51 protein-coding genes and 3 riboswitches (2 of these 54 cut by a window edge) are annotated in these 56,168 nt (G+C 73.2%); of the genes, 22 read left to right on the forward strand and 29 right to left on the reverse strand.

The window, feature by feature from the left end; genetic code table 11:
- On the reverse strand, positions 1-622 hold the 5' portion of the coding sequence (locus ADK60_RS21485) for an NAD(P)/FAD-dependent oxidoreductase (RefSeq protein WP_045938207.1). 605 nt of this gene lie to the left of the window's left edge; only the first 622 of its 1,227 coding nucleotides appear in the window; its start codon is at positions 620-622; its stop codon lies beyond the left edge, outside the window.
- 108 nt (positions 623-730) lie between these two features.
- A riboswitch (TPP riboswitch) is annotated at positions 731-843 on the forward strand.
- Between ADK60_RS21485 and thiO the strand changes: the two genes are divergently transcribed.
- The 4 genes from thiO to pknB all read left to right on the forward strand — a co-directional run bounded on the left by thiO (position 838) and on the right by pknB (position 4,925).
- Entirely contained in the window at positions 838-2,001 is a 1,164-nt protein-coding gene (gene thiO, locus ADK60_RS21490) for a glycine oxidase ThiO (protein ID WP_234371199.1), read from the forward strand. (Overlaps the previous riboswitch by 6 nt.)
- Complete coding sequence (gene thiS, locus ADK60_RS21495) at positions 1,998-2,231, forward strand: sulfur carrier protein ThiS (RefSeq protein ID WP_045938209.1); 234 nt, start codon at positions 1,998-2,000, stop codon at positions 2,229-2,231. The genes thiO and thiS overlap by 4 nt, the downstream gene beginning before the upstream one ends.
- 3 nt (positions 2,232-2,234) lie before the next feature.
- Complete coding sequence (locus tag ADK60_RS21500; RefSeq protein WP_045938210.1) at positions 2,235-3,032, forward strand: thiazole synthase; 798 nt, start codon at positions 2,235-2,237, stop codon at positions 3,030-3,032.
- A gap of 108 nt (positions 3,033-3,140) precedes the next feature.
- Positions 3,141-4,925: a Stk1 family PASTA domain-containing Ser/Thr kinase gene (gene pknB / locus ADK60_RS21505; protein ID WP_234371203.1), complete on the forward strand. Its 1,785-nt coding sequence runs from the start codon at positions 3,141-3,143 to the stop codon at positions 4,923-4,925.
- Positions 4,926-4,969: 44 nt separating this feature from the next.
- Here the strand turns inward: pknB and ADK60_RS21510 are convergent, their stop codons facing one another.
- Positions 4,970-5,599: a sulfite oxidase-like oxidoreductase gene (locus ADK60_RS21510; RefSeq protein WP_045938211.1), complete on the reverse strand. Its 630-nt coding sequence runs from the start codon at positions 5,597-5,599 to the stop codon at positions 4,970-4,972.
- 217 nt (positions 5,600-5,816) lie between these two features.
- Between ADK60_RS21510 and bfr the strand changes: the two genes are divergently transcribed.
- A complete protein-coding gene (gene bfr, locus ADK60_RS21515) occupies positions 5,817-6,296 on the forward strand; it encodes a bacterioferritin (RefSeq protein ID WP_045938212.1) in 480 nt (159 codons plus the stop codon).
- A 52-nt stretch (positions 6,297-6,348) separates the two neighbouring features.
- On the opposite strand, the gene ADK60_RS21520 is transcribed toward bfr, so the two are convergent.
- Together ADK60_RS21520 and ADK60_RS21525 are read right to left on the reverse strand one after the other, a co-directional pair.
- Entirely contained in the window at positions 6,349-6,621 is a 273-nt protein-coding gene (locus ADK60_RS21520; RefSeq protein ID WP_053648180.1) for a (2Fe-2S)-binding protein, read from the reverse strand.
- 154 nt (positions 6,622-6,775) lie between these two features.
- The gene (locus ADK60_RS21525) at positions 6,776-8,113 is read right to left on the reverse strand and encodes a class II 3-deoxy-7-phosphoheptulonate synthase (protein ID WP_045938214.1); all 1,338 of its coding nucleotides are present in this window, start codon (positions 8,111-8,113) and stop codon (positions 6,776-6,778) included.
- Positions 8,114-8,421: 308 nt separating this feature from the next.
- Between ADK60_RS21525 and ADK60_RS21530 the strand changes: the two genes are divergently transcribed.
- Positions 8,422-10,359, forward strand: coding sequence for an anthranilate synthase family protein (locus ADK60_RS21530; RefSeq protein WP_053648182.1), 1,938 nt, complete (start codon positions 8,422-8,424; stop codon positions 10,357-10,359).
- An 84-nt stretch (positions 10,360-10,443) separates the two neighbouring features.
- Here the strand turns inward: ADK60_RS21530 and ADK60_RS21535 are convergent, their stop codons facing one another.
- The 3 genes from ADK60_RS21535 to ADK60_RS21545 are packed head-to-tail and all read right to left on the reverse strand — an operon-like array spanning position 10,444 to position 13,241.
- A complete protein-coding gene (locus tag ADK60_RS21535; RefSeq protein WP_053648184.1) occupies positions 10,444-11,142 on the reverse strand; it encodes a response regulator in 699 nt (232 codons plus the stop codon).
- Positions 11,143-11,167: 25 nt separating this feature from the next.
- Entirely contained in the window at positions 11,168-12,385 is a 1,218-nt protein-coding gene (macS, locus tag ADK60_RS21540; protein ID WP_079008586.1) for a MacS family sensor histidine kinase, read from the reverse strand.
- 37 nt (positions 12,386-12,422) lie between these two features.
- A complete protein-coding gene (locus tag ADK60_RS21545) occupies positions 12,423-13,241 on the reverse strand; it encodes a lysophospholipid acyltransferase family protein (RefSeq protein WP_063783221.1) in 819 nt (272 codons plus the stop codon).
- Between the two features lie 286 nt (positions 13,242-13,527).
- Here ADK60_RS21545 and ADK60_RS21550 point away from each other — a divergent pair, with 286 nt between their 5' ends.
- The 3 genes from ADK60_RS21550 to ADK60_RS21560 all read left to right on the forward strand — a co-directional run bounded on the left by ADK60_RS21550 (position 13,528) and on the right by ADK60_RS21560 (position 17,975).
- Positions 13,528-14,322, forward strand: a complete 795-nt coding sequence (locus ADK60_RS21550) for an alpha/beta hydrolase (RefSeq protein ID WP_045938217.1) — start codon at positions 13,528-13,530, stop codon at positions 14,320-14,322.
- A 10-nt stretch (positions 14,323-14,332) separates the two neighbouring features.
- Positions 14,333-15,211 carry a hypothetical protein gene (locus ADK60_RS46815; RefSeq protein ID WP_053648188.1) on the forward strand — a complete coding sequence of 293 codons (879 nt, stop codon included), beginning with the start codon at positions 14,333-14,335 and terminating at the stop codon, positions 15,209-15,211.
- Positions 15,212-15,551: 340 nt separating this feature from the next.
- On the forward strand, positions 15,552-17,975 hold the full coding sequence (locus ADK60_RS21560) for a DUF11 domain-containing protein (protein WP_053648190.1): 2,424 nt from the start codon (positions 15,552-15,554) through the stop codon (positions 17,973-17,975).
- A 65-nt stretch (positions 17,976-18,040) separates the two neighbouring features.
- Here the strand turns inward: ADK60_RS21560 and ADK60_RS21565 are convergent, their stop codons facing one another.
- From ADK60_RS21565 to ADK60_RS21585, 5 genes are all read right to left on the reverse strand, one after another.
- Positions 18,041-18,805, reverse strand: a complete 765-nt coding sequence (locus ADK60_RS21565) for an endonuclease/exonuclease/phosphatase family protein (protein ID WP_053648192.1) — start codon at positions 18,803-18,805, stop codon at positions 18,041-18,043.
- Between the two features lie 145 nt (positions 18,806-18,950).
- Positions 18,951-19,895, reverse strand: coding sequence for an ROK family glucokinase (locus tag ADK60_RS21570; protein WP_045938234.1), 945 nt, complete (start codon positions 19,893-19,895; stop codon positions 18,951-18,953).
- Between the two features lie 192 nt (positions 19,896-20,087).
- Positions 20,088-20,447 carry a DUF5304 family protein gene (locus ADK60_RS21575; protein ID WP_052708821.1) on the reverse strand — a complete coding sequence of 120 codons (360 nt, stop codon included), beginning with the start codon at positions 20,445-20,447 and terminating at the stop codon, positions 20,088-20,090.
- Positions 20,448-20,702: 255 nt separating this feature from the next.
- A complete protein-coding gene (locus ADK60_RS21580) occupies positions 20,703-21,875 on the reverse strand; it encodes an ArsA family ATPase (RefSeq protein WP_053648194.1) in 1,173 nt (390 codons plus the stop codon).
- Positions 21,876-21,910: 35 nt separating this feature from the next.
- Positions 21,911-22,366, reverse strand: coding sequence for an SRPBCC family protein (locus ADK60_RS21585; RefSeq protein WP_053648196.1), 456 nt, complete (start codon positions 22,364-22,366; stop codon positions 21,911-21,913).
- A 338-nt stretch (positions 22,367-22,704) separates the two neighbouring features.
- On the opposite strand from ADK60_RS21585, the gene ADK60_RS21590 reads away from it, so the two are divergent.
- Positions 22,705-24,498: an AMP-dependent synthetase/ligase gene (locus ADK60_RS21590; RefSeq protein ID WP_045938238.1), complete on the forward strand. Its 1,794-nt coding sequence runs from the start codon at positions 22,705-22,707 to the stop codon at positions 24,496-24,498.
- Positions 24,499-24,635: 137 nt separating this feature from the next.
- Here ADK60_RS21590 and ADK60_RS21595 read toward each other — a convergent pair whose 3' ends face one another.
- Positions 24,636-25,772: a glycosyltransferase family 4 protein gene (locus tag ADK60_RS21595; protein ID WP_053648198.1), complete on the reverse strand. Its 1,137-nt coding sequence runs from the start codon at positions 25,770-25,772 to the stop codon at positions 24,636-24,638.
- A gap of 254 nt (positions 25,773-26,026) precedes the next feature.
- Here ADK60_RS21595 and ADK60_RS21600 point away from each other — a divergent pair, with 254 nt between their 5' ends.
- Entirely contained in the window at positions 26,027-27,451 is a 1,425-nt protein-coding gene (locus tag ADK60_RS21600) for a glycosyltransferase 87 family protein (protein ID WP_063772402.1), read from the forward strand.
- A 25-nt stretch (positions 27,452-27,476) separates the two neighbouring features.
- On the opposite strand, the gene ADK60_RS21605 is transcribed toward ADK60_RS21600, so the two are convergent.
- The 6 genes from ADK60_RS21605 to ADK60_RS21630 all read right to left on the reverse strand — a co-directional run bounded on the left by ADK60_RS21605 (position 27,477) and on the right by ADK60_RS21630 (position 34,844).
- On the reverse strand, positions 27,477-28,424 hold the full coding sequence (locus ADK60_RS21605; protein ID WP_053648200.1) for a hypothetical protein: 948 nt from the start codon (positions 28,422-28,424) through the stop codon (positions 27,477-27,479).
- A 236-nt stretch (positions 28,425-28,660) separates the two neighbouring features.
- On the reverse strand, positions 28,661-29,725 hold the full coding sequence (locus tag ADK60_RS21610) for a C40 family peptidase (protein ID WP_053648202.1): 1,065 nt from the start codon (positions 29,723-29,725) through the stop codon (positions 28,661-28,663).
- Positions 29,726-29,978: 253 nt separating this feature from the next.
- Positions 29,979-31,151 carry a C40 family peptidase gene (locus ADK60_RS21615; protein WP_045938247.1) on the reverse strand — a complete coding sequence of 391 codons (1,173 nt, stop codon included), beginning with the start codon at positions 31,149-31,151 and terminating at the stop codon, positions 29,979-29,981.
- Positions 31,152-31,161: 10 nt separating this feature from the next.
- Positions 31,162-31,328: riboswitch (cyclic di-AMP (ydaO/yuaA leader) on the reverse strand.
- Positions 31,329-31,657: 329 nt separating this feature from the next.
- Positions 31,658-32,701, reverse strand: coding sequence for a C40 family peptidase (locus ADK60_RS21620; RefSeq protein ID WP_053648204.1), 1,044 nt, complete (start codon positions 32,699-32,701; stop codon positions 31,658-31,660).
- Positions 32,702-32,924: 223 nt separating this feature from the next.
- Positions 32,925-34,226, reverse strand: coding sequence for an NYN domain-containing protein (locus ADK60_RS21625; RefSeq protein WP_045938248.1), 1,302 nt, complete (start codon positions 34,224-34,226; stop codon positions 32,925-32,927).
- A 345-nt stretch (positions 34,227-34,571) separates the two neighbouring features.
- Positions 34,572-34,844, reverse strand: coding sequence for a hypothetical protein (locus ADK60_RS21630; RefSeq protein WP_030391501.1), 273 nt, complete (start codon positions 34,842-34,844; stop codon positions 34,572-34,574).
- Between the two features lie 201 nt (positions 34,845-35,045).
- Here ADK60_RS21630 and ADK60_RS21635 point away from each other — a divergent pair, with 201 nt between their 5' ends.
- A complete protein-coding gene (locus tag ADK60_RS21635; protein ID WP_053648206.1) occupies positions 35,046-35,906 on the forward strand; it encodes a rhomboid family intramembrane serine protease in 861 nt (286 codons plus the stop codon).
- Positions 35,903-36,184, forward strand: coding sequence for an Lrp/AsnC ligand binding domain-containing protein (locus ADK60_RS21640; protein ID WP_030391503.1), 282 nt, complete (start codon positions 35,903-35,905; stop codon positions 36,182-36,184). The genes ADK60_RS21635 and ADK60_RS21640 overlap by 4 nt, the downstream gene beginning before the upstream one ends.
- A 37-nt stretch (positions 36,185-36,221) precedes the next feature.
- On the opposite strand, the gene ADK60_RS21645 is transcribed toward ADK60_RS21640, so the two are convergent.
- From ADK60_RS21645 to ADK60_RS21655, 3 genes are all read right to left on the reverse strand, one after another.
- On the reverse strand, positions 36,222-37,586 hold the full coding sequence (locus ADK60_RS21645; RefSeq protein ID WP_053648208.1) for an aminotransferase class V-fold PLP-dependent enzyme: 1,365 nt from the start codon (positions 37,584-37,586) through the stop codon (positions 36,222-36,224).
- A gap of 54 nt (positions 37,587-37,640) precedes the next feature.
- Positions 37,641-37,758, reverse strand: a riboswitch (SAM riboswitch).
- Positions 37,759-37,865: 107 nt separating this feature from the next.
- Entirely contained in the window at positions 37,866-38,942 is a 1,077-nt protein-coding gene (gene trpD / locus ADK60_RS21650) for an anthranilate phosphoribosyltransferase (protein ID WP_107084092.1), read from the reverse strand.
- 174 nt (positions 38,943-39,116) lie between these two features.
- The gene (locus ADK60_RS21655; protein ID WP_030391506.1) at positions 39,117-39,542 is read right to left on the reverse strand and encodes a hypothetical protein; all 426 of its coding nucleotides are present in this window, start codon (positions 39,540-39,542) and stop codon (positions 39,117-39,119) included.
- A gap of 396 nt (positions 39,543-39,938) precedes the next feature.
- On the opposite strand from ADK60_RS21655, the gene ctaE reads away from it, so the two are divergent.
- From ctaE to ADK60_RS21680, 5 genes are all read left to right on the forward strand, one after another.
- Positions 39,939-40,559 carry an aa3-type cytochrome oxidase subunit III gene (ctaE, locus tag ADK60_RS21660; protein ID WP_045938251.1) on the forward strand — a complete coding sequence of 207 codons (621 nt, stop codon included), beginning with the start codon at positions 39,939-39,941 and terminating at the stop codon, positions 40,557-40,559.
- A 187-nt stretch (positions 40,560-40,746) separates the two neighbouring features.
- Positions 40,747-41,556: a cytochrome bc1 complex diheme cytochrome c subunit gene (gene qcrC / locus ADK60_RS21665; RefSeq protein ID WP_045938252.1), complete on the forward strand. Its 810-nt coding sequence runs from the start codon at positions 40,747-40,749 to the stop codon at positions 41,554-41,556.
- Positions 41,553-42,623: a cytochrome bc1 complex Rieske iron-sulfur subunit gene (qcrA, locus tag ADK60_RS21670; RefSeq protein WP_053648210.1), complete on the forward strand. Its 1,071-nt coding sequence runs from the start codon at positions 41,553-41,555 to the stop codon at positions 42,621-42,623. Before qcrC ends, qcrA begins: the two co-directional genes overlap by 4 nt.
- On the forward strand, positions 42,620-44,281 hold the full coding sequence (gene qcrB, locus ADK60_RS21675) for a cytochrome bc1 complex cytochrome b subunit (protein ID WP_045938255.1): 1,662 nt from the start codon (positions 42,620-42,622) through the stop codon (positions 44,279-44,281). The genes qcrA and qcrB overlap by 4 nt, the downstream gene beginning before the upstream one ends.
- A gap of 122 nt (positions 44,282-44,403) precedes the next feature.
- Complete coding sequence (locus ADK60_RS21680; protein ID WP_053648212.1) at positions 44,404-44,799, forward strand: GntR family transcriptional regulator; 396 nt, start codon at positions 44,404-44,406, stop codon at positions 44,797-44,799.
- Between the two features lie 19 nt (positions 44,800-44,818).
- On the opposite strand, the gene ADK60_RS21685 is transcribed toward ADK60_RS21680, so the two are convergent.
- The 4 genes from ADK60_RS21685 to ctaC form a co-directional block, all read right to left on the reverse strand.
- Positions 44,819-46,078, reverse strand: a complete 1,260-nt coding sequence (locus tag ADK60_RS21685) for a L,D-transpeptidase (protein ID WP_053648215.1) — start codon at positions 46,076-46,078, stop codon at positions 44,819-44,821.
- 170 nt (positions 46,079-46,248) lie between these two features.
- A complete protein-coding gene (locus tag ADK60_RS21690) occupies positions 46,249-46,665 on the reverse strand; it encodes a cytochrome c oxidase subunit 4 (protein ID WP_053648217.1) in 417 nt (138 codons plus the stop codon).
- Positions 46,665-48,440: an aa3-type cytochrome oxidase subunit I gene (ctaD, locus tag ADK60_RS21695; protein WP_053648219.1), complete on the reverse strand. Its 1,776-nt coding sequence runs from the start codon at positions 48,438-48,440 to the stop codon at positions 46,665-46,667. Before ctaD ends, ADK60_RS21690 begins: the two co-directional genes overlap by 1 nt.
- Positions 48,437-49,291, reverse strand: a complete 855-nt coding sequence (ctaC, locus tag ADK60_RS21700) for an aa3-type cytochrome oxidase subunit II (protein WP_053648220.1) — start codon at positions 49,289-49,291, stop codon at positions 48,437-48,439. The genes ctaD and ctaC overlap by 4 nt, the downstream gene beginning before the upstream one ends.
- 364 nt (positions 49,292-49,655) lie before the next feature.
- On the opposite strand from ctaC, the gene ADK60_RS21705 reads away from it, so the two are divergent.
- Positions 49,656-51,050: a cysteine desulfurase/sulfurtransferase TusA family protein gene (locus ADK60_RS21705; protein ID WP_053648258.1), complete on the forward strand. Its 1,395-nt coding sequence runs from the start codon at positions 49,656-49,658 to the stop codon at positions 51,048-51,050.
- Here the strand turns inward: ADK60_RS21705 and ADK60_RS21710 are convergent.
- A complete protein-coding gene (locus ADK60_RS21710; protein ID WP_045938263.1) occupies positions 51,043-52,020 on the reverse strand; it encodes a carbohydrate kinase family protein in 978 nt (325 codons plus the stop codon). The two genes, ADK60_RS21705 and ADK60_RS21710, sit on opposite strands and share 8 nt — an antisense overlap.
- A 264-nt stretch (positions 52,021-52,284) precedes the next feature.
- Here ADK60_RS21710 and ADK60_RS21715 point away from each other — a divergent pair, with 264 nt between their 5' ends.
- Together ADK60_RS21715 and ADK60_RS21720 are read left to right on the forward strand one after the other, a co-directional pair.
- On the forward strand, positions 52,285-52,503 hold the full coding sequence (locus ADK60_RS21715; RefSeq protein WP_045938264.1) for a hypothetical protein: 219 nt from the start codon (positions 52,285-52,287) through the stop codon (positions 52,501-52,503).
- Positions 52,504-52,628: 125 nt separating this feature from the next.
- The gene (locus tag ADK60_RS21720) at positions 52,629-53,384 is read left to right on the forward strand and encodes a hypothetical protein (protein ID WP_053648222.1); all 756 of its coding nucleotides are present in this window, start codon (positions 52,629-52,631) and stop codon (positions 53,382-53,384) included.
- Between the two features lie 90 nt (positions 53,385-53,474).
- Here the strand turns inward: ADK60_RS21720 and erpA are convergent, their stop codons facing one another.
- Complete coding sequence (gene erpA / locus ADK60_RS21725; protein WP_030391519.1) at positions 53,475-53,828, reverse strand: iron-sulfur cluster insertion protein ErpA; 354 nt, start codon at positions 53,826-53,828, stop codon at positions 53,475-53,477.
- 244 nt (positions 53,829-54,072) lie between these two features.
- Between erpA and ADK60_RS21730 the strand changes: the two genes are divergently transcribed.
- Positions 54,073-54,942, forward strand: a complete 870-nt coding sequence (locus tag ADK60_RS21730; RefSeq protein WP_045938265.1) for a GNAT family N-acetyltransferase — start codon at positions 54,073-54,075, stop codon at positions 54,940-54,942.
- Positions 54,943-55,026: 84 nt separating this feature from the next.
- On the opposite strand, the gene ADK60_RS21735 is transcribed toward ADK60_RS21730, so the two are convergent.
- Positions 55,027-56,168, reverse strand: the 3' portion of a protein-coding gene (locus ADK60_RS21735) for a pyridoxal phosphate-dependent decarboxylase family protein (protein ID WP_107084094.1). 226 nt of this gene lie beyond the right edge of the window; only the last 1,142 of its 1,368 coding nucleotides appear in the window; its start codon lies off the right edge, out of view — the gene reads right to left on this strand; it ends in the stop codon at positions 55,027-55,029.

A 56,168-nucleotide genomic window follows, 5' to 3' on the forward strand; every position in this document is an offset into this window, starting at 1 on the left:
AGCGCAGCCCGATCCCGGCCTCGGCGTACCAGGCGGCCATCGCCCGGCCGACCTCGGTGGGCAGCGCGCCGGGGACGGGCGCCGGCCCGGCCTCGACCACGGTCACCTCGCAGCCCGCCGCCCGGGCGGCGGTGGCCACCTCGGCGCCGATCCAGCCCGCCCCGACCAGCACCAGGCGCAGACCGGGGCGGAGCAGGGCGCGCAGCGCCAGCGCGTCGTCCAGGGTGTGCAGCAGGTGGGCCCGCTCGGCTCCGGGCAGGACCCGCGGTTCGGAGCCGGTGGCGATCACCAGCGCGTCGTACCGGACGTCCCCGGCGTCGGTGTGCAGCGTGCCGGCCGCGCCGGGGCCGCCAGGGGTGAGCCCGGTGGCGCGGCGGCCGGTGAGCAGTTCGACGTCGAGCTGCCCGAAGTCGAGGTCGAGGGCGGTGCTGTCGGTCTTGCCGAGCAGGACGTCCTTGGAGAGCGGCGGCCGGTCGTAGGGCGCGTGCGGCTCCTCGCCGACCAGCGTGATCCGCCCCTCCCAGCCGTCCCGCCGCAGCACCGCGGCGCACTGCGCCCCGGCCAGTCCCGCGCCGGCCACGACCACCCGATCCGTCTGTCCCGTTCCGCTCAGCTCAGCCACGCCCGTCACTGTACTGAGCCGGGTCGCAGGCCCTCGGACCTAGGTCTGCCCGCTCGTCGGGCCCGTCGCGGGCACCTTCAGCCCTCCGACCCCCCGGAGTTAAGGTGGGGGCACCATCACGGGAGCCCGGCGAACCGGGCTGAGAGGCGGGCTGGCACGGCCCGCGACCGTCCGAACCTGATCCGGGTCATACCGGCGAAGGGAGAGCAGCGACTTTGACACGCTTGGCATCGGGCGACCGCGCCGAGGTGCTGGTGGTCGGCGGCGGGATCATCGGGCTCGTGGTCGCCTGGCAGGCGGCCCGGCGGGGCCTCGGGGCCACCGTGCTCGACCCGGCCCCCGGCGGCGGCGCCGCCCAGGTCGCGGCGGGCATGCTCGCCCCGGTCACCGAACTCCAGTACGGCGAGGAGCCCCTGCTCCGCCTCGGCATGGCCTCCAACGAGCGCTGGGCGGCCTTCGCTGCCGAGCTCACCGGGGCGAGCGGCGGCCTGGACACCGGCTACCGGCAGTGCGGCACCCTCGCCGTCGCCCTGGACTCCGACGACCGCGAGGAACTGCGCGAACTGCACGCCTTCCACCGGCGGCTCGGCCTGGACTCGCAGTGGCTCACCGGCCGCGAGGCCCGTCGGCTGGAGCCGATGCTCGCCCCCGGCGTGCGCGGCGGACTGCACGTCACCGGCGACCACCAGGTGGACGGCCGCCGGCTGGCCGCCGCCCTGGTCCGGGCCTGCGAACGGGCCGGCGTGGTGCTGCGCCGCGCCGAGGCCGCCGAACTGCTGGTCGAGGGCGACCGGGCGACCGGCGTCCGGCTCGCCGACGGCACGGCCCTCACCGCCGGGCAGGTCGTGCTCGCGGCCGGCTCGCGCAGCCACCTGCTGGCCGGCCTGCCCCCCGGGGTGCTGCCCGCGATCCGCCCGGTCAAGGGCCAGGTACTGCGGCTGCGGGTGCCGGAGGCCTACCGGCCGTTCCTGTCCCGCAACGTCCGCGCCGTCGTCCGCGGCGGCCACATCTACCTGGTGCCGCGCGCCGACGGCGAGCTGGTGATCGGCGCGACCACCGAGGAGCAGGGCCACGACACCACGGTCACCGCCGGCGGCGTCTACGAGCTGCTGCGCGACGCGCACGAGCTGGTGCCCGGCATCACCGAGCTGCCGCTGGTGGAGACCGGCGCCGGGCTCCGGCCCGGCTCGCCGGACAACGCGCCGCTGCTCGGCCCGACCGACCTGCCCGGCCTGGTCGCCGCGACCGGCCACTACCGCAACGGCGTGCTGCTGACGCCCGTCACCGGCGACCTCCTCGCCGAGTACCTGGCCACCGGCGACCTGCCGGAGCTCGCCCGCCCGTTCTCCCCCCACCGATTCACGAAGGTCCCGGCATGAGCCCCCGCACCAGCGACACCACCCCGAACGTCCGGCTGAGCGTCAACGGCGAGCCGCGCGAGGTGCCCGCCTCGACCACCCTGGCCGAGGTGGTCGCCACCCTCAGCGAGGCCCACTCCGGGGTCGCCGCCGCCCTCAACGAGACCGTGGTGCCGCGCACCCGGTGGCCGCTCACCGCACTGTCCGCGGGCGACCGGATCGAAATCCTCACCGCCGTCCAGGGAGGCTGACCGATGGCCGACGACCTTCTCACCATCGCCGGGGAGTCCTTCTCCTCCCGGCTGATCATGGGCACCGGCGGCGCCCCCAGCCTGGAGGTCCTGGAGCAGGCCCTCCAGGTGTCCGGCACCCAGCTGACCACGGTGGCGATGCGCCGGGTCGACGCCGCCACCCAGGGCTCGGTGCTCGACGTCCTGACCCGCAACGGCATCCGCGTGCTGCCCAACACGGCGGGCTGCTTCACCGCCGGCGAGGCCGTGCTGACCGCCCGGCTGGCCCGCGAGGCGCTCGGCACCGACTGGGTGAAGCTCGAGGTGATCGCCGACGAGCGGACCCTGCTGCCGGACCCGATCGAGCTGCTGGACGCCGCCGAGACCCTGGTCGACGACGGCTTCACGGTGCTGCCGTACACCAACGACGACCCGGTGCTGGCCCGCAAGCTGGAGGACGTCGGCTGTGCGGCGGTCATGCCGCTGGGCTCGCCGATCGGCTCCGGCCTGGGCATCCGCAACCCGCACAACTTCCAGCTGATCGTGGAGGGCGCCGGGGTCCCGGTGATCCTGGACGCCGGCGCCGGCACCGCCTCGGACGTCGCGCTGGCGATGGAGCTGGGCTGCGCCGCGGTGATGCTGGCCTCCGCGGTCACCCGGGCCCAGGAACCGGTGCTGATGGCCGACGCGATGCGGCACGCCGCCGAGGCCGGCCGACTCGCGTACCGGGCCGGCCGGATCCCGCGCCGCTTCCACGCCGAGGCCTCCTCCGCGATGGCCGGCCGCGCCGACCTGGACACCCGCGAGCACCCCGCGTTCTAGCGGCGGGCCGTACGTACGTCCGGTGTCACAAAGCGGGCACAGAGCGGCTCCGGGGGCGGTGTCCCCCGGAGCCGCCGACCACCCCCGCACTAGACTCGCCGGGTGGACATGGCTTTGCGCGACCCCCTGATCGGTACCCTGCTCGACGGCCGGTACCGGGTCGAGCGGCGGATCGCCGCCGGTGGGATGTCCACCGTCTACCGGGGCACCGACACCCGGCTCGACCGGGTCGTCGCGCTCAAGGTGATGCATCCCTCGCTGGCCGGGGACGCCGCGTTCACCGCCCGCTTCATCCGCGAGGCCAAGGCCGTCGCCCGGCTCGCGCACCCCAACGTGGTCAACGTCTTCGACCAGGGCGCGGACGGCGGCCATGTCTTCCTCGCCATGGAGTACGTGCCCGGCCGCACCCTGCGCGACCTGCTGAACGACCGCGGCGCACTCTCCATCCGGGCCGCGCTGGACATCCTGGAGCCGGTGCTCGCCGCGCTCGGCGCCGCCCACCGGGCCGGGCTGGTGCACCGCGACGTCAAGCCCGAGAACGTCCTGATCACCGACGACGGCCTGGTCAAGGTCGCCGACTTCGGCCTGGTCCGGGTGCTGAACGCCGCCGACGGCGCGGCCTCCTCCAGCACCTCGACCACCGACACCGTGCTCGGCACCGTCTCCTACCTGGCGCCCGAACAGATCCACCCCGGCGCCGAGACCGACCGGCGGGTGGACGTCTACGCGGCCGGCATCCTGCTGTACGAGATGCTCACCGGCAGCCGTCCGCACACCGGCGAGAACCCGGTCCAGGTGATGTACCGGCATCTGCACGAGGACGTCCCGCCGCCGTCCGCGACCGTGCCCGGCGTGGTGCCCGAGCTGGACGCGATAGTGGCCGGGGCCTGCGCCCGCGACCGCGACCTCCGCCCGTACGACGCGGTGGAGCTGCTCGCCGCGCTCCAGCGGGTCCGCCGCGGGCTCACCCCGGCCCAGCTGGACGCCGAGCCGCCCGCCTCCACCCGCCCCAGCCCCCGGTACCCGACCGGCGAGGCGACCTCGGTGCTCACCCCGGTGGCCCCGGTGGCCCCGGTCGAGCGCACCAGTGTGCTGGACGTGCCGCCGGACGTCATGGAGCAGCTGCTCACCGAGCCCCGTCCGTACGACGAGCCGCCGCCGGTCCGGACGCGCCGCGCCCGCCGGTCCGGCTCCGGGTCCGCCCGCCGCCGGCTGCCGCGCAAGCCGCTGATCTGGGCGGCCGTGCTCACCACCCTGGTGCTGCTGGTCGGCGGGGCGACGTACGCGATCTCCGGCGCGGTGTACGGCACGGTGCCGGGCGTGCTCGGCAAGGACCGGGCCGAGGCGGAGCGGATCCTCGACGCCGCCGGCATGCACGGTCGGATCACCGAGGTGTACAGCGAGTCCGTCCCGGCCGGCCAGGTGGTCGCGGCCGACCCCGGGGTCGGCACCCGGTCCCGGAAGAGCGACACCGTGACGCTCACCGTCTCGCGCGGGCCGAAGCGGATCGCCGTACCGGACCTGGTCGGCAAGCCGTCCGCGCAGGCCGCCCCGGCGCTGGCCGGGGCGCAGCTGGCGGCCGGCACGGTGACCTCGACGTTCAGCGACACCGTGCCGGAGGGCTCGGTGATCAGCAGCTCGCCCGCGGCCGGGGAGCAGGTGGCGGAGAACACGCCGGTGGCACTGGTGGTCAGCAAGGGCATGGTGGCGGTCCCGGACGTGACCGGGATGAGCAAGGAGGCCGCGGAGAAGGCGCTCCAGGCGGCCGGGTTCGCGATGCAGAGCAGCGGGGTCAACCTGTTCGGCACCGGCAAGGTGACCGGTCAGTCCCCGGCGGCCGGCGAGCGCAGGCCGCAGCGCACCGTGGTGACGGTCACCTTCCCGTTCTTCTAGGAACGGCCCCACGCGTCTGCCGGGAGCCACTCCCCTACGACGCCCTACCGGAGCGGGCCGTCGCCCGGCTCCTCCTGGTGGGAGTACCGCTGCTCGCGCCAAGGGTCGGCCCGGTTGTGGTAGCCGCGCTCCTCCCAGAAGCCGCGCCGGTCGGCCCGCATGTACTCGACCGCCCGGACCCATTTGGGCCCCTTCCAGGCGTACAGCCGGGGGACGACCAGCCGGACCGGGAAGCCGTGCTCGGCGGTGATCGTCTCGCCGTTGCGATGGGTGGCGAGCAGGGTGTCGGGGGCCGCGAAGTCGGCGAGCCGAAGATTGGCGCTGTAGCCGTACTCGGCCCAGACCATGACGTGGGTGACGTCCCGGTCCGGCGGCACCAGGTCGAGCAGCAGTGCGGCGGCCACCCCGGTCCAGTCGCTGTCGAGCACCGAGAAGCGGGTGACGCAGTGCAGGTCGGCCCGGACGGTGGTGCGGGGCAGGGCGTTGAAGCCCTCGAAGTCCCAGCTGTGCTTCTCGGCCGAGGCGGTCGCGCCGAACACCTGGAGGTCCCAGGTCAGGGGCTTGAACCGGGGTACCGGTCCGTAGTGCAGGGCGGGCCAGCCGCGTTGGACCCGCTGGCCCGGCGGGAGCCGGGGGTCAGACGGCGACGACGGTTCTTGCTCGGACTGACCCATGGATCCATGGTGACAGACGGCGGGCGGCGGGCCGCGCGCGCCCCTTTCCCACCTCGCACGCCCCGCTCGTACGGCTCAAGGACCGGGCAAATCGGATATTCCGAAACATGTCCTAGTGAGTGTGAACTTACTGGAATTTGTTCCCACCCCGATGCCAGGATGCGTGCAGCCGGAGGGTAACGGCCGTGTCCCGCACGCACAGCAGGAAGGCAACGCCATGAAGGGCGACACCGAGGTCATCGAGTTCCTCAACGAACAGCTCACCGCCGAGCTGACCGCGATCAATCAGTACTTCCTGCACGCCAAGATGCAGGAGAACTTCGGCTGGACGAAGCTCGCCAAGTACACCCGGCACGAGTCCTTCGACGAGATGAAGCACGCCGAGGTGCTCACCGACCGGATCCTCTTCCTCGACGGGCTGCCCAACTACCAGCGGCTGTTCCACGTCCGGATCGGCCAGACGGTCAAGGAGATGTTCGAGGCGGACCGGCAGGTCGAGGTCGAGGCGATCGACCGGCTCAAGCGCGGGATCGTGGTGATGCGCGCCAAGAACGACGTCACCTCGGCGAACATCTTCGAGTCGATCCTGGCGGACGAGGAGCACCACATCGACTACCTCGACACCCAGCTCGAACTGCTGGAGAAGCTCGGGGAGGCGCTCTACCTCGCGCAGCTGATCGAGCAGCCGGAGTCCTGACCGGGGCCGGAGTCCCGAGCGGGACCGGGCGCCGCGACCCGCGGGCCGGGGCTCAGGCGACGCGCAGCGCCGCCACCGGCGCCGGGTCCGGCTCGGCCTCCGACTCGGCACCCGGGTCGGCCAGACCCAGCTTGGCGGCCAGCCGGGCGGTCGGGCAGGGCCGGGCACCGTGCTCGCCGAGCAGGGCCTGGATGCGCCGGACGCAGGATCCGCAGTCGGTACCGGCCTTGCAGCCCTTGGCGATCTGGCGCGGGGTGTCGGCCCCCGCGTCTATCGCCCGCTTCACCTGGTCCTCGGTGACCGCATGGCACATGCACACGTACATCGCGGTCTCTCCCGGGGGCTGAGCGAGTGGATCTTGACTAAGGCTTGCCTTAGTTCACTAAGCCTCACCTTACCCGTCGATCCGGGCACGCAAAAGCCTCTCCGGCCGGGGAAAACCCCAGGCCGGAGAGGCTTCGCTCACATTCGGGACGGTCTCAGACGGTGCCGCGGTACATCTCGGCGACCAGGAACGCCAGGTCCAGCGACTGGCTGCGGTTGAGCCGCGGGTCGCAGGCCGTCTCGTAGCGCTGGTGCAGGTCGTCGACCAGCACCTCGTCGCCGCCGCCGACGCACTCGGTGACATCGTCGCCGGTCAGCTCCACGTGGATGCCGCCCGGGTGGGTGCCGAGCGCCCGGTGCACCTCGAAGAAGCCCTTGACCTCGTCGAGCACGTCGTCGAAGCGGCGGGTCTTGTGACCGCTGGACGCCTCGAAGGTGTTGCCGTGCATCGGGTCGCAGATCCAGACCGGCTGCGCACCCGAGGCGGTGACCTTCTCCACCAGGGTCGGCAGGGCGTCGCGGACCTTGCCCGCGCCCATCCGGGTGATGAAGGTGAGCCGGCCGGGCTCGCGCTCCGGGTCCAGCTTCTCGATCAGGGTGAGCGCCTCGTCGACCGTGGTGGTCGGGCCGAGCTTCACACCGATCGGGTTGCGGATCTTCGAGGCGAACTCGATGTGCGCGTGGTCCAGCTGACGGGTGCGCTCGCCGATCCACACCATGTGGCCGGAGACGTCGTAGAGCTCGCCGGTGCGCGAGTCCACGCGGGTCAGCGCGGTCTCGTAGTCCAGGACCAGCGCCTCGTGCGACGAGAAGAACTCGACCGTCCGGAACTCCTCCGGCGCGACACCGCAGGCGTTCATGAACGCCAGCGCGTTGTCGATCTCCCGGGCCAGCTGCTCGTAGCGCTGACCGGCCGGCGAGTTGCGCACGAAGTCCTGGTTCCAGGCGTGCACCTGGCGCAGGTCGGCGTAACCACCGGTGGTGAAGGCGCGCACCAGGTTGAGCGTCGCGGCGGACGCGTTGTACATCCGCTTCAGCCGCTCCGGGTCCGGGATCCGGGACTCGGGGGTGAACTCGAAGCCGTTCACCGAGTCGCCCCGGTAGACCGGCAGGGTCACGCCGTCACGGGTCTCGGTCGACTTCGAGCGCGGCTTGGAGTACTGGCCGGCGATCCGGCCGACCTTCACCACCGGCACCGAGGCCGCGTAGGTGAGCACGGCCGCCATCTGCAGCAGGGTCTTGAGCTTGTTGCGGATGTGCTCCGCCGAGACACCGTCGAAGGCCTCGGCGCAGTCACCGCCCTGCAGCAGGAACGCCTCACCACGGGCCACGGCACCGAGTCGGGCGCGCAACTGGTCGCACTCGCCGGCGAAGACGAGCGGCGGATACGAGGCGAGGTCCGCAAGGGTCTTGCGCAGAGCCTCTTGGTCCGGCCATTCGGGCTGCTGCGCCGCGGGCAGGGATTGCCAGGTGTGGGGATTCGTCACGGTCACGCGGTCAAGGCTACGGGGTACGGCAACCGAATTGTGACCACTGCCCGAGGGATGAGACACCTTGCGGACAATCGGGTGACGGGCCTCACGCCCGTCCGGGGATCCGCTAGGCTCGGTCCCGTGAACACGCCGCACACGCGATCCTGGTGGTGGGCCGACCCTCTGGGTGGCCCACAGTCAGCGCGTTCCTAGACGCACACGACGGCCGCCCCCGGGGCGGCCGTCGGCGTTCCACCAGCCGGTCGGCAGCCTCCCGGAGCGGAAACCCACCCCGCCGCAGAAGCCATCCCGGAAGGAACGCCGCCACCGTGACCAGTGCCGCCGACCTGCTCGCCCGCCTCACCGCCGCCGACGCGCCGGCCTTCGCCCTGCTGCACCGCCGCACACCCCGCACCGCCCCGGACACCGTCGAGATCCTGCTCGGCACCGTCGGCAGCCACGACCGGCTGGCCGACCTGCCGGTCCGCCACGGCGTCCCCGCCGACGGCCCCGTCCACGACCTGCTGGCCCTCGTCCCCTACCGGCAGATCCGCGAGCGCGGCTTCGAGGCGCACGACGACGGCACCCCGCTGCAGGCCCTCTCGGTCACCGAGCAGTACGCCCTGCCGCTGGCCGAGGTCACGGCCGCGCTGCCGCAGCTGCCGGTCGCCCTGACCGACGGCGGCTTCGACATCGACGACGCCGAGTACGCCGCCATCGTCCGCCGGGTGATCGAGGACGAGATCGGCCGCGGCGAGGGCGCCAACTTCGTCGTCCGCCGCGACTTCACCGCGACCCTCGACAACTTCTCGCCCGCGCTCGCCCTGACCCTGTTCCGGCGGCTGCTGGAGCAGGAGCGCGGCGCCTACTGGACCTTCCTCGTGCACACCGGCGACCGCGTGCTCGTCGGCGCCTCCCCCGAGGTGCACGTCCGGCAGAGCGGCGGGACGGTCGTGATGAACCCGATCTCCGGCACCTACCGCTATCCCGCCGCCGGCTCCGACCTGGACTCGCTGATCTCCTTCCTCCACGACCCCAAGGAGCTGGAGGAGCTGACCATGGTGGTCGACGAGGAACTCAAGATGATGTGCACCGTCGGCGACCTCGGCGGCCAGGTGCTCGGCCCCCGGCTCAAGGAGATGTCCCACCTCGCGCACACCGAGTACGAGCTGCGCGGCCGCACCTCGCTGGACGTCCGCGAGGTGCTGAAGGAGACCATGTTCGCCGCCACCGTCACCGGCAGCCCGGTGCAGAACGCCACCCGGGTGATCAAGCGGTACGAGCGCGGCGGCCGCGGCTACTACTCCGGCGCGCTCGCCCTGATCGGCCGCTCGGCCAGCGGCGGCCAGCTGCTGGACTCCCCGATCTGCATCCGCACCGCCGACATCGACCCGGCCACCGGCCGGCTCGCCGTCCGGGTCGGCGCCACCCTCGTCCGCCACTCCGACCCGGACGGCGAGGTCGCCGAGACCCACGCCAAGGCCGCCGGGGTGCTCACCGCCATCGGCGCCCGCCCGGCCCCCGCCCGGACGGCCGGCCGGAACGGCCCGCGACTCGGCGACAACCACCGCGTCCAGGCCGCGCTGGACGCCCGCCGGGCCGGCCTCGCCCCGTTCTGGCTGCGGATGCAGCAGCCGGCCCGGATCACCGAGGAGCTGGAGACCCTCGTCGTCGACGGCGAGGACACCTTCACCGCGATGCTCGGCCACCTGCTGACCTCGCTCGGCCACCGGGTCACCGTGGCCCGGTTCGACGAGCCGGGCCTGCGCGAGCGGGTCGCCGCCCACCCCGGCGCGCTGGTGCTCGGCCCCGGCCCGGGCGACCCGGCCGCCGAGGACGACCCCAAGATGGCCGTGCTGCGCCCGATCGTCACCGACGCGCTGGCCGCCGTCCGGGCCGGCCGGCGCACCGCCCCGCTGCTCGCCGTCTGCCTCAGCCACCAGCTGCTGTCCGGCGCGCTCGGGCTGCCGCTGGTCCGCAAGGCGGTGCCGTACCAGGGCGCGCAGGAGAGCGTGGACCTCTTCGGCGACCAGCGGACGGTCGGCTTCTACAACACCTTCACCGCGCGCTGCACCGACGCCGACGCCACCCGGCTGGCCGCCGCGGGCGTCGAGGTGGCCCGGGACCCGCTGACCGGGGACGTGCACGCGCTGCGCGGGCCGGGCTTCGCCGGGCTGCAGTTCCACCCCGAGTCGGTGCTCACCAGGGACGGCGTGGAGATCGTCGCCGGACTGCTGCGCGGGACGGTGGCCGGCGTCCCGCGCTGAGCCGCCGTCACCGGGCCGACAGGGCACCGGGGGCTCCGACGACGTACCGGGCGGGGTGGCGCGGCCGCACACCCCGCCCGGGCGTCACACCGCGTCGTCCAGGCCCTGCTCGATCGCGTACCTGACCAGCTCGACCCGGTTGTGCAGCTGGAGCTTGCCCAGGGTGTTCTGGACGTGGTTCTGCACCGTGCGGTGGGAGAGCACCAGCCGGTCGGCGATCTGCTTGTACGACAGCCCCTTGGCGACCATCCGCAGCACCTCGGTCTCCCGGGCCGTCAGCTGCGGGACGACCGGCGCGGCCGGGGCGGGCGGCTCGGCCGCCAGCCGGCGGAACTCGCCGAGCACCAGCCCGGCCAGGCCGGGGGTGAACACCGCGTCGCCGACGGCGGTGCGGCGCACCGCGTCCAGCAGTTCCTCCCGACCGGCCGACTTGACCAGGTAGCCGGTCGCACCCGACTTCACCGCCTCCAGCACGTCCGCGTGCTCGCCGCTCGCGGACAGCACCAGCACCCGCACCGACGGGTCGTGCCCGACCACCTGGCGGCAGACCTCGGCGCCGGACAGGCCGGGCAGGTTGAGGTCGAGCACCACGACCTGCGGGGAGCAGGCGCGGGCCCGGCGGACGGCCTCCTCGCCGTCCCCGGCGGTGGCCACCACGTCCAGCCCGGCCTCGGCGAGGTCCCGGGAGACGGCGTCGCGCCACATCGGGTGGTCGTCCACCACCATCACCCGTACCGGACGGCCGGCGGCCGCCTGCTGATCGGTCGACAGGTCGGTGGTCATGCGCGGAACCCTTTCGCGGAAGGTGTCACAGGAGGCCGGCCGGGGCGCCGGACGCGGTGCGCGGGACCCTGAGCTCCACCTCGACGCCCTCCCCGGGCGCCGAGTACAGCTCCGCGGTGCCGCCGAGGTCCAGCAGTCGGCCCCGGATCGACTGGGAGACGCCGAGCCGCCCGGCCCGCTCCGCCTCGCCGAGCCGCCCCGGCGCGAAGCCGGGACCGTCGTCGCGGATCGAGACGGTGACGGCCTCCGGCTCGTCCTCGACCAGGATCCAGGCCCGCGCCCCGGGCCCGGCGTGGCGGCGCACATTGTCCACCGCGGCGCCGACGGCGGCGGCCAGCTCACCGGCGGTCCGCCCGGGCAGCAGCACCGGGGTGCCGGGGGCCGAGACGGTCACCCGCTCGTCCGTGTAAGGGGTGAGCAGGGCGCTGAGGTCCTGCGGCTGCTCCGGCGCGCGCTGCTCGGGCAGCGGCCCACCGCTCATCAGCGCGCGCAGGGCGCGCTCCTGCTCGCCGGCCAGCCGCCCCAGCTCGGTGAGGTCGGCGCCGCCGGCCGGTGCCTCGGTGCCCCGGCGCTGGACGAGCGCGAGCACCTGCAGCACCCCGTCGTGGATGTCCCGGGAGAGCCGCTCCCGCTCCCGGGTGGCCGCCTCGACCTGGAGCGCCCGGGTGAGCGTCGCCTCGCTGGCCCGGGCCAGTTCGATCACATAGCCGATCGCGCAGCCGGCCACCATGAGCAGCACGATGTTGTGGACGTTGTCGCCGGTCGCGCCGCCGTGGCCGAGGATGTTGGCCACCCCGATCACCGAGCCGGCCGCCGCCGCCCAGCGCCAGCCGCCCCGGCCGGCGAAGCCGAGCACGGTGCCGGCCGCCCAGATGGTGGGCAGGGTCGGCGCGCCGTGGCTGATCCGGGCGGGATCGTCGATCATGCCGCTCATCACGATGCCGGTGACGACCAGCGTGAGGTCGGTGGTGAGGACGTACCAGGTGCAGCGCTGCGGGCCGGAGAAGGCCCGGGTGGAGGCGAGCGTCCAGAGGGTCAGCGCGCCGAGGTAGATCCAGCCCGCGACGGGGTGCAGGAACGACAGGTAGGAGTCGAAGTAGCGGAGCAGTGCGTAGCCCAGGGCCAGCACCCGGAAGGAGGAGATCGCCCGCCAGAGCGGCAGTTCGACGGACATGCCGCCCGCCGCCACCGCCGCGCCGACCGTGCCCGGGCGCGCCGCCCCGGCTCTGCCGCCGTCCGTCATCCCTGTCGCCCTCCCCCGGCGCCGGGTCGGCCCCGACTCAGGCCGACCCGGGCTCCTTCTGCTGCTCCTGCGCGGCCTTCTCCTGCTCGGCCTTCTCCAGCTTCTCCGCCTCGGCCTTCTCGGCCTTGGCGGCGGCCTGCTCGGCCTTCTGCACGGCCTTGCGCTCGGCGTCGGCCTTCTTCTTGTCGTCGGCGAGCTGCCGCTTGGCGGCGGTCGCGTAGATGTCCACGTACTCCTGGCCGGACAGCCGCATGATCTCGTACATCACCTCGTCCGTCACCGAACGGAGGATGAAGCGGTCGTTCTCCATGCCGTGGTAGCGGGAGAAGTCCAGCGGGCGGCCGATCCGGATGCCCGGGCGGGTGCCGAAGTTCGGGACCACCTGGCCGGGCGGCTGCACCTTCTCGGTGTCGATCATCGCGACCGGGATGACCGGCGCGCCGGTGGCCAGGGCAACGCGGGCCAGGCCGCCGACCTTGCCCCGGTAGAGCTTGCCGTCGGGCGAGCGGGTGCCCTCCGGGTAGACGCCGAACAGCTCGCCCCGGTCCAGTACGGCGATCGCCGAACGGATCGCCGCCTCGCCGGCGCCGCGCACGCCCGAGCGGTCGACCGGGAGCTGGCCGACGCCCTTGAAGAAGGCGGCGGTCAGCCGGCCCTTGATGCCCGGCGTGGTGAAGTACTCCGCCTTGGCGATGAAGGTCACCCGGCGCTTGATCAGCGCGGGGAAGAAGAAGGAGTCCGAGAACGAGAGGTGGTTGCTCGCGATGATCGCGGCACCCTCGGTGGGGATGTTCTCCTCACCCTCGATCCACGGCCGGAAGAAGATCCGAAGCAGTGGCGCGACGATCATCTTCATCAGTCGGTAGAACAACCCGGGCCTCCTGTATTGCGGACCGGTCGATCCTAATGCCCTTCGGTGTCCGCCCGTGCCCCACCCCGCCCCGGCGGGGTGTCCCGGGGGCGGGGCGGCCCGGTGCCCGGCGGGGGTGTACGGGGCGGGCGGGCACATGGGACGATGCGAATTCCGCAGCCTCCGGTGCCGGCCGGTCCCCGGACGCCCCCGCACGTCCAGCGCGTACCGCTCGTACCAGTGCCACCTCCAGCGCCACCCTCCAGCGTCCTCGCCCGCGAAGGAGCCCGCCATGTCGCTGCTGCCCGGCGCCGAACCGTACCGCCACCGGGGCGGGCCGGTGGGCGTCCTGCTCTGCCACGGGTTCACCGGCTCCCCGCAGTCGCTGCGGCCCTGGGCCGAGGACCTGGCCCGGGCCGGGTACACCGTCGGGCTGCCGGTGCTGCCGGGGCACGGCACCCGCTGGCAGGACATGCAGCTCACCCGCTGGGAGGACTGGTACGCCGAGGTCGAGCGGGAGTTGCTCACGCTGGCCGGGCAGTGCGAGCGGGTCTTCGTCTTCGGACTGTCGATGGGCGGCGGGCTGGCACTGCGGCTGGCCTCCGTGCACGGGCCGAGGATCGCCGGGCTGGTGCTGGTCAACCCGTCGGTGCGGTCGGACAACCCCGCGAGTGTCATTCTGCCGGTGCTGCGGCACCTGGTGCCGAGCGTGCCCGGGGTCGCCAACGACATCGCCCGGCCCGGCGCGGACGAACTGGCCTACGACCGCACCCCGCTGCACGCCGCCTGGTCGCTGGCCCGGCTGTGGAAGGACGTCCAGGCCCGGCTGCCCCGGGTGACCCAGCCGGTGCTGCTCTTCCGCAGCCCGCAGGACCACGTGGTCTCCGCAGCCAACTCCGAGCTGGTGCTGGCCCGGATATCCTCGACCGATGTGACGGAGCGGCTGTGCCAGCGCAGCTATCACGTCGCGACGCTGGACCACGACGCGGGGGAAATATTCGCGGCCGCCCAGGACTTCATCCGACGGTTGGCTCCCGCGCACGCGGCGGGCGTCATCCCGGTGAAATCCGACCACCACCAAGGCTGAAGGGCCGGAAGTGCACGAGAGCAGCACGGCGGGCGGCGAGGACGACGCGCCCCGCGAGGACGGTGCGACCACGGGCGGCGCGCGGCCGGGCGCCGGGCGGGCCGACGGCGAGCAGACCGGCCGGGGCCCGGCCGGGGGCGCGGCGGCCCCGGCGACGGGCGGCGAGGCGACGACGGCCGGCGCGTCCGGGTCCGGCTCGGGCCCGGCTTCGGGCTCGGGGACCGCGTCGGGTCCGGGCCCGGTTTCCGGCACGGGATCGGGACCGGCGTCCGGCTCGGCTTCAGGCTCCGCTGACGCCCCGGTCGCGGGCGAGGGCGGCGGGGCGGCCGAGCCGTCCCGGACCCGGCGCGCACCCGAGCGCAGCCAGGCCGAGCAGGACGAGATCTTCGCCGCGCTGGTCGCCCAGTTCGACGACCCGGTGGACCTCAACAACCCCAACTGGCCCGAGGTCGAGAACCTCCGGGCGCGCGGCGAGCTCAAGGGCTTCAAGGACCCCTCCGGCGCCGACCGGCTCCCCGGCGAGCCCGGCGACCTCTCCGACCTGGCGCCCCAGCCGCGCCCCCGCTCCGGCCGCCCGGTGATGCCGGCCGCCGGCTCCGCCGGGCCGCGCGACTTCGAGCTGTCCGAGGAGACCGACGAGGGCCACTTCGTCCCGCCGGAGCCGCCGCCGCTGCCCGAGGCCGACACCACCGCCAAGTTCGCCTGGCTGGCGGTGCTCGGCGGGCCAGCGCTGCTGCTCTTCGACGCGGTGGTCTGGCGCGAGGTCTCCGGCTGGCCGGCCTGGGTCGGGGTGGCCTCCTTCCTCGGCGGTTTCGCCACCCTGGTGGTCCGGATGAAGGACCGCGACGAGGACGAGCCCGAGGACCCGCACGGCGGCGCCGTCGTCTGACCCCTCGGACTCCCGCGCCCGGGCCGTGCCCGGGCGTCCGTCGCAACGGCCTCCCGGGCACCGTCCGGGAGGCCGTCGGCGTGTCTGCCCGGCCCCGCGGTCACTCCTCGGAGTGGAGTTCGGCGGCCAGTGGGTGCAGCGGCGCCCCGACCTGCCGGGCCGCCACGGGGGACCGCCCGAAGCTGTGTGCCGACGCCCCGGGACCGGGCACCCCTCGCACCCGAGGGGCCGTCCGGGGTGGCGGGTGCGCGGTGCACCCGTGAGGCGACGCCGCCGCCGCGCGGACCTCGGCACGAGGACCACCGGACCAGGGGTCGGCGTGACAACGAGGAGACTCGAAGTGGACCGTTTTCCCACGTCCAGGTCCAAGGCCGAGCCCGATCCCGGGTCCGGGTCCGGGTCCGGGCCCCGATCCGGGTCCAGGTCCAGGCCCCGCGCATGGCCGGGATCCGGCCGGCTCGGCGCGGCGGCAGCCGCCGGCCTGCTGCTCGCACTGGCGGTCCCCGGGGCGGCGCTCGCCGCGCCCGGCGACCTCGATCCGGCCTTCGGCACCGGCGGGAGGACGACCACCGACTTCGGCGGCGGGGCCGACGAGGCCCGCGGTGTCGTCGTCCAGGCGGACGGCCGGATCGTCGTGGCCGGCTACGCGGGTGCCGGGGACGACTTCGCGCTGGCCCGGTACAACGCCGACGGATCCTTGGACACCGGCTTCGGAACCGGCGGCAAGGTGACGACGGACTTCGCCGGCGGCTCGGACGAGGCCCGCGGCCTCGCCCTCCAGGCCGACGGCAGGATTGTGGCGGTCGGCCGCAGCGAGGTGCCCGAGGGCGGCGTCGGCTGGTTCTCGGTGGCCCGGTACAACACCGACGGCTCGCTGGACACCGGCTTCGGAACCGGCGGCAAGGTGACCGTCGACTTCGGAACCGGCGGCGCCGACGACGCGTTCGGCGCGGCGGTGCAGGGTGACGGACGGATCGTCGTCGCGGGTCTGACGGGGGGTGACTTCGCGCTGGCCCGGCTCAATGCCGACGGCAGCCTCGACAGCGGCTTCGACACCGACGGCAAGGTCATCACCGACTTCGACGACGGCGCCGACGCGGCCCGCGCCGTGGCGGTGCAGAGCGACGGGAAGATCGTCGCCGCCGGGTACACCGGCAGCGGCGCCGGCAACTACGACTTCGCGCTCGCCCGCTACACCCCGAGCGGCGCCCCCGACACCGGCTTCAGCAGCGACGGCAAGGTCGCCACCACGTTCGGCGGCGTCGAGTTCGCCCACGCGGTGGCCCTGCAGCCCGATGGGAAGATCGTCGCCGCCGGGTACACCGGCAACGACTTCGCGCTGGCCCGCTACAACAGCGCCGGCAACCTCGACGGCGGCTTCGACACCGACGGCAAGGTCACCACCGACTTCGGCGGCGGCGAGATCGCCTACGGCGTCGCGGTGCAGTCCGGCGGCGCGATCGTCGCCGTCGGCTCCACGGCGTCGGGCGGCGCCAGCGACTTCGCGCTCGCCCGCTACACCCCGAGCGGCGCCCTCGACACCGGCTTCAGCGGCGACGGCAGGACCACCACCGACTTCGGCGGGGGCTTCGACCAGGCGCTCGGCACCGCCGTCCAGGCGGACGGCCGGATCCTGGCGGCCGGCTTCAGCAACGGCGACATGGCCCTCGCCCGCTACGACGGCGCGGCCGGCACCCCGACCGGGGTCGACCTCTCGGTCACCAAGACCGGCCCCGCCACCGTCACCGCCGGCGGCCAGGCGCCGTACACCGTGACGGTCACCAACAACAGCGCCGCGGCCGCCACCGGCGTCACCCTCACGGACGCGCTCACCGGTCCGGGCACGGTGCTCTCGGCCACGCCGGGCCAGGGCAGCTGCACCACCACCGCCACCAGCGCCAACTGCACCCTCGGCACCCTCGCGGCCGGCGCGAGCACCACCGTCACGGTCACGGTCGGCACCACCGGTGCGGGCACCCTCAGCGACACCGCCACCGTCGGCGCCACCCAGAGCGACCCCGTCCCGGCCAACAACACCGCCAACGCCACCACCGCGGTGAACGCCCCGGCCGGTGTCGACCTGGCCGTCACCAGGAGCGCCCCGAGCACCACCAGCATCGGCGACACCCCGACGTACACCGTGACGGTGACCAACCGCAGCACCGGCCAGAGCGCCACCGGGGTGACGCTCACGGACTCGCTCACCGGCCCGGGCACCGTGCTCTCGGCCGCGCCGGGCCAGGGCAGCTGCACCACCACCGCCACTGCCGCCAACTGCACCCTCGGCACCCTCGCCGCCGGCGCGAGCACCACCGTCACGGTGACCGTCGAGCCCCGGGCCACCGGTACCCTCACCGACACCGCCACCGTCGGCGCCACCCAGGCCGACCCCGTCCCGGCCAACAACACCGCCACCACGAACACCGGCGTCAACAACGCCCACGGCTGCACGATCATCGGTACCGCCAACGGCGAGACCCTGTTCGGCACCGGCGGCAGCGACGTCATCTGCGCCCTCGGCGGCAACGACACGGTCAACGCGGGCGGCGGCAACGACACCGTCTACGCCGGCTCGGGCAACGACACGGTCGACGGCGGGTCCGGCAACGACACGCTCCTCGGCGGTCTCGGTAACGACCGGCTGACCGGTGGCATCGGCAACGACTCGCTCAACGGCGGTCCCGGCACCGACACCCTGAACGGCGGCTCCGGCACCGACAGTTGCACCGCGGCGGCGGGTGACACCGTCATCAGCTGCCCGTAGCACGTCCCCGGCAGTACGCCCGCGCGGCGCGGCACCCGAGAGGTGTGCCGCGCCGCGCGGCTGTGTCACCGGCCGGCGGGACCCGGTCCCGGTGCGGGCAGCCGGAGCACCGCCAGGACCGGCAGGTGGTCGGTGGCGGCCAGCAGGTCGGCCTCGGCGACGCCGGGCAGTCCGTGCGGGACGCCGCAGGCCAGCACCTCGATGTCGGGGGTGGCGAAGACGGCGTCGAGCCGCTGGTAGGGATTCTCGGGCACGGAGGTCATCTCGCCGCCCCAGGGTGCCACCGCGTACCCGTCCTGGAGCCGGTCGGCCAGCGACCGCCAGCCGGGCCCGTCCGGGTGCTCGTTGAAGTCCCCGGCGATCACGCCGGGTCCGGCGTACCGCAGCTGTCCGGTGAGCAGTCCGAACTGCCGCAGCCGCTCGTCCGCGTCCAGGCTGAGGTGGCAGCTGGTGACGGTGAACGGCGCCGCGTCGGCCACCTCGACCAGCGCGGTCGCGAAGCCGCGCGCGTGCAGCCCCCTGGTCTTCGGCAGCAGCCGGTCGTGGACGGCCCGCACCCGGACGCCGAGCCGGCCGAGCAGCAGCGGCCCGGCCGCGATCCGGCCGCCGCCGCTCAGCACCACGGTGCCGGTCGCCCGGGCGAGCCAGGCGGCCTGCCCCTCGGGGCGCCAGTAGCGCGGCGACTCCTGTACACAGACGAGGTCCGGCTCGCAGGCCCGGATCACCCGGGCGAGCGCATGCCGGTCGTCCCGCAGGGAGCGGACGTTGTAGCTGAGCAGCCGGAGCCGGCCCGGTGCGGGCGGCGGAAGTTCGGCCGGTGCGGTGGTCATCGGTGGTCCTCCCCTGGGCGTCCCGGACGACGCTACCGCCCGGACCGCCGGGGCCGCCGACGGCGCGACACCCCCGGCGGCCCGGAACGACGACGGCCCGGTCCGCGGGGAACCGGGCCGCCGGTCGGCGGTGCGAGGGGACGGGTCAGACCGTGCGGGCCAGGTCGGCCGCGCCGGCGATCCCGGCGGCCGAACCGGTCGAGGCGAGCACCACCTCGGCGCGCGGGCGGTGCACCCCGCCGGTCAGGTAGTGCTCGAAGGCCTTGGCGACCGGGTCGAGCAGCAGCCGGCCGGAGTCGGAGACACCGCCGCCGAGGACGAAGACGGCCGGGTCGAAGAGCGCCGCGAGGTCGGCCATCCCCCGGCCCAGCCAGTCGGCCAGCTCGGCGTAGCACTCCAGGGCGAGCGGGTCGCCCTCCTCGGCGGCCTGGGTGATGTGAATGCCGCGGATGGTCTCGGCGACGCCGTCGTTGAGCTCCAGCATCCGCTTGCCACGCACGGAGTCCTCCGCGGCGCGCTCCCGGCCGTACCGGCGCAGGGCGCGGCCGGAGCCGTACTGCTCCCAGCAACCCCGGCCGCCGCAGCCGCAGGGCAGGCCGTCCGGGACCATGTTGAGGTGGCCGATCTCGCCGGCCACGCCGAACCGGCCCCGGTGCAGCCGGCCGTCCAGGACGAGGCCGCCGCCGATGCCGGTGCCGACGGTGATCAGCACCATGTCGCTGTGGCCGGCCGCGGCGCCGAAGCGGTACTCGGCCCAGGCGGCGCAGTTGGCGTCGTTCTCGACCACCGCGGGCAGGCCGGTCAGCTCCTCGACCCGGCCGCGCAGGGGCTCGTCCTCCCAGTCGATGTTGGGGGCGAAGATCACCGTCGAACGCTCGCGGTCGACGAAGCCGGGCGCTCCGATGCCCGCCGCGACCACGTCGGGGTACTGCTCCTTGAGTTCGCGCACGGCCTGCGCGATGGCGTCGACCGCCCACTGCGGGTCGGCCGGGGTGGGCACCCTGGTCCGGGCCAGGATCTCGCCGGCCTCGTCGACCACACCTGCCGCGATCTTGGTCCCGCCGACGTCGACGCCGATGGTCAGAGCCATGTGTCCCTCAGCTATTCACTCGTTCCCGCTGGACGGAACGCTACCGCCCAACCAAGCCCCCGTACACACCGTCGCATACATTAACCGAAGACAATCTGCGGCCAACCGGACCGAGCCCCTTCAAAAGTCGTACATTTTCACCGGTGGCGTCACAGGGTGAAGCCGGGACGTGACCCGGAGGGGATCAGGGATTCACTGCTTGGCGGACGGTCCCTCAGCTGCGTCGTCGAGGTCCACCCGTTCGGTGCGGGTCGGCTCCCCGGCGGTCCAGCGGTGCTCGTGGCCCGCCACGGCGGCCCGGTAGGCGGCCAGCAGCTCGGCCCCGGCGGCGGCCAGGCCGGTACCGGCGGCGGCGAGGTGGTCGTACACCTCGGGCTGCTTCTCCCGCAGCCGGTCGGCCAGCCCGGCCAGCGAGAGCAGGGTCTCGGCGCTCGCCTCCTGGGCCTTCTCGCCGACGACGGAGGCGAACCGGCGCACCTCGTCCACCAGCGGGCCCAACTCCGGCCCGAACGGGTGCTCGGCGGTGGGCTCGGTCCGGTCGGTGGTGGTCATCGCGCGCGCCTCCTCAGCAACGGTGCCCGCGCCCGCGGCCACCCGCCCCGACGCTACCGGACCCCGTTGCGCCCCCTGCACGGAAGGCGAGCGGGCGACCCCGCCCCGAGGCACCTCACATGCGAGCGGGCGACTCCCGCCCCGAGCCGAAGGGGCGCGCCGGTGCCGAAAGGGAGAGCGCGAGGGAGCGACGTAGGAGCGAGGGAGCGCCGACCGTCGGCACCGGACAAAAGCGCCCCGGAGGCGAGAGGGCGACTACCTGGGCCAGAGGGCCGGGTCGGGGGCGAAGCGGATCGCCAGCACCCCGTCCTGCAGGCCCGCGCCGGCGACCGTGCACCGCCGCAGCGCCGACGGCAGGGCCAGCACCCGGCGGTGCGCGCCCAGGCCGACCACCAGCTCGTCCCCGCGCCGGACCAGGTCCAGGTCCTCCCGCGCGGCACCGGGCAGCGCCAGGTGCCAGACCAGCAGACCGTCCTCGGCCAGCCGGTCCTCGACGGTCCACGGCCCGGCGGCCCGCGCCTCCGGACCGGCCCCGGCGCCGTAGAGGCAGTCGGCGACGGCCTCCAGGGTGGCCTCGGCGGGCCCGGTGGTGAGCAGCGGGATGCCGTCCAGGGTGGCGGCCAGCGCGGTCAGCTCGTCCCGGCGGCGCCCGGCGAGGGCGGCCAGCCAAGGGTCGGGCGAGTCGGTGGCGGCCTCCGGCAGCACCCCGTGCACCACCACGGCGTCCGGGCGGTGGCCGTGCAGGGCGAGGCCGGCCCGGATCCGCCGCAGTTCCGCGAAGGGGTGGGCGTCGGCGGCGGTGACCAGGCGGACGCTGGTGCCGGGCGCGGTGATCGCGGCGCGGGCCGCGGCGAGCGCGCCGGCGGCCTTGGCCCGCGTCTCGTACAGCCAGTCGGCGGGCATCGGGACCCCGGCGAGGCCGGCCAGCAGGGGCCGCAGGGCCCGGGCGGCCTGGCGCTGCTCGGGGACGAGCCGGGCCAGGTAGCGCTCCAGCTGCTCGGGCAGGGCGAGGGTGGCGATCAGATCGGCGGGCGGCGGGGCGAGCACCACCAGGACCTCGGCCTCGACCGCGGGCAGCGCCCGGAGCAGGGCCAGCCGGGCGGTGCCGGGGAGCGCGGTGAGTTCCTCGGGGTCGAGCGGGTCGGCGCCGAGCAGGTCGAGCGCGGGCTTGAGCCGGCCGCCGATCTCGTCGAGCGCGTGCCGGAAGGCGGCCTGCTCGTCGGTCCTGGCGACGGCCAGGCCGGGCGCGTACCCGGCCGGCTCGGCCTCCAGCCGGACGCCGAGGACGGCGTCCAGGGTGCGGTGCGGGTCGTCGGCCGCGAGCAGCAGGGTGCGCCGGCCCTGCCGGGCGGCGTGCAGGGCGGTGGCGGCGGCCACCTCGGGCGCCGCCGGGTCGCCGCTGACCAGGATGGTGCGTGTCGCCGTCATGCCGTACCGCCCCTGTTCGTCCGCGCCGCCGGGCCTCAGAGCGCCGTGCCGGCGGCGGTGTCCTCGACCCGCTTCTTCAGGCCGGCCAGGGCCCGGTCGATGATGACCTTCTCGGCCTTGCGCTTGATCATGCCCAGCATCGGGATCTTGACGTCCACCGCGAGCTGGTAGGTGACCTCGGTGCGGCCGGCGCCGAGCGGGGCCAGGGTGTAGGAGCCGTCGAGCGAGCGGAGCATCTGGCTGCGCACCAGGGTCCAGGCGCACTCGCGGTCGCCGTCCCAGGTGTAGGCGAGGACGTGCTCGTCGCGGATGGCGCCGGCGTCGAGGACCAGTCGGACCTGGGCGGCGCGGCCGTCCTCCGCCGTCTCCAGGACCTCGATCTCCTTGACCTCGCCGGTCCAGGCCGGGTAGGCGGCGAAGTCGGCGATCACGGCCATGACCGTCGCCGGGGTCGCGTCGATGGTGATGCTCGACCTGGTGTGCTCCGCCATGGAATGGCCCTCCGCGTCGTCCCGTGCTGGTCCGGCCGAGGCTGCTCGGCCGGGTGCGCCCGGAGCAGGCTATCGCGCCCCGCGATCCGGCCGGTCCCTCGGTACGCCCCGGGGCGCCCGGGTGCGCCCCCGCCGTCGGAGCACACGGTCCGTGGCCGACGGCTACCGGCCGGTCACCTTCGGGCTGCCGTAGGGTGCCATTCGAACGGCCCGGTCCCGACCTGGTCGGACGGGTCAAGGTGTGACACTTCGAACACCGGAGCCGACCCCCCTGGCCGAAGCTGCCTACCGGGCAGTAACGTCCTGCCGTCCCGCAGCGTCGCGAACGAGGAGCAGTCTTGCTCGACTTCAGCCTTCCGGCCCTCTACCAGGTACCGAGCGGCGGTAACCTCTCCGACCTCGTGCACCAGAACGCCGAGCGGCACCCCGATGTCGCGGTGCTCAGCCGCAAGGTGGACGGCCAGTGGCAGGAGTTGACCGCCGCCCAGTTCCAGGTCGAGGTGCGGGCGGCCGCGAAGGGCCTGATCGCCGCCGGTGTCGAGCCGGGCGACCGGGTGGGCGTCATGTCCCGCACCCGGTACGAGTGGACGCTGCTGGACTTCGCGATCTGGACGGCCGGCGCGATCACCGTGCCGGTGTACGAGACCTCCTCCGCCGAGCAGGTCGAGTGGATCCTCGGCGACTCCGGGGCGGTCGCGGTGTTCACCGAGACCGAGACCCACACCGCGGTGGTCGCGGAGGTCCGGGACCGGCTGCCGGAGCTGCGGCACACCTGGCAGATCGAGGGCCCGGCGCTCGCCGCGCTGGCGGAGGCGGGCCGCGAGGTCACCGACGCCACCGTCACCGAGCGCCGCTCGGTGGCCGGCGCCGACTCGATCGCCACCATCGTGTACACCTCGGGCACCACCGGTCGCCCGAAGGGCTGCCAGCTGACCCACGGCAACTTCATGGCCGAGTGCGGCAACGTGGTGGAGCGTCTGGCCCCGCTGTTCCGCACCGGCGAGAGCTCCGTCCTGCTCTTCCTGCCGCTGGCCCACGTGCTCGCCCGGATCGCCGAGATCGCCCCGGCGATGGCCCCGATCAAGCTCGGCCACGTCTCCGACATCCGGGACGTCACCGCCGAACTGGCCGCCTTCCGCCCCACCCTGATCCTGGGTGTGCCCCGGGTCTTCGAGAAGGTGTACAACACCGCCCGGGCCAAGGCGCAGGCGGACGGCAAGGGCAAGATCTTCGACAAGGCCGCCGAGACCGCGATCGCCTACAGCCGGGCGCTGGACGCGGGCGGCGCGGGCCTGTTGCTCAAGCTCAAGCACGCCGTCTTCGACAAGCTGGTCTACAGCAAGCTGCGGGCCGCGCTCGGCGGCCGGGCCACCCACGCGATCTCCGGCGGCGCCCCGCTGGGCGAGCGGCTCGGGCACTTCTACCGGGGCATCGGCTTCACCGTGCTGGAGGGCTACGGCCTGACCGAGACCTGCGCGGCCACCGCCTTCAACCCGTGGGACAAGCCGAAGATCGGCACGGTCGGCCAGCCCGTCCCCGGCGCCGCCGTCCGGATCGCCGAGGACGGCGAGGTGTTCTTCAAGGGGCCGCACGTCTTCACCGGCTACTGGAACAACCCGCAGGCCACCGCCGACACCCTGAAGGACGGCTGGATCGCCACCGGGGACATCGGCTCGCTGGACGACGAGGGCTATCTGACCATCACCGGCCGCAAGAAGGAGATCATCGTCACCGCGGGCGGCAAGAACGTCGCCCCGGCCGTGATCGAGGACCGGATCCGGGCGCACGCCCTGGTCGGCGAGGTCATGGTGGTCGGCGACCGCAAGCCCTTCGTGGCCTGTCTGATCACCGTCGACGAGGACTTCTTCCCGAACTGGAAGCAGCTCAACGGCAAGCCCGCCGGGGCCTCGGTGGCCGACCTGCGGGAGGACCCGGACCTGCTGGCCGCCCTTCAGCAGGCGGTGGACGACGGCAACGCGGCGGTCTCGCAGGCCGAGGCGGTGAAGAAGTTCCGTCTGCTCGACACCGTCTTCTCCGAGGAGAGCGGCCACCTGACGCCCTCGCTCAAGCTCAAGCGCAACGTCGTGCTGAAGGACTACGCGGCGGACGTCGAGGCGATCTACCGCAAGTAGGACCGCCCGCACGCGGGTGCGGCCCGCCCCGGACGTCCGGGGCGGGCCGCACCCGCGTGTGTGCCGGGCCCGCACGCGTCGGGCCCGCACGCGTCGGACCCGTACGCGCCGGACCCGTACGCGCCGGGCCCGCGCGTTCAGCCCGCCAGCAGCGAGGTCAGCCGCCCGGCCAGCAGGTCCCAGCGCCAGGAGCGGTCCACCCAGCGCCGCCCGGCCTCGCCCATCCGCCGGCGCAGCTCCTCGTCCCGCAGCAGCCGGACGATCCGCTCCGCCGCCGCCGAGGGCGTGCCGCCCGGCACCACGAAGCCGGTCTCGCCCTCCAGAACCGCGTCCGGCGCGCCGCCGGAGTCCCCCGCCACCACCGGCAGGCCGGTCGCCGAGGCCTCCAGGTAGACGATGCCGAGCCCCTCGACGTCCAGTCCGCCGCGCCGGGTGCGGCAGGGCATGGCGAAGACGTCGCCGGCGCCGTAGTGCGCGGGCAGCTCCTCCCACGGCACCGAGCCGGTGAACCGGACGGCGGAGCGCACGCCCCGGGCGTCCACCAGCTTCTCCAGCTCCGACCGGTACGGGCCGCCACCGACGATCAGCAGCACGGCGTCCGGCACCTCGGCGAGGATCTGCGGCATCGCCTCGATCAGGGTGTCCTGCCCCTTGCGCGGCACCAGCCGGGAGACGCAGACCACCACCGGGCGGTCCGCCAGCCCGAGCCGCTCGCGCACCGCGGCACCGCCGGAGTCCGGGTGGAAGGTCCGCTCGTCCACGCCCGGCGGCAGCTGCGCCATCCGCGCGGCCGGCTCCGGGCCGACCGCGGCGGCGATCCGGGAACGGGTGTACTCGCCGAGGTAGGTGAGCACGTCGGTGCCCTCGCCGATCCGGCGCAGCAGCTGCCGGGCCACCGGCAGCTGGGCCCAGGCGGCCTCGTGCCCGTGGGTCATGCCGAGCAGCCGGCCGGCCCCGGCCCGGCGCAGGGCGGGGGCCATCAGCCCGAGCGGCGCGGCGGCACCGAACCAGACCGAGTCGCAGCCCTCCGCCCGCAGGATCTCGGCGGCCCGCCGGGTGACCCGGGGTGTGGGAACCATCACCTTCGTACGGTCGCGGATCACCGGGAAGGGCTGCTCCGCGTCGAAGCGCGCGACCTCGGTGCCGTCGCGCCAGCTGGAGGCGTACACCACGATGCTTCCTGCGGGCTGACGGACGGCCATGTTGTGCACGAAGGCCTGGATACCGCCGGGCCTCGGCGGGAAGTCGTTGGTGACGATCAAGGTCTTGTGCATCAGGCCACGGCTCGCTCGGTCGGGGGGTGCTCGGTGTACCGCTGGGTGATCCGTACGATAGGTCAACACGACGACCCGCCGGGAACGGATCCACGCAAGGCAACCGTTCCCTCCCCGGGTCTGTCCTAGGACAAGGGCGGTCGGCGTGTCCGGCCCGGCCCCGCGGTGGCGGCCGGTCCCGACCCGCCCGGACTGCCCGGGCGTCCGTCGCGCGGCGCCGCCGACGGAACGTCCGAGACGAACGAGGGAGCGTTGTGGAGTTGGCCCCGGCCACCGAGTCCGGTACACCCAGCGGCGCCGAGGGCTCCGGCACGGCGCTCGCCGTCCGCCGCGAGCCCGTGCAGCGCACCACGCGCCCCTCAGGCCGTTCCGGCGCCCTGCTGGCGCTCGGCGCGAGCTGGGTGGCCACCCGGACGCTGCTGATGCTCCTGGTGACCGGCGTGCTCCGGATGCCCGGCGGGGACATCACCGCCGACGTCTGGCTGATCTACCACGGCTGGTACGGCGTCCTGCAGACCGGCACCTTCCCGCTGGACGACGTCACCTGGCAGTACCCGCCCGGCGCCGCCCTGGTGATCCTGCTGCCCGGCCTGCTGCCCTGGTCGTACCTGGTCTCGTTCTGGGTGATCTGCGGCATCGCCGACGCGCTCGCGATGGGCCTGCTGGTCCGCACCGGGCTGCGCAAGGGCCGGGCCCTGACCGGCGCCTGGGTCTGGGTGGCCGGCGTCCCGCTGCTCGGCCCGATGATCTACAACCGCTACGACGTGATCGTGACCGCGATCGCGGTGGCCGGCCTGCTGGCGCTGATCCGCCGCCCGGCGATCGGCGGCCTGCTGCTCGGGCTCGGCGGCATCGTCAAGATCTGGCCGCTGCTCGGCCTCATCGGCACCCCCTCCGGCCGCCGCACCCGGCGGTCCTGGACGGCCGCGGCCGCCGCGACCGCCTCGATCGGCTTCCTGCTGGCGGCGGGGATGAACGGCGCGTTCGAGTTCCTGACGTTCCAGAAGGACCGCGGCATCGAGGTGGAGTCGGTCGGCGCGCTGCCGATCCACTTCGCCCGGATCGCCGGGAGCTGGGACGGCAAGGTGATGATGAACTACGGCTCGGTCGAGATGCTCGGGCCGTGGGTGCCGCTGGTCAGCAAGGTGATGCTGGCCGGTACCGTGCTCGGCTTCGGCTGGCTGCTGCTCTGGCGGTTCACCGCCCGTCGGCGCAATGCCGCCACCATGTACGACGCGGCACTCGCCGCGCTGCTGATCTTCACCGTGACCAGCCGGGTGATCAGCCCGCAGTACCTGGTCTGGCTGGTCGGCGCGGCGGCGGTCTGCCTGACCGTGCGCGGCACCAGCCAGCGGCCGGTGGCGCTGCTGATCCTGGCCGCGACCCCGCTGACCCTGGTGGAGTTCCCGCTGGTCTTCGGCGACGTGGTCGCCAGCAGGCCCGGCGCGATCGCCGTACTGACCGCGCGCAATGTGCTGCTGCTGGTCGCGACCGTACTGTCCTGTGTCCGGCTCTGGCGCTCGACCCGGCGCACCGACCGGGTCCCGGCCACCGTGGTGCTGCCCCGCCCGGAGCCGGTGCCGGCCGTCTCGTTCTCGGTGCGGCCGGGCATCGCGTACGAGCAGGACCTGCTGGACGGCATGGACCGGCCCGCGGCCGCACCCGGCGAACGGCGCTGAGCGGAACGGCGCCGTACGGCCCTTCTCAGCCCGCCAGGGCCCGGACCTCGGCGAGCCAGAGGCGGGTGAACTCGGCCAGCCCGAGGCCCAGCCGGTCCCGGAACAGCCCGTCCAGCCACGCCTGGCGGTCCGCCCCGGGGGCAGCCGCGCCGACCGCCCGGTAGAGCGCCACCAGGCGCTGCGGGCCGTACCGGCGGGCGATCAGGTCGCAGGCCAGCCAGGACTGCTCGTAGGCCTGCGCCAGGCCCTCCCCGCCGGCCGTGAGGGCGGCGTCCGCGGGCAGCGCGGCGGGCAGCCGTCCGGCCGCGACGTCCCGGGCCAGCTCCGGCGCGATCTGCCGGGCCGAGCGACCGGAGTCGCGGTAGCCGGTCCAGTCGGCGACCCCCTCGGAGAGCCAGAGCGGTGTCCAGGCCCGGGTGTCGGCCCGGGTCGCCACATGCACCGCCTCGTGGGTGACCACCACCTGCCGGCCGAAGTCACTCAGCCGCGCGTACACCTCGGGGTTGACCAGCACCCGGTCGGCCGGGGCGTGCAGGGGCGCGCCGGGCGCCGAGACGGTGACCGCGGCGAGCTCCGACCAGCCGGGCCGGTCGTCCGCCAGCAGCCGGGCGAACTGCTCCCCCGTGGCGGGCAGTTCGAGCAGCAGCCGACCCGCCCAGGCGCTGCCCCAGAGCGCCTCGACGGCGGACACCGCCCGGTCGCCGACGACGGCCGCCCCCGCGCGCGCGGCCGGGCCGGCGGCGTCCGCGCCGTCCACCCCGAGCACCAGGCAGCGCGCCCCGGCGGCCGCGCCGACGGTGCCGAGGTCCCACAGCGGCGGCGGCCCGCCGGCGGCCTCCTCGCGTTCGATCCGCCGGCCGGCGGCGGTCCGGAGCAGCGTCAGCCGGCGCGGGTGCACCACCGGCCGCTCGTCGTACCCGGTCACCGTGACGGTCAGCTCGGCGGTGGCGGTGGACCGCCCGGCCCGGTCCACCGGGCCCAGCAGCAGGTTCCGGTAGCCGACGCGCAGCGGCAGCGGGGGCGGCCCCTCGCCCAGCGTCCGGGCCCGCTCGGCGAGCAGCGCCGAGACCTCGGCGTACTCGTCCGAGGCCGCCGCGGCGGGCCGCGCGGGGACGGCGCCGGGCAGCGACAGCTGGGCGAGGCCGCCGGCCGCGAGCAGCAGGGCGGTGCGCCGGGACGGGCCTCGGCCGCCGGCGGGGTGCGGGCGGCTCAGAGCCGGATCACCCCCGAGACCGGCATGGCGTTGACGCTCTCGTAGCGCACCCGGGCCCCCGGGTAGGGGGCGTGCACGATCACCCCGCCGCCGGCGTACATCCCGACGTGGTGCATGTCCCGGTAGAAGATCACCAGGTCTCCCGGCCGTGCTTCGGAGATGCTGACCCGCTGCCCGGCGTACGCCTGGGCCTGCGAGGTGCGCGGCAGGGTCACTCCGGCCTGCCGCCAGCTGTAGTACATCAGACCGGAGCAGTCGAAGGCCTTGGGCCCGGTGGATCCGTAGACGTAGGGCGAGCCGATCATCCGCACCGCGGCGGCCAGCGCGGCGCCGCCGCGCTCGGAGGCGGGCGGGGTGGTGCCGAGGTCCAGCCGGTCGGTGCCCCGGGTGGCGCGCTGCTCGGCCTCGCGGGCGTCCTGGGCGGCGAGCCGGGCGCGTTCGGTGGCGCCGAGGCTGTTGAGCAGCCGCTGCGCCCTGGTGAGCCGCTGCTGGATCTGCTGCTTGCCGTCGGCCAGCGCCTTGCGGGTCTGTTCCAGCTCGGCGAGCTTGGCCGAGGCCTCGGCCCGGCGCTGGTCGAGCACCCGCTGACGGCCCAGCACCTCGTGCAGGGTCTCGTTCTGCCGCTCGGCGGCCTGGTCGAGGCTGCGGGCCCGGGAGAGGTAGCCCTCCGGGTCGGTGGAGAGCATCAGTTGGACGGTCTGTGCCATCCCGCCGCCCCGGTACTCCGCCCCGGCCACGGTGGCGAGGTCGCCGCGCAGCTGGTTGAGCTCGTCCTGGGAGAGGGCGATCTGCTGCTGGAGCGTGCCGGTCTCGTGCTGGAGCCGCTGCTGGGCCTCCTGGGCGGCGTTGAACCGCTCCGAGGCCTGCTCGGCCTCGTCGTAGAGCTGCTCCACCTGGGCCTTGACGTCCTTGCGGTTCGCCGGGGTGTCGGGCGCGCCGGGAGCCGCCTGCGCGGTGCCGCCGGTCGCCACGCCCAGCGCGGTGGTGGCCGCCGCGGTGAGCACCAGCGCCCGGGCGAGCGTGTGGACACCTGACAGCGGGGAACGGCGGTGCGCGGTCATTCGACGTCGGCTCCGATCCTGGGCCCGGACCCGCCGCCGCACCGGACCGGGCGGCTGTCGAAGCGGGCGTCCGGTGGCAGACGTTAGCGAGTCAGGGCAACCGTTTCCAAACCCCTCCGAATCCGAATATTCAGTCACTGATCGGACATCAGACCGGTTCGCCCGCCGGAGTTCCCGGTGACCGGGGGAAAGCCGCAGGCCCGGCCTCCCCCGAGGGGAGACCGGGCCTGCCGGGAGTCTGCCGACCCGGGGGTCAGAGGCGCACGATGGTGTTGACCGGCATGTTGGACGCCGACTCGTAGCGGACCGACGCACCCGGCTTCGGGGCGTGGATGACCTGGCCGCCGCCGACGTAGATGCCGACGTGGTGGCGGTCGCCGTAGAAGATCACCAGATCGCCGGGCTGGGCCTGGGAGATGTCCGAGCCGATCCGGGTACCGGCGTTGGCCTGCTCCTGCGAGGTGCGCGGCAGCGACACACCCGCCTGGGCGTACGCCCAGCCGGTGAGGCCGGAGCAGTCGAAGGAGTTCGGGCCGGTGGCGCCGTAGACGTACGGGGCACCGAGCTTGCTCTCGGCGGCGGCGATAGCGGCGGCGGCGCGCGAGCCGTTGGCGGCGGGCGCGGCCGGCTTGGCCGCGGCGGCGGGCGCGGGCGTCGACGCGGAGGTGGGTGCGGACGCGCTCAGGTCGCTGCGGTTGGTGTCGCGGGTGGCGCGCTCGGCGTCCGCCTTCGCCTTGGCGGCCTTGGCGGCCTCGGCCTTCGCGGCGTCCGCCTTCGCCTTGGCCTCGGCGGCGGCCTTCTCCTCGGCCGCGCGGAGGGCCTGGCGCTCCTGCTCGGTGAGGGTGTTGAGCAGCTGCTGGGCCTTCGCCAGCTTGCCCTGGACCTCGTCCTTGGAGGTCTTCAGCTGCTGGGTGGTGGACTCCAGCTCGCCGAGCTTGGTCTGGGTCTCGGTGCGGTCCTGGTCGAGCCTGCGCTGCTGCTCCTGGAGCTCCTTCAGCGCGCCGGACTGGGTGGAACCGGCCTGGTTCAGGGCGTCGGCCTGGCTGAGGAAGTTGTCCGGGCTGGCGGACAGCATCAGCTGGACGGTCTGCGATATGCCGCCGGTGCGGTACTGCTCGCCGGCGATCTCGGAGAGGCCGCCCTGGGCCTCCGTCACCACGGCCTGCTGGCGGGCCACCTTGTCCTGCAGCTCGGCGACCTGCTTCTGCAGCTCCTGCTGCTTGGCCTGGGCGCCGTTGTACTTCTCGGTCGCGACCTCGGCCTGCTCGTTGAGCTGGTCGACCTGCTCCTTGACCTGGTCCTTGGTCGGCGCGGGGTCGGCGTGGGCGCCGGACTGCGCGGAGAGGGCGACGGCAGCGGCGGCGAGACCGGTCATGATCGAGACCCGGGTACGGCCGGCGGGCTTGGGACGACGATGGGACGCCACGAAGGCGGACTCCTTCTTCCTCATCCGCCTACCGGGTGAGCTGACGGGTTCGGGCGGAAGCGTGCCCTACGACGCCTCACCGTCCGCGCGAGCGGCCGACCTGGCGCCGATTCACCCCGGAGGAACGTGGTTCCCCGGCTCCGCTCCACAGCTGACCCCGGACTGCTGGGTCTGGTTCGGGCGGGCACCTGAGGCCCCGCCCGGCTGCTTCGCGAACTCGGCGGTGAACCCCACCGCCACCCAGGCTGGGTGATCGACTGTGCGAGGTTCGAAGCACGACCCTAGTAACAGATCCGTGATCCGTTCAAATCCTTGTCAGAAAAAAGCCAGAAGAATTCCCAAGTTCCTTTGTGAATATGACCGAGCGTGATCACATCCCCACATCAGGCTGATCATTTCCACCTGGACGGCCGAACGCCCGACCCAAACCCCAGCGCCACCCCCGATCGGAGGTGGCGCTGATCACAGAGGCCGAGAACCGCCCCCGGGAGTGTCGTGGCGGACCGTCAGACCCGGCGGATCGTGTTGATCTGCATGGCGTCGGCCTTCATCACCTTCACCACGTCACCGGTGTGCGGCGCGTGCACCACCATGCCGTTGCCGATGTACATACCGACGTGGCTGCGGTCGGGGCGGTAGATGATCAGATCGCCCGGCTGGGCCTCGGCCAGGGACGGCACCCGGGTGCCGTAGTTGCCCTGCGCCTGCGAGGTCCGCGGCAGCGAGACGCCGGCCTTCCCGTACGCCCAGACCATCAGGCCGGAGCAGTCGAAGGTGCTCGGGCCCGTGGCGCCCCAGACGTACGGCGAGCCCTGCTTGCCCATCGCGTTGGAAACCGCGGCGCCGGCCATGCCACTGGCCTGCGGCAGGCTGCCCAGGTCGGTGCGCTCGGTGCCGCGCGAGGCGCGGTCGGCCTGCTGCTGCGCCGCCTTCACGGCCGCGCGATCGGCGGCGCTGAGCGAGTTCAGCAGGTCCTGGGCGTCCTTGAGCTTCTTGCCGACCTCGGCCTTGGACTGGTTCAGGTCCTTGGTGGTGGTGTCCAGCGAGGCCAGCACGGCGGCCGCCTCGCTCTTCTGCTGGTCGAGCCGGCGCTGCTGGTCCTGCAGGCCCTTGAGCGCCTCGGCCTGGCTGGAGCTGGCCTGCTGCACGCTGGAGGCCTTGTCCAGGTACCCGGACGGGTCGGAGGTGAGCATCAGCTGGACGGACGGGTCGATGCCGCCGGTGCGGTACTGCTCGCCCGCCACCTCGGCCAGCCCCGCCTGAAGCTGGGTCATCTGCTCCTGGCCGCGGGCGACCTGGTCCTGGAGCTGGTCCGCCTGCTTGCGCAGCTGGTCGGCCCGCTCCTTGGCGCCGTTGTACCGCTCGGTGGCCTGCTCGGCCTCCTCGTTCAGCTGGTCGATCTGCGCCTTGACGTCGTCCTTCTTGGGCGACGGGCTCGGCGCTGCGTGGGCGGCGACCTGGGCGGAGAGAGCGACCGCGGTCGCAGCGGCCGCGGTGAGCACGGAGACCCGCGCGCGGCTCGGCTGCTTGGGACGGCGGTGGGAGGCCAAAAGGACCGGCTCCTTCTTCCAATGGCCTCACCCGATGGGGTGAGAATCCGGAAAATAGGTTTGACGCCAGACCCTAGTGAAGATCCACGCTTCGCGCCACTCCCACGATTACGTGAACCTGCCGCCCGCACCCGGACTTCACGAAACCCGCACAAGACCGCAATCCCGGCGCTGACCAGCCGTCATGACCCTCGGTCCGCGACCCCGGGAACCAGGGCACGCCCTAGGGGCGGGCCAGCCGGTTCAGCAGCAGCACCGAGGCCACGGGGCGCGCGCCCGCCTTCCGCACGCCGTCCGCCACCTCCTTGTCCGCCGAGACCACCACCACCGGGCGGCCCTGCGGCTCGGCCCGGACCAGTCGGCGGATCAGCTCGTCCGCCGTCTCACCGGTCCGGCTGAACCGCACCCGCACCCCGCGCGGCGGCGCCATGATCACCGGCACGTCGAGGTCCTGGCCGTCGAACACACAGGTGACCTCCGCCTGGGTGCGCTGCGCCAGCATCGCCAGTCCGCCCAGCAACCGGATCCGCTGCTGCTCCAGCGGCAGCGTCGGATAGCCCGTCTTGGTGACGTTGTAGCCGTCCACCACCAGATGGACCTGCGGGATCGCCAGCAGCTGGTCCAGCAGCGCCGGGTCGTCCTCGGCCAGCCCGCGCCGCGCCACGTCGTGCGGCGAGGCCGAACCCGGCACCACCGCCTCCACCAGGTCCGCCGGACGGATCTGGGAGACCGGCAGCGCCAGCTCCCGCTGGAGGCCCTGGGCCGACTGCAGCACCGTGTCCAGCAGCAGCCGCAACCGCATGTCCTCGACGCCGCGCCCCTCGCGGGCGGAACGCCGGCCCTGCTCGGCGGAGTTCTCCAGCTCCGTGACCCGGTGCCGCAGCCGCCGTGCCTCGCTCTCCGCCGCGCCGCGCTCGGCCGCCGCCTGCGCTCTGACCGCCTCCAGCTCGGCGGCGACCTTCCGGGTCTCCGCCTGCGCCCGGCGGGTGTCGCTCTCCAGCGAACGCAGCCGCCGGCGCAGCGACTCGGCCTCCTTGCGGACGTCCTCCGACTCGGCCCGCTGCCGCTCCAGGTCGGCCCTGGCCGTGGTCCGCAGCTCGGCCAGCTCGGCCTGCAGCTTCTCGACCAGCCGGGTCGCCTCGGCGACCGCGCCCTCGGTGCCGGCCCGCTCGGCCTCCTCGCCGGCCTCGGCCACCAGCCGGCTCCACCCGGCGGACCGCACCAGATAGGCGGCCGCGGCCACGTCCATCGGGTCGGCCGCGCCCGGCACGGCGCCCGCCTCCAGGGCCCTGACCAGGTCCGGCTGACCCAGCCGCAGCCGCTCCGCTATCCGCACCCGGAAGGCCGGCTCCGCCTCCAGCGCCGCGGCCAGCGCGGTCGCCGCGTACTTGGCCCGGCGGGCGGGGGTGAACTTGGCGTACTGGCGCAGCGACTGGGGCAGTTCGCCGAGCGGCAGACCGCCGAGCGCGTCGGAGGCCAGACCGACCACCCGTCGGCGCACCCCCTCCGGGAGCGGCCGGTCCAGCGCCTCGTCCGCCCCCGCCGGTCCCGCCGACCCCGCTGCTCCGCCGTCCGCTGCCGCCGGCTCCTCACCGGCGCCGGACTCCTCACCCGCGGGCGCCTCCGCCGGGACCTCGGTGTCGGAGGGGGCGGCCACTGCCGCGTCCGGCGCCTGCGCGTCCACAGCGGGCTGCCGCCCCTGCGGCCCGGCGGGCTCCTTCGCTGCGTCCACCACGTCCTCGGCTCCGATCCTGGTCCAGCGGGGTACGGCCCTCGGCCGCCACCCCCGTCACACTCCGTGCGTTCTCTCTGTATTGTCCCGTGCGGCGGGCGGCCACGCCGCTCACCGCCCACCGCACGGACCGGGCGGTCAGCCCTGCTCGGGAGCCTCGGCGGCCTCGGCCGCCTCGTCCGCACCGGGACGGGCGACCAGCTCGACCTGGTCCACGGCGTTGCACCAGCGGCAGCGCACCGACTCCACGGTCTCGCTGAGCACCTGGGTCTCCTCGACCTTGGACTCGCCGGCCAGGTCGAAGTGGAGGAACTCGGTCACCCGGGCGGTCCGGGTCACGTCGAAGCGGGTCAGGTTTCCGCAGAGCGTGCAGCGCCAGCGCGTCTCGGCGGTCAGGGCGGGGACGGTCATCGGGGGTCCTCTCGGGTGGTCCCGGAACGGGCTCAGGCGCTCCCCCCGGAGCCCCGGCGTCGGCGGCGGGAGGCGGGAATGCCCGCCCCAAGCCTATTGCCTGGGGCAACCTTCCCGGCTACCGGCCGATCACTCCCGGGCGGTAGCCCACCTGCCGTAACCGCGCGGTGCCCGCCCGGCACCGGGGGGATGCTGGAGCCCATGGCGATCCCGGTCCCCCACCCCGGCGCGCACCGCGGCCGACCGGCCGCCACCGCCCCGGCCGTCTGCTACGCGCTGATCGCGCTGAACACCGCGGTCTTCCTGCTCGGACCGGCGGCGGGGCTCAACCCCCTCTACGGCCGGGACCAGGCCCGGGTCTGCGCCGAGCAGCGCTACGAGCAGCGCTGGGGGGCCGTCCCCGCCGAGCTCCTGACCGGTCACCCGCTGACCGCGGACCAACTGGCCGAGGCCCCCGAGCCGGTACCCGGCTGCCCGGCCTCGGCCACCCCCGGCAAGCACCCGGCGCTGTCCGTGCTCAGCGCGCTCTTCCTGCACGCCGGCTGGCTGCACCTGCTCGGCAACCTGCTCTTCCTCCACGTCTTCGGCCCCGCCGTGGAGCGCCGGCTCGGCCGCCCCCGGTTCCTCCTCTTCTACCTGGCGGCCGGCGCAGTGACCACCTACGGCTTCGCGCTGGCCGAGGCGCACTCGGCGGACTCGACCCGGGTGCTGATCGGCGCCTCGGGGGCGATCTCCGCCGTGCTCGGCTCCTACCTGCGGTTCCACCCGCACGCCCGGGTCACCACGCTCGTCCCGCTGCTGCTCTTCCTGCCGCTGCGGTTCCCGGCCTGGCTGGTGCTGGGCCTCTGGTTCGCGCTCCAGTGGTGGTCGGTGCACTCCGCCGGACCGGGGGTGGCGTACCTGGTGCACGTGATCGGCTTCATGGCGGGCTTCCTGTACGCCTGCACCCTGGCCGAGCGCCGACCCCGCCGTACCCGCACCCGCACCCGCCCCCACCCCCGCGACGGTGCGGCCGACGCCCGCTACCCTGGCGGCACCTCACAAAGGAGTACGCCACCGTGATCACCGCCATCGTCCTGATCAAGACCAGCGTCGACCGCATCCCGGAGATCGCCGAGGCGATCGCCGCCATCGAGGGCGTCAGCGAGGTCTACTCGGTGACCGGCGGCTACGACCTGGTCGCGATGGTGCGGGTGCGCCGGCACGACGACCTCGCCGAGGTGATCCCCGGCCGGCTGAACAAGGTCCCGGGCGTGGCGCACACCGAGACCCAGATCGCCTTCCGCACCTACTCCCAGCACGACCTCGAGGCCGCGTTCGCGATCGGCCTGGAGGAGTAGCCGACAGCGCGGCCGGCCGGAGGGGCCGGACGGGGCCTCAGCCCTCCCGGCGGGTGTCCGCGACGCAGCGGCCGCCCTCGTTCCGGTAGCTCCACGCCGCGCCGTCCGTGACCAGCTCGCGGACGGCGGTCAGGAACCGGTCCACGTGCTCGTCCGGGGTACCGGCGCCGAAGCTCACCCGGATCGCGTTCAGGCTGCGCTCGCCCGGCAGCGAAGCCTCCGGCGCGCCGCACTCCGAGGGCGCGGCCTCCTCGTCGCCGAGCAGCGTGCGCACCAGCGGGTGGGCGCAGAACAGGCCGTCCCGCACGCCGATGCCGTACTCGGCGGACAGCGCGGCCGAGAAGTGCGAGCTGTTCCAGCCCCGGACCACGAAGGACAGCACGCCCACCCGGTCCGCGTCGGCGCCGAACAGGTTCAGCACCCTGACCTCGGGGACCTCCGCCAGACCGGCCTTCAGCCGGGCCACCAGCGCCCGCTCGCGCGCCTCCAGCGCGTCGAACCCGGCCTCGGTGAGCGCCCGGCAGGCCGCCGCGATCGCGTACACGCCGATGACGTTCGGGGAGCCGGCCTCGTGCCGGGCCGGGCCGGTGTGCCACTGCACGGCCACCGAGCCGTCGGTCTCCCGGGCCACCGTACGGGTGGCGCCGCCGCCGGCCAGGTAGGGCTCGGCCTCGTCCAGCCAGTCGGCCCGGCCCGCCAGTACCCCGGCGCCGAACGGCGCGTACAGCTTGTGGCCGGAGAAGGCGATCCAGTCGACACCCAGCTCGCGCACCGAGACCCGGTGGTGCGGGACCAGCTGCGCGGCGTCCAGCACCACCCGGGCGCCGTACCGGTGGGCGGTCCTGGTCAGCTCGGCGACCGGCCAGAGCTCGCCGGTGACGTTCGAGGCGCCGGTGACGCAGAGCAGCTTCGGGCCCTCGGGCGCCTCGGCGAGCGCGGCGTCGAAGGCGGCGACCGCCTCGGCGTGCGAACGGGGGGCGCGCAGACAGGTGACGGTCAGACCGGCGTGCGCCCAGGGCAGCAGCGAGGCGTGGTGCTCGGTCTCGAAGGCGAACACCTGGGTCCCGGCCGGGACGGCGCCGGCCAGCAGGTTGAGCGAGTCGGTGGTGGCGCGGGTGAAGACCACCTGGTCGCCCTCGCGCAGGTCCAGGAACTCGGCGACGGTGCGGCGGCTCTGCTCGAACAGGTCGGTGGAGAGCTGGGACAGGTAGCCGGCGCCGCGGTGCACGCTGCCGTAGTAGGGGGCGTAGGCGGCGACCTCGTCCCAGACCCGCTGGAGCGCCGGGGCGCTGGCGGCGTAGTCGAGCGCCGCGTAGGCGACCTTGTCACCGTTGGCGAGCGGGACCTCGACATCGTGGCCGAGAACGGGGAGGGGGGCGAGGAGGTCGGTCGCGAGAGACATGAGGATGCACTCCGTCTACGGGTCAGGGACCCCGGGAGTGCGTGATGATCCGGGTGTCCGCGCTTGCCACGCGGACGGCTCGCCGCACGGCCCGGTCCTCACCCAGGGCACCCCGCCACGGACGGAGGGTTGCCGGACAGCAAGCTGGGGCTTGTCGCTGTCGCTCATGACCTGGCCAAGACTTTAGGTCGGGTCCGTCCCCCGGTCAAACAAGAGTCCACATCCCGGACACCGACAGGGGCCCACCGGGAGGATTCCCGATGGGCCCCAACCGCCGTGTCACGCCCGGGCGGTGGCCTCCGACCAGTGCTTCAGCAGGTCCCGCGCGGCACCCGAGTCGACGGCCGCCGCGGTACGCCGCATGGCCGCCCCGAGCTGCTCGGCGAGCGGCGCGTCGGTGAGGTCCAGCGCCACCAGCGCGGCCGCCGAGTTCAGCAGCACCGCGTCCCGGACCGGGCCGTGCTCCCCGGCCAGCACCCGGCGCGCGACCTCCGCGTTGTACGCCGGGTCCGCGCCGCGCAGCGCCTCGATGCCGACCGGCTCGATGCCGACCTCGCGCGGGTCGAAGGCGGTCTCGGTGACGGCGCCGTCGCGGACCACCCACACCCGCGAGGTGGTGCTGATGGTCAGCTCGTCCAGTCCGTCGTCGCCCCGGAAGACCAGCGCGGTGGCACCGCGCCGGGCGAGCACCCCGGCGATCAGCCCCGCCAGGCGGGTGTCGAAGCAGCCGATCGCGTGCGCCGTCACCCGGGCCGGGTTGGTCAGCGGCCCCAGGATGTTGAACGCGGTGGGCACCCCGAGGTCGCGCCGGGCCGGCGCGGCGTGCCGCATCGACGGGTGGAAGGTCGCGGCGAAGCAGAAGGTGAGCCCGACCTCCTCGGCGATCTCGGCGACCCGGCGCGGCCGGAGGTCCAGACTGATGCCCAGCTTCTCCAGCACGTCCGAGGAACCGCTGGACGAGGAGGCGGCCCGGTTGCCGTGCTTGACCACCTTGGCGCCGGCCGCGGCGGCGACGATCGCCGACATGGTGGAGATGTTGACGGTCTTGGCCCGGTCGCCGCCGGTACCGACGATGTCCACCGCCGGGCCGGGGATGTCCAGCGGCTCGGCGTGCGCGTACATCGAGTCGACCAGCCCGGAGATCTCGTCGACCGTCTCGCCCTTGGCCCGCAGCGCCACCATGAACCCGGCCACCTGCACCGGGGAGGCCTCGCCGCTCATGATCCGGTCCATCGCCCACGCGGTGGCCGAGCGGTCGAGGTCCTCTCCCCTCAGCAGCGCCGACAGGATGTCCGGCCAGGAGCGGACCACCTGCGCGGGGTCGCTACCACCGTTCGCAGGCTGCACGTTCACCATGGCTGACTCCAGCTCTCGCTGCCCCGGCTGACCGGGGAAGGACGTAGGGACGGAGTCAGCCTATCGAGCGGCGGGGCGCCGGGGCTCCGCCGTTCACCCTTCTTCTCTTGTACTGAGACGCGGGGTGAGACGCGGCCCGGCCGCACCGGTGCAGACCGGGACGGAGCGGTACGGCTAGCGAACGGCGGGCGCCCGCTTGGCCAGCCTGGCCCGCAGCAGCGTGGCGGCGGCCTCCGCCAGCGCCACCGGGTCCACCGGCTGGGAGATCGCCGCGTCGGCCCGGCTCCAGGCGGCCAGCCAGGAGTCCTGCGGCCGGCCGATCAGCACCAGCACCGGCGGGCAACCGTAGATCTCGTCCTTCAGCTGCCGCGCGAGCCCGAGCCCGCCGGCCGGCACCGCCTCACCGTCCAGGACGCAGAGGTCGACGCCACCCTTCTCCAGCGCCTTGAGCACCGCGGGGGTGGTCGCGCACTCCAGGTAGGCCAGCTCCGGCAGGTCCTCCGCGGGCCGCCGCCCGAGAGCGGTCAGCACCTGCTCGCGGGTGGTTCGGTCGTGGCTGTAGACGAGAACGGTCAGCGTCTCGTCGGTCGTGTACGCCATGGGCCCTGCTCCCTCACGTGTGATCCGGACCACGTTCGCCTCTCCCCGGATGCTACTCCCGATCACCGCCCGCCGAGCCCCTCCCGCGCGATCTCTTCCCGACGGCGCCGCCTCCGCGACTGGTCCGGGCGGAGCACGGCGCGTCACCCCAGCCCGCACGGTCCACCCGTACGGCGGACGAGTGGAACTTCCCCTTACCCCCGACGGCACCCGGAAGCCCGTCACGACACGCCGGACAGGGTCCGGACGGGCCCTTCGAGCAACCGTCAGAAAAGGGACACGCCGCTGCTCAGCGGCAGTCCGGACGCTCTGTCGGGCCCCAGGGGGGCATACCGCACGCACCGGACACTCCGAGGGTGACCCCCCGACGTGAAGACGGAATAAGGGACCGACATAATGTCCGTCGTGGCGACAGCAACAGCAGTAGAAACCGGGCACGCGCACGGATCGGTCAACCGGCCGAACATGGTCAGCGTCGGAACGATCGTCTGGCTCAGTTCCGAGTTGATGTTCTTCGCGGCCCTCTTCGCGATGTACTTCACGCTCCGCTCCGTCAAGGGGCCGGAGTTCTGGACCGAGAAGGCGCACGCCCTCAACGTGCCCTTCTCCTCGGTCAACACCACGATCCTGGTGCTCTCCTCGCTCACCTGCCAGCTCGGCGTCTTCGCCGCCGAGCGCGGGGACGTGAAGAAGCTCCGCTCGTGGTTCGTCATCACCTTCGTGATGGGCGCGATCTTCATCGGCGGCCAGATCTTCGAGTACACCGAGCTGGTCAAGAAGGACGGCCTCTCGCTGTCCTCCGACGCGTACGGCACGGTGTTCTACCTGACCACCGGCTTCCACGGTCTGCACGTGACGGGTGGTCTGATCGCCTTCCTGCTGGTCCTGGGACGGACGTACGCAGCCAAGCGCTTCACGCACGAGCAGGCCACTGCCGCCATCGTGGTGTCGTACTACTGGCACTTCGTCGATGTCGTGTGGATCGGCCTGTTCGCGACCATCTACCTGATCAAGTAACCAGCTGATCAGGTCGCTGGCCACCGGCCCCGGGTCCCGCCCTCACCGGCGACGGCCCGATTTCGCCGGTGGCGACGCTCCCACCGACCGACCGCGCGCGCAGCCTTGGACAGGCAGCCTCGTGCCGGCCAGACCGGCCGCCGGGTGCAACCACCAGTCGACCAGATCCTGACACCGGGGTTATTCCGTGAAAAAGCTCTCCGCACGACGGCGCCACCCACTGGCGGCGCTGGTCGTCCTACTTCTCGCCCTGGCGGCAACCGGGGGGCTGTACGCCGCGTTCGCGCCCGCCGGCAAGGCTCAGGCCGACGTGGCGGCGCAGTCGCTCGCGATCGATGAGGGCAAGAAGCTCTTCGCCGTGGGCTGCTCCTCCTGCCACGGCCTGAACGGGCAGGGCAGCAGCGACGGCCCGAGCCTGGTCGGCGTCGGCTCCGCCGCGGTCGACTTCCAGGTGGGCACCGGCCGTATGCCGGCCCAGCAGCCCGGCGCCCAGGTGCCGAGCAAGCCGAACATCTACTCGCAGGCGGAGATCGACCAGCTCGCCGCCTTCGTTGCCTCGCTCGGCCCCGGTCCGGTCACGCCGACCGAGGAGCAGTACACCTCGACCAACCCGGACGACCTGTCCAAGGGTGGCGAGCTGTTCCGCACCAACTGCGCCCAGTGCCACAACTTCGCCGGCCAGGGCGGTGCCCTGACCCAGGGCAAGTACGCCCCGTCCCTGGAGGGCGTGGACGCCAAGCACATCTACGAGGCCATGCAGACCGGCCCGCAGAACATGCCGTCGTTCCCGGACAGCACCATGCCCGAGGAGCAGAAGAAGCAGATCGTGGCCTTCGTCCGCCACACCACCAACGATGAGCCCAACCCCGGCGGTCTCACGCTCGGCAGCCTCGGTCCGGTGACCGAGGGCCTGTTCGGCTGGATCTTCGGTCTCGGCGCGCTCATCGCGGTCGCGATCTGGGTCGCCGCCCACACCACCAAGGCCAAGAAGTCATGAGCCACGACATGTCAGAAGAGAAGCTCCCGGAGTCCCACGGCTCCGCCGGGCACCACGAGGTGGCCGCCCACGGCGATCCGTTCGCCGACCCGGGCCTGCCGGCCCACGAGCCGCGTCGCACCGACATCGACGAGCGGGCCGCCAAGCGGGCCGAGCGCCAGGTGTCGCTGATGTTCGTCGTCTCGATGCTCGCCACGATCGGCTTCATCGCCTCGTACGTGGCCATCGACCCGGACAAGATCGTCTACATCTGGCCGCTGGGCCACGTCAGCGCAATGAACTTCGCGCTCGGCATGACCCTCGGCCTGGCGCTGTTCCTCATCGGCGCGGGCGCGGTCCACTGGGCCCGCACCCTGATGTCGGACCACGAGATCCCGGCCGAGCGTCACCCGATCGAGGCCGACGACGAGGTTCGCGCCGACGTCATCGAGCAGTTCCGGACCGGTGCCGCCGAGTCCGGCTTCGGCCGCCGCAAGATGATCCGCAACACCCTCATCGGTTCGATGGCCCTGGTGCCGCTGTCCGGTGTGGTCCTCCTGCGCGACCTGGGCCCGCTGCCCGAGGACAAGCTGGAGCACACCGGCTGGGAGGAGGCGACCGACGCCAAGCCCCTGCAGCTCATCAACATGAACACCAACCAGCCGATGAAGGCCGAGGACATCATCCAGGGGTCGCTGACCTTTGCGATGCCCGAGGGCCTGCACACCCACGACGAGGACTTCCAGCAGCGCATCGCCAAGGACGCCCTCATGCTGGTGCGCATCGCGCCGGAGGACATCAAGGACGACAAGTCCAAGGAGAAGGGTTTCGAGGGCATCCTCGCCTACTCCAAGATCTGCACCCACGTCGGCTGCCCGATCAGCCTGTACGAGCAGCAGACCCACCACGCGCTCTGCCCCTGCCACCAGTCGACCTTCGACCTGGCGGACGGCGCGCGCGTGATCTTCGGCCCGGCCGGCCACCCGCTGCCGCAGCTGAAGATCACCACTGACGAGAAGGGCTTCCTGGTCGCCCACGGCGACTTCGACGAGCCCGTCGGCCCGAGCTACTGGGAGCGTGCTCGATGAGCAGTACGAGCAGCACCACCTCCGGCGCCACCAAGCCCGCCAGCACGCGCGCCAAGCCCGCGAACAAGTGGGAGCAGGCGGCGGACTGGACGGACGGTCGGCTGGGGATCTACTCCCTCGCCAAGACCAACCTGCGGAAGATCTTCCCGGACCACTGGTCCTTCATGCTGGGCGAGATCTGCCTCTACACCTTCATCATCATCATCCTGACCGGTGTCTACCTGACGCTGTTCTTCAAGCCCTCGATGGGCGAGGTCATCTACGACGGCTCGTACGTCCCGCTCAAGGGCATCCCGATGTCCGAGGCGTACGCGTCGACGGTCGACATCAGCTTCGAGGTGCGCGGCGGCCTGCTGGTCCGCCAGATCCACCACTGGGCGGCCCTGGTCTTCGTCGCGGCGATGTTCGTGCACATGATGCGCGTCTTCTTCACCGGCGCGTTCCGCAAGCCGCGCGAGATCAACTGGGTCTTCGGCTTCCTGCTGCTGGTCCTGGGCATGTTCGACGGCTTCTTCGGGTACTCGCTGCCCGACGACCTGCTCTCCGGCACCGGTATCCGGTTCATGGAGGGCGCCGTCCTGGCGACCCCGCTGATCGGCACCTACGTCCAGATGTTCCTGTTCGGGGGCGAGTTCCCCGGCCACGACATCGTGCCGCGGTTCTTCACCATCCACGTGCTGCTGATCCCGGGCATCATGCTCGGCCTGCTGGTGGCGCACCTGATCCTGGTCTTCTACCACAAGCACACCCAGTGGGCGGGCCCGGGCAAGACCGAGAAGAACGTCGTCGGCATGCCGCTGATGCCGGTCTACATGGCCAAGGCCGGTGGCTTCTTCTTCCTGGTCTTCGGTCTGATCGCGGCCATCTCGGCGATCGCCTCGATCAACCCGATCTGGGCGTACGGCCCGTACCGTCCCGACCAGGTGTCCACGGACGCCCAGCCGGACTGGTACATGGGCTTCTCCGAGGGCCTGATCCGCATCATGCCGGGCTGGGAGATCAGCCTGTGGGGCCACACCCTGAACCTCGGTGTGGCGATCCCGCTGATGGTCCTCTTCCCGATGGTGCTGGTCTCGATCGCCGCCTACCCCTTCATCGAGGGCTGGATCACCGGCGACAAGCGCGAGCACCACATCCTGGACCGCCCGCGCAACGCCCCGGTCCGCACCGCGCTGGGTGCCGCCTGGATCAGCCTCTACCTGGTCCTGCTGGCGGCCGGTGGCAACGACCTGTTCGCCACCCACCTGCACCTGTCGATCAACTCGGTCACCTACTTCGTCCGCGTGGGCATGTTCGTGATCCCGGTGCTCGTCTTCATCATCACCAAGCGCTGGTGCCTCGGCCTCCAGCGCCGTGACAAGGAGAAGGTGCTGCACGGCCGCGAGACCGGCGTCATCAAGCGCCTGCCGCACGGCGAGTTCGTCGAGGTGCACGCCCAGCTGCCGCAGAAGGACCTGCACAAGCTCACCGCGCACGAGCAGATCGAGCCGTTCGAGCTGCCGGCCGAGACGGACGAGAACGGCGTGGCCCGCAAGGCCAACGTCCTCGACCGCACCCGGGCGAAGATCTCCCGCGGCTTCTACGGCGAGAGCAGCCAGATCCCCAAGCCGACCTCCGAGGAGCACCACGAGATCACCAGCGGCCACGGCCACCACTGATCCCGTACGCACCCCGCGTCGCACCCCGAGGGCCGCTGACCAGAGTTCTTCTGGTCGGCGGCCCTCGGGCTTTCCCGTACCCCGGGGCGCTCGCGGCGCCCCGCCGAACGTCAGGAGCCCCTGTGCAGCTGTCCGTCGACCCCGCCGCCGGCACTCCCCCGTACGAGCAGATCCGGGCCCAGATCGCCGAACAGGCCCGGACCGGCGAACTGGCGACCGGACTGCGGCTGCCCACCGTCCGCGCGCTGGCCGAGCGGCTCGGGCTGGCGGCCGGCACGGTCGCCCGCGCCTACCGGGAGCTGGAGGCGGACGGGGTGGTGGAGACGCACGGCCGGCGCGGCACCCTGATCGCCGCGGTCGGCGACTCCGCGCACCGGCTGGCCGCCGCGGCCGCCGCCGAGTACGCCGAGCGGGTCCGGCGGCTCGGGGTGTCGGCGGCGGACGCCCTGGCCGCCGCCGACAACGCGCTGCGCCTGGCCTACCGGGAGGACGCCGCGGAGGGCCAGGAAGGCCCCTGAGGGCCCTCGGGGACCGTCCTCAGAGCTGCGGGGCGATCATCCCGCCGGCAGGGGCCCTGGTGGCCGGCGTGGTGGTGCTGACGGGCTGCCCGAGGGCGCTGTGCCCGACCCACTCGCCCCAGCCGATGTTCCAGTCCCCGAAGCCGTTGCCGAAGGGCTCCATGCTCTTGCCGCGGCTGTTCACCACCGTCACCAGGTCCCCCACCCTGGTGTTCTGGTAGAACCAGTGGGCGTTCTCGGTGCTCATGCCGGTACAGCCGTGGCTGACGTTCTCCACCCCCTGGGAGCCGACGGACCAGGGCGCCGCGTGCACGTACTCGCCGCTCCAGGTGACCCGGGTCGCCCACTCGACGTCGAGGTCGTAGGCCTCCTCGCTGCCGGCCGCTATGCCGATCGTCTCGCCGCTCATCCGGACCTTGCGCTCCTGGCCGAGCACCACCTTGACGCCGTTGCGGGTGTCGAAGCCGGGCTTGCCGGTGGTGACCGGGATCGTCCGGACCACCTGGCCGGCGCGCTTGAGGGTCAGCTCGTGGGCGGCCGCGTCGACCACCGTCTCGACCCGCTCGCCGATCCGCATCGCCAGGGCCGCCCGGTCGCCGCCGTACAGGCCGTCGGAGATCCGGCCGCCGGTGGCCTCGAAGGCCAGCGCGACGACGGTGCCGGTGGGCCAGTAGTCCTCGGGGCGGAAGTGCAGGTTCTTGTCGTCCACCCAGTACCAGGCGCCGGTCACGGCGGGCTGCGAGGTCACCGTCAGCGCCCGCTCCACCTCCTGGCGGGCCTGCGGGTCCTTGACGGCCTCGGAGAGCTGCACGGTGAGCGGCTGGCCGACCCCGTAGACGCCGCTGCCGGAGGAGTCGGGGCCGAGCTTCGCGGTCAGCAGCCGCTGGGCGGCCAGGGTGGCGAAGCCGGAGGTGGTCTCGCCGCGCCCGCCGCTGCCGTCGTCGGCGGCGATCCGCACGGTGTAGGCGGTGGCCGCCTTCAGCCGGCCGGTGGTCTGCCAGCTGCGCTGGTCCTCCGAGAGCCGCCCGGCGACGATCCGGCCGTCCGGGCCGACCACGGTGACGTCGGTCAGCCGGCTGCCCGGCTCCGCGGTGACCGTGACCGGCTGCGAGGGATCCACCTTGTCCGTGGCGGAGAGGTGGACCAGCCGGGCCGCGTCGACCTTGCGGACGGCGTCCGCGACCTCCTCGCCGCCGGAGGTGCAGCCGGCCAGCGGGGCCAGCACAACGAGGGCCAGCGTGATGCCGCCGAGACCCGCGATTCCGCGCCTGTCGGCCATGACCGCCTCCCAGGGGTTCGCACGATTGGTCAGATCGTAGGAACCTCATCCGGCTGAGCGACATCCGAACGGCGCCCCATTGCGCCGGCGGGGTGAGGCCGTCACTCCGGGGACGCAACAGGGCCGGGCTTCCCGTGCGGGAAGCCCGGCCCTGTGGGAGAGAACCGGTCCTACTGGTTCTGGTTCTCGCCCCGGTAGAACTCGAAGACCCAGCCGAAGAGGCCGATCAGGATGACCGGGATCGACCAGTACAGCAGCCACCAGCCGAAGATCACACCGAGGAAGGCCAGCGCGCCGCCGACCGCCAGCGAGAGCGGCTGCCAGCTGTGCGGGGCGAAGAAGCCCAGCTCGCCGGAGTCGTCCGCAACCTCGGCCTCGGGGTTGTCACCCGCGCCGCTGTCCACCCGGCGGGCGGTGAAGGCGAGGTAGTACCCGATGAAGGCGCACAGCGCGAAGGCGAGGAACAGCGCGGTGGTACCGGCGGCCTCGATGCCGAGGTCGGAGCTGTTGGTCCACAGGCCGTAGGTGATCGCCATGGCCAGCACGAAGACCGCCAGGCCCAGGAAAATCTTGCCCTGTTCCCTCATCAGGCGTCGCCTTCCTTCTTGCCCTTGCCGAGCTTCGGGGCGTCGTACTTGGCCGGGGTCACACCGGCGAAGTGCTTGGCCGGCTCACCGTGGTACTCCAGGTAGTCCAGCGCGGCGATCTCCGGGTAGTGGAGGTCGAAGGCCGGGGATTCGGAGCGGATCCGGGGCAGGGTGAGGAAGTTGTGCCGCGGCGGCGGGCAGGAGGTCGCCCACTCCAGCGAACGGCCGTAGCCCCACGGGTCGTCCACCTCGACCTTCTCGCCGTACTTCGCCGTCTTCCACACGTTGTAGAGGAACGGCAGGATCGACAGGCCGAGCAGGAACGAGCCGATGGTCGAGACGGTGTTCAGGGTGGTGAACCCGTCCGAGGCCAGGTAGTCGGCGTAGCGGCGGGGCATGCCCTCCGCGCCGAGCCAGTGCTGCACCAGGAAGGTGGTGTGGAAGCCGATGAACAGCGTCCAGAAGGTGACCTTGCCGAGGCGCTCGTCGAGCATCTTGCCGGTCATCTTCGGCCACCAGAAGTGGAAGCCGGCGAACATCGCGAAGACGACGGTGCCGAAGACCACGTAGTGGAAGTGGGCGACGACGAAGTACGAGTCCGAGACGTGGAAGTCGATCGGCGGGGAGGCCAGCAGGACACCGGTCAGACCACCGAAGAGGAAGGTGACCAGGAAGCCGACCGTCCAGAGCATCGGGGTCTCGAAGCTCAGCGAGCCCTTCCACATGGTGCCGACCCAGTTGAAGAACTTCACACCGGTCGGGACCGCGATCAGGAAGGTCATGAAGGAGAAGAACGGCAGCAGTACCTGTCCGGTGACGTACATGTGGTGGGCCCACACCGTCACGGACAGACCGGCGATCGCGATGGTGGCCGCGATCAGGCCGGAGTAGCCGAACATCGGCTTGCGGCTGAAGACCGGGATGATCTCCGACACGATGCCGAAGAACGGCAGCGCGATGATGTACACCTCGGGGTGGCCGAAGAACCAGAACAGGTGCTGCCAGAGCAGCGCGCCACCGTTGGCCGGGTCGAAGACGTGCGCCCCGAACTTGCGGTCCGCCTCCAGGGCGAACAGCGCGGCGGCGAGCACCGGGAAGGCCAGCAGGACCAGCACGGCGGTCAGCAGGACGTTCCAGACGAAGATCGACATCCGGAACATCGTCATGCCGGGCGCGCGCATGCAGATGATCGTGGTGATGAAGTTGACCGCACCGAGGATCGTGCCGAAGCCGGAGAAGGCCAGACCCATGATCCACATGTCCGCGCCGATGCCCGGCGAGCGGACCGCGTCCGAGAGCGGCGCGTAGGCGAACCAGCCGAAGTCGGCGGCGCCCTGCGGGGTGAGGAAGCCGGCCACCGCGATCAGCGAGCCGAACAGGTACAGCCAGTAGGCGAACATGTTCAGCCGCGGGAACGCGACGTCGGGCGCGCCGATCTGCAGCGGCATGATCCAGTTCGCGAAACCGGCGAAGAGCGGCGTCGCGAACATCAGCAGCATGATCGTGCCGTGCATCGTGAACGCCTGGTTGAACTGCTCGTTCGACAGGATCTGGGTCCCGGGACGAGCCAGCTCGGCGCGCATGACCAGGGCGAGGATGCCGCCGATCAGGAAGAAGGCGAACGACGTGCCCAGGTACAGCGTGCCGATCGTCTTGTGGTCAGTGGTGGTCAACCACTTGATGATGGTGGAACCCGGCTTCCGGGTCCGCTGCGCCCCGACCGTGACGGCCCCGGCGCCCCCGCCGGCCGCGGCGGGCTCGTTGAGGATGGTCACTTCTCTTCACTTCCCATGGTCGTGATGCCGGAGGGCACCGCGCCGGTCTGACCCTTGGCCCGGAGGTCCTTCAAGTGCTGCTCGTACTCGGCCCGGTCGACGACCTTCACGTTGAACAGCATGCGCGAGTGGTCGACGCCGCAGAGCTCGGCGCACTTGCCCTTGTACTCACCCTTGACGGTCGGGGTGACCTCGAACTTGTTGACCACGCCCGGCACGACGTCCATCTTCATCATGAAGTTGATGGGCCAGAAGTCGTGGATCACATCACGCGAGGTGAGGCGGAACTGCACCGTCTCGTTCACCGGCAGGTACAGGGTGGGCGGCTCGTTGGGGGTACCCACCTCGTACGCGGCCTGCTGGTTGGCAGGGTCGGGGTTCTCGGTGTTCTCGTAGTTGAACGCCCAACTCCACTGGAAGCCCACCACGTTGACGGTGTGCTGCGGCTTCTCGGAGACGGAGATCAGCTTCGACTCGTCGCGGGCGACGAAGTAGAAGAGGACCGACACGATGATGATCGGGACCGCGGTGTAGAGCGCCTCGATGGGCACGTTGTACCGGGTCTGCGGGGGGACCTGCACACCGGTGCGGCTGCGCCGGTGGAAGATCACGCTCCAGATGATCAGACCCCACATCAGTACGCCGACCACCAGCGCCGCGATCCAGGAGCCCTGCCACATGTGGAGGACCATCGGCCCTTCCTTGGTGACAGGGCTCGGGAGGCCAAGCCTGGGGAGGTCGTTGGCCGAGCAGCCGGTGGCGGTCGCGATGACGAGGCCCAGTGCCAGCGCCTGAGGCAGCTTCCGCCGCATCGTGCGCCGCGGCGAGCGGTCGGAGCCGTTGGGACTCACGTAGCGCCTTCCCGAAGTCTCGCCCGCCTTCGCGTCGCCCCGGGGAGGCTGTCCCTCCCCGGCGACCCGACCACGGGCACGGTTTGAATGCTTATGCGGGCCAAACCCTACTCCAGCCTTATGCGCTGCTGACGGGCAGGTCCCAGTAACGCGCCGCCCGGACACCCGATCAGGCCCGGCAGGGGCTGCGTCGCAGGTCATCCTAGGCATTAGGGGTCCGTACGCCCGATCGAGGGATGACCTCGGACAACGTGGTGACGCCCCGTCGGGAGCGGACTATCCGGACATTCGGGATGATCGACTGACAGTCGGTGAGCCGTCGGCGGAACCCCGGACACGCCCGCCGGTGTCGTTAAATGTGACCGTGTACTTCGATGTGGCCTCCACCGCACCGCTCCACCCCGTCGCGCGGCAGGCGCTGACCGCCGCCCTGGACGAGGGCTGGGCCGATCCGGCCCGGCTCTACCGCTCCGGACGCCAGGCCAGAATGCTGCTGGACGCCGCCCGGGAGACCGTGGCCGAGGTGATCGGCTGCCGGGCCGACGAGATCGCCTTCACCTCCGGCGGGACCCAGGCCGTCCAACTCGGGGTGCTGGGCGCGCTGCGCGGCAACCGGCGGCGCGGCGGGCACCTGGCGCACTCCGCCGTCGAGCACTCCAGCGTGCTGCACAGCGCCGAACGGCACCTCGCCGAGGGCGGCGAGGTCACCTCGGTGCCGGTGGACCGGCACGGCCGGGTGGACCCGGAGGTCTTCGCCGCCGCGCTGCGGCCGGACACCGCGCTCGCCGTGCTGCAGTCCGCCAACCACGAGGTGGGCACGGTGCAGCCGGTCGACGAGGTGGCCGCGCTCCGCGGAGAGGTGCCGCTGCTGGTGGACGCCGCGCAGAGCGCCGGGCGGGTGGACCTGCCGACCGGCTGGTCGCTGCTCACCGCCAGCGCGCACAAGTGGGGCGGACCGGCCGGGGTCGGGGTGCTCGCGGTGCGCAAGGGCGTCCGCTACGTCTCGCCGCTGCCCGCCGACGAACGGGAGGCGGGCCGGGTACCGGGCTTCGTCAACGTGCCGGCGATCGTCGCGGCCGCGGCCTCGCTGCGCGCGGTACGGGCCGAGGCGGAGCGGGAGAACGCCCGGCTGCACGAGCTGGTCGAGCGGATCCGGGCCCGGGTGCCGCGGCTGGTGCCCGAGGTGGAGGTGGTCGGCGACCCGGTGCGGCGGCTGCCGCACATCGTCACCTTCTCCTGTCTGTACGTGGACGGCGAGGTCCTGCTGGGCGAGCTGGACCGGGCCGGGTTCGCCGTCTCCTCCGGCTCCTCCTGCACCTCGTCCACGCTGACCCCGAGCCATGTGCTGGCCGCGATGGGCGTGCTCACCGAGGGGAACGTCCGGATCTCACTGCCGTTCGGCACCACCGGGGCGGACGTCGACCGCTTCCTGACGGTACTGCCGGAGCTGGTGGCCGGCGTCCGCGCGCCGCTGGGCCTGGACCTGCCCGCGCCCGCCGCGGCCCGGGAGCCCGACGGGGGCCCGCTGGTCCTGGACGCGCTGGGCAAGCGGTGCCCGCTGCCGGTGATCGAACTGGCGAAGCGGATCGGCGACGTCCCGGTGGGCGGGACGGTCGTGGTGCTGGCCGACGACGAGGCGGCAAGGCTGGACGTGCCGGCCTGGTGCGGGATGCGCGAGCAGGAGTACCTCGGCGAGGCCCCGGCCGCCGAGTACGGCGGCGACCGGGGCTCGGCCTACCTGGTGCGGCGGGTCAGTTGACCAGGTGCGCCCGGACGTCGGCGCCGGCCTCCTCGCCGTAGGCCGCGACGAAGCGCTGCAGGAAGTCGTGCGGGCGCAGCTCGTACTCCTGGGTGCCGACGGTCTCGATCACCAGGGTGGCCAGCATGCAGCCGAGCTGGGCGGCGCGCTCCAGCTCCAGCTCCCAGGAGAGGCCGGCCAGGAAGCCGGCCCGGAAGGCGTCGCCGACACCGGTCGGGTCGGCCTTGGCGGCCTCGGGGGCGCAGCCGACCAGGATCGGGGACTCGCCCTTGCGCTCGATCCGGACGCCCTTGCTGCCGAGGGTGGTGATCCGGGTGCCCACCCGGGTGAGGATCTCCTCCGCGTCCCAGCCGGTCTTGGACTCGATCAGCGCGGCCTCGTACTCGTTGGTGAAGAGGTACGCGGCGCCGTCGACGATCTGGCGGATGTCGTGGCCGTCGAGGCGGGCCAGCTGCTGCGACGGGTCCGCGGCGAAGGCGTAGCCGCGGGTGCGGCACTCCTGGGTGTGGCGGACCATCGCCTGCGGGTCGTCGGCGCCGATCAGCACCAGGTCGAGGCCGCCGACGCGGTCGGCGATCGGCTTGAGCTCGATGCTGCGGGCCTCGGCCATGGCACCGGTGTAGAACGAGGCGATCTGGTTGTGGTCCTCGTCCGTGGTGCACATGAAGCGCGCGGTGTGCCGGGTCTCGGAGATGTGGACCGACCGGCAGTCCACGTTGTTGCGCTCCAGCCAGCTGCGGTACTCCGCGAAGTCCGCGCCGGCCGCGCCGACCAGGACCGGGCGCAGGCCGAGCACGCCCATGCCGAAGGCGATGTTCGGCGCGACGCCGCCGCGGCGGATGTCGAGGGTGTCGACCAGGAAGGACAGCGACACGGTGTGCAGCTGCTCGGCGACCAGCTGGTCGGCGAACCGGCCGGGGAAGGTCATCAGGTGGTCGGTCGCGATCGAACCGGCGACGGCGATACGCACGGGGTCTCCTCAGGATGGCAGCGGGGCCATGGAACAGCGGGGGTGGAACCCACCCACGGTACCCGGCGCGCCCGGGGCCCCAGCAAGACGCCGGGTGCGATCCCGGCCGTCCGCTGTCACCCGCCACCCCCGAAGGTGTACTACCCCGGGGTAGCTCTGGTGGCTGCCGGACGCCCCGCCTAGGGTCGCAGTCAGGGGCTCCTCCCGGCCCCGACCGGGACCGTGGCGGCGCTGCCACGGCAGGTGGATCGGAGTTGATGGCCGATGTTGCCCAGTCACCACCCGCTGCGGGTTCCGCCCGCCCTGCTCGGCGACGCCGACGGGGAGTCGCTCGACGCACTGGTGGACTCCTCGCACCGGCTGCGGCGGTTCTGGCCGCTGCTGGCGACCGGTCCGCAGGACAGCGCGCCGGCCGGCTCCGGCTTCCGCGTCCCCTCCCGGGCCCGGCGCGTGGTCGCGTCGATGCCCGAGTACGGGCCCTGAGCCACTCTCCCGAGGGTCCCGGGGTGCGGCCGGGGCGGGCGGGGAACCGGAATCGTCCGGGCCACGTCACATCCCCGCGGTGCGGCCGCCAAGGCGTACCGCTGAACCCTCGGGAGGAAGTGCAGATGGATCTGGAGAGCATGCCCAGGCGTTCCGGCCGGGCCCGCGCGACGGCACTGGCCGGTCTCGCCCTGGCGGCGGTGGCCGTCCTGGCCGGCTGCGACGGCGGGACCAAGGCGGCTTCGGACACGGCGCCCTCCGGCGGGGAGCGGGCCTCGGCGAGCGCTTCCGCCTCGCCGGGCGCGGCCACCGGCAGCGCGGACCCGGCCGCCCCGGCCACGACCTCGGCCCCGTCCCCGGTGACCACACCGCCGGTCGACCCGACGGCCACCTCGCCGGACCCGCGACCGGCCAGCCCGGCCCCGGACAGCCCCGCCCCGGCCACCAAGCCGCCGGTCCCGCCGGCGACCCCGACCCCGGCGCCCACTCCCCCGGGCTCGGGCGGCAACGGCATCGCGGTGGGCGAGCCGCCGCCGAACGGCTCCGGGAGCGGCTCGCCGGTGCACCCGGCGATCACCTACCGGGTGGACGGCAACAAGCTGACGGTCTGGTTCTACGGCGGGATCTGCCAGCGGTACGCGCTCAAGGCCGACGAGTCCAAGCCGGGCCGGGTGGACGTCCGGGTGACCACGGCGACGCCGATCCCGGCCGGACAGGCCTGCGCCGATCTGGCCAAGCGGCAGACGGTGACGGCCGACCTGAAGCAGCCGCTCCAGGGCCGGGCGGTGACCGATCTGACGACCGGGCAGGAGGTGCCGCTGGAGGCGGACGCCAAGATCGGCCCGGATCCGGTGGTCCCGGACATCCCCGGCAACCCGTGACCCCGGCGCGGACTCCGCGCGGACACGACGAAGGCGGCTCCCGGGATCCCGGGGGCCGCCTTCGTGTCGGACCTACTGGCTTCGGACCGACTAGCTGAACGAGTCGCCGCAGGCGCAGGAGCCGGTGGCGTTCGGGTTGTCGATCGTGAAGCCCTGCTTCTCGATGGTGTCGACGAAGTCGACGGTGGCGCCACCCAGGTACGGGGCGCTCATCCGGTCGGTGACGACCTTCACACCGTCGAAGTCCTTCAGCACGTCACCGTCGAGCGAGCGCTCGTCGAAGAACAGCTGGTAGCGCAGGCCCGAGCAACCGCCGGGCTGGACGGCGACGCGCAGCGCCAGGTCGTCCCGGCCTTCCTGCTCCAGCAGGCCCTTGACCTTGGCCGCGGCGGCATCGGTGAGGAGGATGCCACTCTCGACGGTGGTCTCGTCCTGGACGGTCATCTGCGTTCTCCCGGTCTTGACGACGGTCTGCCGCCAGTACCAACCGACGGCCGTCCGGATTCATTTCCCGGACGACGGAGTGTTTTCGGTGGATTCACGGCGGCGGTGTTCCGTGGGCCGGGCGTGCACCCGTTCCCCATACGCCTTCCATGCTCGCACACCGGCGGCCCCGGGCCGCATCCCGCTCGGACGGATCCGGGCGAACCGGCCCCGCGGCGCGGGTCCGGCGGTCAGGATGGTGGGCATGATCCTGCGCCCGATCCAGGACTCCGCCGCCGACGCGGAAGCGGTCCGGCAGATCTCCGTCGCCGCGTTCGCCTCGCTCCCCGACGCCCCGCCGGTCACCGGACCGCCCCCGCCGTCCGTGTTCCAGCTGGCCCGCACCAGGCACCTCGCGCGCACCGATCCGCAGGGCTGTTGGCTGGCCGAGCTGGACGGCGAGCCGGTCGGGGCGGTGCTCGCGCTGCGCCGCGAGGACGTCTGGGTGCTGGCGCTGCTCGCGGTGCTGCCGCAGGCCCAGGGCAAGGGGGTGGGGCGGCTGCTGCTGGAGCGGGCCCTGGCCCACGGGCGCGGCTGTCTGCGCGGGATGCTGTGCTCCTCGCCGTCCCCGGCGGCGGTGCGGCGGTACCGGCTGGCCGGGTTCACGCTGCACCCGGCGATGCAGCTGACCGGGCGGGTGGACCGGTCCCGGCTCAATGACCCGGGCGACCTTCCGGTGCACCCCGGCAACGCCACCCACCGGCACCTGCTGGACTCGGTGGACCGGAGGCTGCGCGGCGCCGCCCACGGCCCGGACCACGAACTGCTGCTCGCGCACTGCGAGGAGCTGCTGGTCGCGGACACCCTGGCCGGCAGCGGCTACTGCTACCGGGAGGGCGGCGAGGTGCGGCTGCTGGCGGCCACCTCGAAGCGGATCGCCACCCGGCTGCTGCGCGAGGCGCTGGCCCGGGTGCCGGAGGGGCTGGAGGCGCGGGTGGAGGCGCTGACCGCCGAGCAGGAGTGGGCGCTGGACGTCGGCCTCGAACTGGGCCTGTCCGTGGAGACCCGGGGGTACCTGGGGCTGCGCGGGATGCGCCCGCCGGCGCCGTACGTGCCCAACGGCGGGCTGCTGTAGCGCCGGAAGCGCACCGACCGCCGCCGGGCGGGGGTCGGTGCGCTTCCGGACGGGTGCGCCGCGGGCGTCGGAGCGCCGTGGGCATCACTCCATGGTGTCGAGGATCTCCTTGACCATCTCCATGGTGGTGCCCGGGTGCAGGAAGGCGAAGCGGGCGACCGTCTCGCCGTCCCAGCCGGTGGGGGTGACGAAGCCGATCTGGTCCGCCAGCAGCTGCTGCGACCAGCGGTAGTAGTCGTCGTTGGTCCAGCCGTTGCGCTTGAAGCAGACCGCGGAGAGCTGCGGGTCGAACAGCAGCTCCAGGTGCTCGCTGTCGCGGATCAGCTGCGCGGTGTCCCGGGCCAGCGTCAGGCCGGCCTCGATGGCGTCGGTGTACGCCTGGACGCCGTGCACGGCGAGCGAGAACCACAGCGGCAGGCCGCGGGCGCGCCGGGTCAGGTGGTAGGCGTAGTCGGTGGGGTTCCACTCGTCGCCCTCGGTGTGCAGCACGTCCAGGTAGGAGGCGTCCTGGGTGTGCACGGCGCGGGCCAGCTGCGGGTTGCGGTAGATCAGCGCGGCGCAGTCGAACGGCGCGAACAGCCACTTGTGCGGGTCGACGACGAAGGAGTCGGCGTGCTCGATGCCGTTGTAGCGCTCCCGGACGGAGGGGGCGAACAGGCCCGCGCCGCCGTAGGCGCCGTCCACGTGGAACCACAGCCCGCGCTCGCGGGCGACCTCGGACAGGCCCTGGAGGTCGTCGACGATGCCCTCGTTGGTGGTGCCGCCGGTGCCGACGACGGCGATCACCGTCTCCGGGTTCGGGTCGGCGGCCAGGGCGGCGCGCAGCGCCTCGCCGGTGAACCGGCGGTCGACGGTCGGGACCTTGAACGCCTCGACGCCGATGATGTTGAAGGTGTTCTTGACCGAGGAGTGCACCTGGTCGGCGACGGCGATCCGCAGCCGGGCCTCCGGACCGACGCCGAGTCGGCGGCGGGCCGTGTCCCGGGCGACGACCAGGGCGGAGAGGTTGCCGGCCGAGCCGCCGGAGACGAAGGTGCCGCCGGCCGAGGCCGGCATGCCCGCGCGGTCGGCTATCAGGCGCAGCACCTGGTTCTCGGCGGCGATCGCGCCGGCCGCCTCCAGCCAGGAGATGCCCTGGAGCGAGGCGCAGGAGACCACCATGTCGAAGAGCAGCGCGGCCTTGGTGGGGGCGCACGGGATGAAGGACAGGTAGCGCGGGCTGTCGG

It is taken from the genome of Streptomyces sp. XY431, assembly GCF_001279805.1.
GTDB classification, from domain to species: domain Bacteria; phylum Actinomycetota; class Actinomycetes; order Streptomycetales; family Streptomycetaceae; genus Kitasatospora; species Kitasatospora purpeofusca.

What these genes read in the sequence shown, in the direction of transcription:
- thiS (WP_045938209.1), top strand. Translation starts at nt 1,998, where the DNA reads ATGAGCCCCCGCACCAGCGACACCACCCCGAACGTCCGGCTGAGCGTC.
- ADK60_RS21500 (WP_045938210.1), top strand. Translation starts at nt 2,235, where the DNA reads ATGGCCGACGACCTTCTCACCATCGCCGGGGAGTCCTTCTCCTCCCGG.
- pknB (WP_234371203.1), top strand. Translation starts at nt 3,141, where the DNA reads ATGGCTTTGCGCGACCCCCTGATCGGTACCCTGCTCGACGGCCGGTAC.
- ADK60_RS21510 (WP_045938211.1), bottom strand. Translation starts at nt 5,599, where the DNA reads ATGGGTCAGTCCGAGCAAGAACCGTCGTCGCCGTCTGACCCCCGGCTC.
- bfr (WP_045938212.1), top strand. Translation starts at nt 5,817, where the DNA reads ATGAAGGGCGACACCGAGGTCATCGAGTTCCTCAACGAACAGCTCACC.
- ADK60_RS21520 (WP_053648180.1), bottom strand. Translation starts at nt 6,621, where the DNA reads ATGTACGTGTGCATGTGCCATGCGGTCACCGAGGACCAGGTGAAGCGG.
- ADK60_RS21535 (WP_053648184.1), bottom strand. Translation starts at nt 11,142, where the DNA reads ATGACCACCGACCTGTCGACCGATCAGCAGGCGGCCGCCGGCCGTCCG.
- macS (WP_079008586.1), bottom strand. Translation starts at nt 12,385, where the DNA reads ATGACGGACGGCGGCAGAGCCGGGGCGGCGCGCCCGGGCACGGTCGGC.
- ADK60_RS21545 (WP_063783221.1), bottom strand. Translation starts at nt 13,241, where the DNA reads ATGAAGATGATCGTCGCGCCACTGCTTCGGATCTTCTTCCGGCCGTGG.
- ADK60_RS21550 (WP_045938217.1), top strand. Translation starts at nt 13,528, where the DNA reads ATGTCGCTGCTGCCCGGCGCCGAACCGTACCGCCACCGGGGCGGGCCG.
- ADK60_RS21565 (WP_053648192.1), bottom strand. Translation starts at nt 18,805, where the DNA reads ATGACCACCGCACCGGCCGAACTTCCGCCGCCCGCACCGGGCCGGCTC.
- ADK60_RS21570 (WP_045938234.1), bottom strand. Translation starts at nt 19,895, where the DNA reads ATGGCTCTGACCATCGGCGTCGACGTCGGCGGGACCAAGATCGCGGCA.
- ADK60_RS21575 (WP_052708821.1), bottom strand. Translation starts at nt 20,447, where the DNA reads ATGACCACCACCGACCGGACCGAGCCCACCGCCGAGCACCCGTTCGGG.
- ADK60_RS21580 (WP_053648194.1), bottom strand. Translation starts at nt 21,875, where the DNA reads ATGACGGCGACACGCACCATCCTGGTCAGCGGCGACCCGGCGGCGCCC.
- ADK60_RS21585 (WP_053648196.1), bottom strand. Translation starts at nt 22,366, where the DNA reads ATGGCGGAGCACACCAGGTCGAGCATCACCATCGACGCGACCCCGGCG.
- ADK60_RS21595 (WP_053648198.1), bottom strand. Translation starts at nt 25,772, where the DNA reads ATGCACAAGACCTTGATCGTCACCAACGACTTCCCGCCGAGGCCCGGC.
- ADK60_RS21610 (WP_053648202.1), bottom strand. Translation starts at nt 29,725, where the DNA reads ATGACCGCGCACCGCCGTTCCCCGCTGTCAGGTGTCCACACGCTCGCC.
- ADK60_RS21630 (WP_030391501.1), bottom strand. Translation starts at nt 34,844, where the DNA reads ATGACCGTCCCCGCCCTGACCGCCGAGACGCGCTGGCGCTGCACGCTC.
- ADK60_RS21635 (WP_053648206.1), top strand. Translation starts at nt 35,046, where the DNA reads ATGGCGATCCCGGTCCCCCACCCCGGCGCGCACCGCGGCCGACCGGCC.
- ADK60_RS21645 (WP_053648208.1), bottom strand. Translation starts at nt 37,586, where the DNA reads ATGTCTCTCGCGACCGACCTCCTCGCCCCCCTCCCCGTTCTCGGCCAC.
- trpD (WP_107084092.1), bottom strand. Translation starts at nt 38,942, where the DNA reads ATGGTGAACGTGCAGCCTGCGAACGGTGGTAGCGACCCCGCGCAGGTG.
- ADK60_RS21655 (WP_030391506.1), bottom strand. Translation starts at nt 39,542, where the DNA reads ATGGCGTACACGACCGACGAGACGCTGACCGTTCTCGTCTACAGCCAC.
- ctaE (WP_045938251.1), top strand. Translation starts at nt 39,939, where the DNA reads ATGTCCGTCGTGGCGACAGCAACAGCAGTAGAAACCGGGCACGCGCAC.
- qcrA (WP_053648210.1), top strand. Translation starts at nt 41,553, where the DNA reads ATGAGCCACGACATGTCAGAAGAGAAGCTCCCGGAGTCCCACGGCTCC.
- qcrB (WP_045938255.1), top strand. Translation starts at nt 42,620, where the DNA reads ATGAGCAGTACGAGCAGCACCACCTCCGGCGCCACCAAGCCCGCCAGC.
- ADK60_RS21685 (WP_053648215.1), bottom strand. Translation starts at nt 46,078, where the DNA reads ATGGCCGACAGGCGCGGAATCGCGGGTCTCGGCGGCATCACGCTGGCC.
- ADK60_RS21690 (WP_053648217.1), bottom strand. Translation starts at nt 46,665, where the DNA reads ATGAGGGAACAGGGCAAGATTTTCCTGGGCCTGGCGGTCTTCGTGCTG.
- ADK60_RS21715 (WP_045938264.1), top strand. Translation starts at nt 52,285, where the DNA reads ATGTTGCCCAGTCACCACCCGCTGCGGGTTCCGCCCGCCCTGCTCGGC.
- ADK60_RS21720 (WP_053648222.1), top strand. Translation starts at nt 52,629, where the DNA reads ATGGATCTGGAGAGCATGCCCAGGCGTTCCGGCCGGGCCCGCGCGACG.
- erpA (WP_030391519.1), bottom strand. Translation starts at nt 53,828, where the DNA reads ATGACCGTCCAGGACGAGACCACCGTCGAGAGTGGCATCCTCCTCACC.
- ADK60_RS21730 (WP_045938265.1), top strand. Translation starts at nt 54,073, where the DNA reads ATGATCCTGCGCCCGATCCAGGACTCCGCCGCCGACGCGGAAGCGGTC.